Origin of the sequence: Vibrio sp. SALL6, from assembly GCF_002002385.1 — a bacterium.
Lineage (GTDB): Bacteria > Pseudomonadota > Gammaproteobacteria > Enterobacterales > Vibrionaceae > Vibrio > Vibrio parahaemolyticus.
Window position 1 is genome coordinate 115,344 of sequence record NZ_MQVK01000028.1, and the last position, 57,671, is coordinate 173,014.

Annotated in this window: 38 protein-coding genes (2 of these 38 cut by a window edge); 17 read left to right on the forward strand and 21 right to left on the reverse strand. The window is 45.9% G+C overall.

The genetic code is table 11. The features are described 5' to 3' along the window. The 5 genes from yqfB to BIW15_RS18875 form a co-directional block, all read left to right on the forward strand. Positions 1 to 133, forward strand: the 3' end of a protein-coding gene (gene yqfB / locus BIW15_RS18855; protein WP_005485079.1) for a N(4)-acetylcytidine aminohydrolase. The gene continues 191 nt to the left of window position 1, outside the view; the window shows 133 of its 324 coding nt (coding positions 192-324); its start codon lies beyond the left edge, outside the window; it ends in the stop codon at positions 131 to 133. A 48-nt stretch (positions 134 to 181) separates the two neighbouring features. Further along, positions 182 to 781 (forward strand): TetR/AcrR family transcriptional regulator, encoded by a 600-nt coding sequence (locus BIW15_RS18860; protein ID WP_024699646.1) that lies wholly within the window; start codon positions 182 to 184, stop codon positions 779 to 781. 147 nt (positions 782 to 928) lie between these two features. Beyond that, positions 929 to 1,963, forward strand: a complete 1,035-nt coding sequence (locus tag BIW15_RS18865; protein ID WP_015313528.1) for an NADP-dependent oxidoreductase — start codon at positions 929 to 931, stop codon at positions 1,961 to 1,963. Positions 1,964 to 1,990: 27 nt separating this feature from the next. Next, positions 1,991 to 2,608 carry a glutathione S-transferase family protein gene (locus BIW15_RS18870; protein ID WP_005485253.1) on the forward strand — a complete coding sequence of 206 codons (618 nt, stop codon included), beginning with the start codon at positions 1,991 to 1,993 and terminating at the stop codon, positions 2,606 to 2,608. A 333-nt stretch (positions 2,609 to 2,941) separates the two neighbouring features. After that, positions 2,942 to 4,381, forward strand: a complete 1,440-nt coding sequence (locus BIW15_RS18875; protein ID WP_015313530.1) for a catalase — start codon at positions 2,942 to 2,944, stop codon at positions 4,379 to 4,381. A gap of 125 nt (positions 4,382 to 4,506) precedes the next feature. Here BIW15_RS18875 and BIW15_RS18880 read toward each other — a convergent pair whose 3' ends face one another. After that, on the reverse strand, positions 4,507 to 5,385 hold the full coding sequence (locus BIW15_RS18880; RefSeq protein ID WP_005463052.1) for an NAD(P)-dependent oxidoreductase: 879 nt from the start codon (positions 5,383 to 5,385) through the stop codon (positions 4,507 to 4,509). 179 nt (positions 5,386 to 5,564) lie between these two features. Beyond that, on the reverse strand, positions 5,565 to 7,436 hold the full coding sequence (locus BIW15_RS18885) for a fructose-specific PTS transporter subunit EIIC (RefSeq protein ID WP_045603158.1): 1,872 nt from the start codon (positions 7,434 to 7,436) through the stop codon (positions 5,565 to 5,567). A gap of 267 nt (positions 7,437 to 7,703) precedes the next feature. On the opposite strand from BIW15_RS18885, the gene BIW15_RS18890 reads away from it, so the two are divergent. Then, a complete protein-coding gene (locus BIW15_RS18890; protein ID WP_005463048.1) occupies positions 7,704 to 8,006 on the forward strand; it encodes a PTS fructose transporter subunit IIB in 303 nt (100 codons plus the stop codon). Between the two features lie 8 nt (positions 8,007 to 8,014). Next, positions 8,015 to 8,791: a PTS sugar transporter subunit IIA gene (locus tag BIW15_RS18895; protein ID WP_021484097.1), complete on the forward strand. Its 777-nt coding sequence runs from the start codon at positions 8,015 to 8,017 to the stop codon at positions 8,789 to 8,791. A gap of 34 nt (positions 8,792 to 8,825) precedes the next feature. Here BIW15_RS18895 and BIW15_RS18900 read toward each other — a convergent pair whose 3' ends face one another. Beyond that, on the reverse strand, positions 8,826 to 9,668 hold the full coding sequence (locus BIW15_RS18900) for a helix-turn-helix transcriptional regulator (RefSeq protein ID WP_006742228.1): 843 nt from the start codon (positions 9,666 to 9,668) through the stop codon (positions 8,826 to 8,828). A 385-nt stretch (positions 9,669 to 10,053) separates the two neighbouring features. On the opposite strand from BIW15_RS18900, the gene BIW15_RS18905 reads away from it, so the two are divergent. Together BIW15_RS18905 and manA are read left to right on the forward strand one after the other, a co-directional pair. Continuing rightward, positions 10,054 to 11,961: a fructose-specific PTS transporter subunit EIIC gene (locus BIW15_RS18905; protein ID WP_077281445.1), complete on the forward strand. Its 1,908-nt coding sequence runs from the start codon at positions 10,054 to 10,056 to the stop codon at positions 11,959 to 11,961. 77 nt (positions 11,962 to 12,038) lie between these two features. Beyond that, the gene (manA, locus tag BIW15_RS18910) at positions 12,039 to 13,271 is read left to right on the forward strand and encodes a mannose-6-phosphate isomerase, class I (RefSeq protein ID WP_077281446.1); all 1,233 of its coding nucleotides are present in this window, start codon (positions 12,039 to 12,041) and stop codon (positions 13,269 to 13,271) included. 80 nt (positions 13,272 to 13,351) lie between these two features. On the opposite strand, the gene BIW15_RS18915 is transcribed toward manA, so the two are convergent. Next, the gene (locus tag BIW15_RS18915; RefSeq protein WP_031814762.1) at positions 13,352 to 14,047 is read right to left on the reverse strand and encodes a hypothetical protein; all 696 of its coding nucleotides are present in this window, start codon (positions 14,045 to 14,047) and stop codon (positions 13,352 to 13,354) included. Positions 14,048 to 14,523: 476 nt separating this feature from the next. Here BIW15_RS18915 and BIW15_RS18920 point away from each other — a divergent pair, with 476 nt between their 5' ends. Both BIW15_RS18920 and azu read left to right on the forward strand, forming a co-directional pair. Beyond that, entirely contained in the window at positions 14,524 to 15,174 is a 651-nt protein-coding gene (locus tag BIW15_RS18920) for an HAD family phosphatase (protein WP_025636414.1), read from the forward strand. Between the two features lie 312 nt (positions 15,175 to 15,486). Beyond that, positions 15,487 to 15,939, forward strand: a complete 453-nt coding sequence (gene azu, locus BIW15_RS18925) for an azurin (RefSeq protein ID WP_005463034.1) — start codon at positions 15,487 to 15,489, stop codon at positions 15,937 to 15,939. A gap of 67 nt (positions 15,940 to 16,006) precedes the next feature. On the opposite strand, the gene BIW15_RS18930 is transcribed toward azu, so the two are convergent. From BIW15_RS18930 to BIW15_RS18955, 6 genes are all read right to left on the reverse strand, one after another. Then, a complete protein-coding gene (locus BIW15_RS18930; RefSeq protein ID WP_077281448.1) occupies positions 16,007 to 18,052 on the reverse strand; it encodes an EAL domain-containing protein in 2,046 nt (681 codons plus the stop codon). 386 nt (positions 18,053 to 18,438) lie between these two features. Then, positions 18,439 to 19,803, reverse strand: a complete 1,365-nt coding sequence (locus BIW15_RS18935) for a TrkH family potassium uptake protein (protein ID WP_077281449.1) — start codon at positions 19,801 to 19,803, stop codon at positions 18,439 to 18,441. Position 19,804: 1 nt separating this feature from the next. Continuing rightward, entirely contained in the window at positions 19,805 to 20,458 is a 654-nt protein-coding gene (locus tag BIW15_RS18940; protein ID WP_077281450.1) for a TrkA family potassium uptake protein, read from the reverse strand. A 151-nt stretch (positions 20,459 to 20,609) separates the two neighbouring features. Further along, positions 20,610 to 21,308, reverse strand: a complete 699-nt coding sequence (locus BIW15_RS18945) for a response regulator transcription factor (protein WP_025589385.1) — start codon at positions 21,306 to 21,308, stop codon at positions 20,610 to 20,612. After that, positions 21,305 to 22,339, reverse strand: coding sequence for an ATP-binding protein (locus BIW15_RS18950; RefSeq protein WP_065767091.1), 1,035 nt, complete (start codon positions 22,337 to 22,339; stop codon positions 21,305 to 21,307). Before BIW15_RS18950 ends, BIW15_RS18945 begins: the two co-directional genes overlap by 4 nt. Positions 22,340 to 22,598: 259 nt before the next feature. After that, a complete protein-coding gene (locus BIW15_RS18955) occupies positions 22,599 to 24,425 on the reverse strand; it encodes an ABC transporter ATP-binding protein (protein WP_005499711.1) in 1,827 nt (608 codons plus the stop codon). 145 nt (positions 24,426 to 24,570) lie between these two features. On the opposite strand from BIW15_RS18955, the gene BIW15_RS18960 reads away from it, so the two are divergent. Genes BIW15_RS18960 through fhuB form a run of 4 tightly spaced genes read left to right on the forward strand, consistent with a single transcriptional unit; the run spans position 24,571 to position 30,383 of the window. Next, complete coding sequence (locus BIW15_RS18960) at positions 24,571 to 26,661, forward strand: TonB-dependent siderophore receptor (protein WP_077281452.1); 2,091 nt, start codon at positions 24,571 to 24,573, stop codon at positions 26,659 to 26,661. 52 nt (positions 26,662 to 26,713) lie between these two features. Continuing rightward, on the forward strand, positions 26,714 to 27,499 hold the full coding sequence (locus BIW15_RS18965) for an ABC transporter ATP-binding protein (protein WP_020841411.1): 786 nt from the start codon (positions 26,714 to 26,716) through the stop codon (positions 27,497 to 27,499). A 50-nt stretch (positions 27,500 to 27,549) separates the two neighbouring features. Then, complete coding sequence (locus BIW15_RS18970) at positions 27,550 to 28,419, forward strand: iron-siderophore ABC transporter substrate-binding protein (protein ID WP_051115056.1); 870 nt, start codon at positions 27,550 to 27,552, stop codon at positions 28,417 to 28,419. Next, positions 28,416 to 30,383 carry a Fe(3+)-hydroxamate ABC transporter permease FhuB gene (gene fhuB / locus BIW15_RS18975; RefSeq protein ID WP_077281453.1) on the forward strand — a complete coding sequence of 656 codons (1,968 nt, stop codon included), beginning with the start codon at positions 28,416 to 28,418 and terminating at the stop codon, positions 30,381 to 30,383. The genes BIW15_RS18970 and fhuB overlap by 4 nt, the downstream gene beginning before the upstream one ends. A gap of 80 nt (positions 30,384 to 30,463) precedes the next feature. Here the strand turns inward: fhuB and BIW15_RS18980 are convergent, their stop codons facing one another. From BIW15_RS18980 to BIW15_RS19030, 11 genes are all read right to left on the reverse strand, one after another. Beyond that, positions 30,464 to 31,333 carry a mechanosensitive ion channel family protein gene (locus BIW15_RS18980; protein ID WP_005463003.1) on the reverse strand — a complete coding sequence of 290 codons (870 nt, stop codon included), beginning with the start codon at positions 31,331 to 31,333 and terminating at the stop codon, positions 30,464 to 30,466. A gap of 61 nt (positions 31,334 to 31,394) precedes the next feature. Beyond that, complete coding sequence (locus BIW15_RS18985; RefSeq protein WP_077281454.1) at positions 31,395 to 32,300, reverse strand: OmpA family protein; 906 nt, start codon at positions 32,298 to 32,300, stop codon at positions 31,395 to 31,397. Between the two features lie 12 nt (positions 32,301 to 32,312). Further along, on the reverse strand, positions 32,313 to 35,828 hold the full coding sequence (locus BIW15_RS18990) for a hypothetical protein (protein WP_077281455.1): 3,516 nt from the start codon (positions 35,826 to 35,828) through the stop codon (positions 32,313 to 32,315). Positions 35,829 to 35,897: 69 nt separating this feature from the next. Then, on the reverse strand, positions 35,898 to 47,192 hold the full coding sequence (locus BIW15_RS18995) for a DUF11 domain-containing protein (protein WP_179115309.1): 11,295 nt from the start codon (positions 47,190 to 47,192) through the stop codon (positions 35,898 to 35,900). A gap of 900 nt (positions 47,193 to 48,092) precedes the next feature. Then, on the reverse strand, positions 48,093 to 49,433 hold the full coding sequence (locus tag BIW15_RS19000) for an HlyD family type I secretion periplasmic adaptor subunit (RefSeq protein ID WP_025535021.1): 1,341 nt from the start codon (positions 49,431 to 49,433) through the stop codon (positions 48,093 to 48,095). Next, positions 49,408 to 51,126 (reverse strand): type I secretion system permease/ATPase, encoded by a 1,719-nt coding sequence (locus tag BIW15_RS19005; RefSeq protein ID WP_179115308.1) that lies wholly within the window; start codon positions 51,124 to 51,126, stop codon positions 49,408 to 49,410. Before BIW15_RS19005 ends, BIW15_RS19000 begins: the two co-directional genes overlap by 26 nt. A gap of 61 nt (positions 51,127 to 51,187) precedes the next feature. Beyond that, the gene (locus BIW15_RS19010) at positions 51,188 to 51,778 is read right to left on the reverse strand and encodes a calcium-binding protein (RefSeq protein ID WP_021450607.1); all 591 of its coding nucleotides are present in this window, start codon (positions 51,776 to 51,778) and stop codon (positions 51,188 to 51,190) included. 207 nt (positions 51,779 to 51,985) lie between these two features. Then, positions 51,986 to 52,642, reverse strand: coding sequence for a cyclic-di-GMP-binding transcriptional regulator CpsQ (gene cpsQ, locus BIW15_RS19015; RefSeq protein WP_031792346.1), 657 nt, complete (start codon positions 52,640 to 52,642; stop codon positions 51,986 to 51,988). Positions 52,643 to 52,870: 228 nt separating this feature from the next. Next, positions 52,871 to 53,542 (reverse strand): LuxR C-terminal-related transcriptional regulator, encoded by a 672-nt coding sequence (locus BIW15_RS19020; RefSeq protein ID WP_077281458.1) that lies wholly within the window; start codon positions 53,540 to 53,542, stop codon positions 52,871 to 52,873. Between the two features lie 267 nt (positions 53,543 to 53,809). Next, positions 53,810 to 54,010, reverse strand: coding sequence for a chromosome segregation ATPase (locus tag BIW15_RS19025; protein ID WP_005462979.1), 201 nt, complete (start codon positions 54,008 to 54,010; stop codon positions 53,810 to 53,812). A gap of 56 nt (positions 54,011 to 54,066) precedes the next feature. Beyond that, on the reverse strand, positions 54,067 to 55,983 hold the full coding sequence (locus BIW15_RS19030) for a methyl-accepting chemotaxis protein (RefSeq protein WP_005478023.1): 1,917 nt from the start codon (positions 55,981 to 55,983) through the stop codon (positions 54,067 to 54,069). Between the two features lie 315 nt (positions 55,984 to 56,298). Between BIW15_RS19030 and BIW15_RS19035 the strand changes: the two genes are divergently transcribed. Both BIW15_RS19035 and BIW15_RS19040 read left to right on the forward strand, forming a co-directional pair. Next, entirely contained in the window at positions 56,299 to 57,255 is a 957-nt protein-coding gene (locus BIW15_RS19035; protein WP_025610832.1) for a MoxR family ATPase, read from the forward strand. Between the two features lie 14 nt (positions 57,256 to 57,269). Then, on the forward strand, positions 57,270 to 57,671 hold the 5' portion of the coding sequence (locus BIW15_RS19040; protein ID WP_005485246.1) for a DUF58 domain-containing protein. It continues 525 nt past the right edge of the window; only the first 402 of its 927 coding nucleotides appear in the window; its start codon is at positions 57,270 to 57,272; the stop codon falls past the right edge of the window.

Sequence of the window (57,671 nt, forward strand, 5' to 3'; positions counted from 1 at the left end):
CTTTGATGAAATCAACGAGTTTCACGCAGAACAAGAAGCCATCGAGTTGCCAAAACTCAAACAGTTGATTCGAGAAATCTATCCGGATATCGATAAGCTATTTGTTATCGAATACGAATTGATCAAAAAGTAGACCACAAAAAACTAGACGACTGGTCTAATTCATCTTATAGTACCGCCCATGAACGCAAAAACAAATGACACACGCCAACACATTCTCGACGTCGGATACGAATTGATTGTTACCCGAGGGTTTACGAGTGTTGGACTTTCAGAGCTACTAAAAACGGCCGAAGTGCCAAAAGGCTCGTTTTATCATTACTTCAAATCTAAAGAACAGTTTGGTGAGGCAATGATTCAAGATTACTTCAACAAGTACTTTGAACAATTGACTGCCCGCTTCACTAATACCGAGCTCAATGGCTACCAACGCTTAATGAGCTACTTTGAAGAAATGGTAAAAGTAGAAGATGATGTCTGTAATGCAAACAAATGTTTGTTAGTGAAGCTAAGCGCCGAAGTGTCAGATTTATCGGAGCCTATGCGTATCGCACTGCGTCGAGGCGCTGATAAGACCATTCAAGCTATGGCTGAGTGTATTGATGTCGGTATTAAAGATGGTTCTATCCCAAACGGTGATAGCGCATTGTTGGCCAGACAGATCTATTATCTTTGGAATGGCGCAAGCTTACTGAACAAACTGTATCAAGATCAGGAAGCGCTCACGCAAAGCCTGACCTATACTCAACATCTACTGCAAAACACGCGTACTTGCCCATAACAAGTAACGTTAAAGTAAGATGAATACCCTACACGTGTTTCATTTGGGCTATTAACCTTTTGGAACACACTAAATCTTCCCGCTCTAAGAGCGGGATATTTTGGAATGAACACTAGACGACCGGTCTAATCTATAAGTGAGATAAACATGACTAACGCAACCAATCGTAGAATCGTCCTAGCATCACGCCCACATGGTGCTCCTACAACTGAAAACTTTCGCCTAGAAGAAGTAGCAAAACCTGTTCCACAGGCAGGAGAAATGCTGCTGAGAACGGTTTACCTCTCGCTAGATCCATACATGCGCGGTCGCATGAGCGACGCAGAATCTTATGCAGAACCAGTAGCGCTAGACGATGTGATGATTGGCGGCACCGTTTGTCAGGTAGAAGCATCAAACCACCCGGACTATGAAGCGGGCGAATGGGTACTTGCGTACACCGTGGGTTGGCAAGACTACGCAATTTCTACCGGAGAGATGGTGATTAAATTGGGCAAAGAGCCACAAAACCCATCATACGCTCTGGGTGTTGCAGGCATGCCTGGCTTTACCGCATACATGGGTTTGTTGGATATTGGACAGCCAAAACCAGGTGAAACCATTGTAGTTGCTGCGGCAACGGGCCCTGTCGGCGCGACAGTTGGTCAAATCGGTAAAATCAAAGGCTGCCGCGTAGTTGGTATCGCCGGTGGTGAAGAAAAATGTCGCTACGCAAAAGAGGTTTTAGGCTTTGATGAGTGTATCGATCACAAAGCAGATGATTTCGAACAACAATTGAAAGATGCATGCTACAACGGCATCGATGTTTACTTTGAAAACGTGGGCGGCAAAGTATTCGAAGCTGTCATGCCACTTCTCAATACCAGTGCACGTATCCCTTTATGTGGATTGATTTCTCAATACAACGCAACAGAATTGCCTGAAGGCACAGATCATCTACCTCTGCTAATGGGTAAGCTACTGACGAAACGAATCAAGGTACAAGGCTTTATCATTTTTGATGACTACGGTCACCGTTACGGTGAGTTCGCTCAAGATATCAATCAGTGGTTGGCTGAAGGAAAGATCCAATACCGCGAACATCTAGTAGAAGGTCTAGACAATGCGCCAGAGGCATTTATCGGTCTGCTAGAAGGCAAAAACTTTGGCAAGCTTGTTGTAAAAATCAACGACCCACTATAACAACCCGCAATAAGGAAGGGATAACAAATGATAAAACTTCATCATCTGAATCAGTCACGCTCTAAGCGTATTATCTGGTTACTTGAAGAGCTCAACGTGGATTACGAAATCGTGCCTTACGTTCGTGACAAAGTGACTTTCATGGCACCGCCAGAACTAAAGAGCGTTCATCCACTTGGTAAGTCGCCACTCCTTGAAGATGATGGTGAGTTTATTATTGAATCAGGAGCCATGACTGAATACTTGATTGAAAAGTACAGCGATGGAGCGCTTGCCCCTAAACGTGGTACAAAAGCGCATACTGAATATTTACAATGGATGCACTTTGCAGAAAGCTCCGCTATTTTGCCGATGCTATTGAAAATATTCATCAGTAAAGAGCCGAACTCGATGCAGTTTTTGCCTGCATACGCCGACAAAGAAGCAATGAATGTATTGAGCTACTTCGAACAAGCGTTGGAAGGAAAAACCTACCTCGTAGAAGAGCGATTGACGGGTGCAGACATCATGATGTCTTTCATCGTTGAGTTAGTACAGATGTTTGGCCTAGCAGAACAATTCCCGAATATGGTTCGTTACGGTAAACAACTTGCGACACACCCTGCTTTCGAGAAAGCCGAACAAATTGAAGTGAACTACGCTTAATTTAATCGTCCCTTTGAGGCTTGGATTGAAGACAAATAACGTTGTCTCAATCGCATCAAAGGGACGTTTTTATCGAAATAGAGCGCAAGTATTCATTTATAAATTCAATCATTCATACCTCTTTTATCCCTACCAATTATTCTTGATTGTTGCTAATAAATCCTAAGATAAATCAACAACTAAAATGTAGTCCAATTCTGATTTCTGTGACTTTTCGGCCATAGTCACCACCTATTGAATTGATAAGCATTATCAGCTTTAACATCATGACTTTCCGTAATAATCTTCCTTTCAGATTCTAAGGTTTTGATGAATCCCTGGAGGGAAATAAGAATGACAAACAAAAAGCTAACTACTGCGGCAGGTTGCCCAGTTGCTCATAACCAAAACGTGATGACAGCAGGCCCACGTGGCCCTCAACTCCTACAAGATGTCTGGTTTCTAGAAAAGCTAGCGCACTTTGATCGTGAAGTGATCCCTGAGCGTCGTATGCACGCAAAAGGTTCTGGTGCGTACGGCACATTCACCGTGACTCACGACATTACAAAATACACGCGTGCAAAAATTTTCTCTGAGGTTGGTAAAAAGACCGAGCTATTTGCTCGCTTTACGACCGTTGCTGGTGAGCGCGGCGCAGCGGATGCAGAACGAGACATCCGTGGTTTTGCCCTAAAATTTTACACCGAAGAAGGCAACTGGGATTTAGTCGGCAACAACACGCCAGTCTTCTTCTTACGTGACCCGTTGAAGTTCCCTGACCTCAACCACGCGGTGAAACGCGATCCACGCACCAACATGCGCAGCTCGACAAACAACTGGGATTTTTGGACATCACTGCCAGAAGCGTTCCATCAAGTAACCATCGTCATGAGTGACCGCGGTATTCCTGCGTCTTACCGTCACATGCACGGCTTCGGTAGCCATACATTCAGCTTTATCAACGCTGAAAATGAACGCTACTGGGTGAAGTTCCACTTCAAAACTCAGCAAGGTATTAAGAACATCAGCGATGAGGAAGCACAACTGCTGGCGGGCAGAGATCGTGAAAGCCATCACCGCGATTTGTATGAGTCGATTGAGCGTCAGGATTTCCCGAAATGGAAAATGTACGTACAGATCATGCCAGAATTAGAAGCCGACGAAGTTAACTTCAACCCATTCGACCTAACAAGAGTATGGTCTCAAAAAGATTATCCACTTATCCCTGTAGGTGAGTTTGAGCTGAACCGTAACCCAGAAAACTTCTATGCAGAAGTTGAGCAATCCGCGTTTAACCCGGCAGCTATCGTTCCTGGAATTGGTTTCTCGCCAGACAAAATGCTGCAAGGCCGTTTGTTTGCATACGGAGATGCACAGCGTTACCGCCTAGGTGTAAACCATCACCAAATTCCAGTTAACGCCCCTCGTTGTCCGGTACACAGCTACCATCGTGACGGCGCAATGCGAGTTGACGGTAACTTCGGTTCAACACTGGGTTACGAGCCAAACTACAAACAAGAGTGGGCAGAGCAGCCTGATTATTCAGAGCCACCATTGCGAATTAGCGGCCATGCTGACCATTACGACCATCGTGTTGATGAGGATTACTTTAGCCAAGCAGGTGACCTGTTCAGACTAATGAACGAAGAGCAACGCCAAGCGCTGTTTGATAACACCGCACGAGCGATGGATGGTGTGCCAGACTTCATTAAAGAACGTCACGTAAACCACGCTTACCAAGCGGACGAAGCCTACGGCAAAGGCTTAGAACTGGCGTTAGGTTTAGCGAAATAACCCACAGTAAATATTCCACAGTAAATAAAAAGGGAGGCGCACGTTGCGCCTCCCAGTTAAGAGAAATTCGATATGATCAATTTAGACTTTTTCAAACTCTTCGATACCAAAGAGTTCTTCATCTACTACTGATTTTTGGCTACAGCCTTAATCAGTACTGACGTATCCATACGGCCAAGCCCTTCACGTTGAAGGCCTGCGTACTGCTCGTCGACCATCTTAGTCAATGGAAGCTCAAGCCCAACACGCTCAGCTTCTTCCAAACAAAAGCCAAGGTCTTTGCGCATCCAATCAATCGCGAAGCCAAAATCAAACTTGTCTTGCGCCATGGTCGTGGCACGGTTTTCCATTTGCCATGAACCAGCAGCGCCGTGTTTCAGCGTCTCGACAACCTGTTCAATGTCTAAGCCCGATTTTTGCGCAAGCAAAAGTGCTTCACTCAAGCCCTGCAAAATACCACCAATACAGATTTGGTTTACCATTTTACAACGCTGTCCCTGACCATTTTCGCCCAGCAGAGTGATTTGTTTCGCGTACACATCCATCACAGGCGCAACATGGTCAAATACACTTGGTTCACCACCGCACATGATGGTCAACACGCCATTTTCTGCGCCCGCTTGACCGCCCGAGACTGGCGCATCGATAAAGTGATTGCCCACTTTTTTACACGCATCCGCCAGTTCTACAGCAAGTTCTGCCGAGGTTGTTGTGTGATCAACCAAAACCGCGCCCGCTTTGAGACCAACTAACAAGCCTTCTTCACCATACACCACGCTGCGTACGTCGTTATCATTACCAACACAAGTAAATACGATATCGCAACCTTCTGCCGCTTCTCGCGGTGTCTCGCACGCAATGCCATTGTATTCTGCAGCCCATTTATCAGCTTTGGCTTTGGTGCGGTTGTATACTTTGGTTTCATACCCCGCTTTGCTCAAATAGCCCGCCATTGGGTAGCCCATGACACCCAAACCAATAAATGCTACTCGTTGTTTTTCCATTGCACGCTTCCCTTAGTTCACCTGACTGAAATGTTTTGTAACATGCTACTAAAGAATTGAAAACATTACTCGTAATTTATCCTTCACTCGCGGCACAAATAAAAGCGGAGCACGATGTTGGAGTAAAAACCGAAGCAGTCAGCAGGGTTATTAAGGACAAATTTCTCAGAAGTAAAATGCTAAGACACTCTACGTGCTTGCAACAAAGCCGTAGCGTTCAACATGGCATCCTTGGTCGTCACATCCAACACTTTTATTTTTCGAAAACGTTCCGGTTCTTTGATCGCGACATCATGAGCAAAGATCACAAACTTCGCTTTCTCAATGTCTTTCTCGGTAATTCGGTTGATGACTCCATTCGCCCCTTGGGTTTCGACTTTAATCTTAATGCCGAGTGCACAAGCCGCTTTTTCCAATGACTTCGCCGCTAAAAACGTATGTGCCACTCCTGATGGACAAGATGTGACCGCCAAAACATCCGCCTCACCTTCGCCTTGAACGGAGCCATATACTTGAGAATGACCTGTATAACTCTCATCTTCGGTGACGGTTTTCTTTAGTGCAATCACGATCAACGCGGTGGTAACAGAGCCAGCAATCGTACCGATGATATAACCAACTTTTCCATCCACAACAGGGAGAACAATCCAACCGCCCCACGGTGCATGGTTCATTACGTGGAACATAAAGCCAATCACGTTACCGACGATGCCACCCGCCACAATAGCGGGTAGCACTCGTGCAGGGTCGCCAGCGGCAAAAGGAATCGCACCTTCACTAATACCGATCATCCCCATAATACCTGCGGCTTTCCCTGCTTCGCGTTCATCTCGCTTGAATTTACTCGGCGCCAAAAACGTGGCTAGTGCCATACCCAATGGCGGCGTACAAATCGCAATACCGACCCCGCCCATCAACCATGGTTGCGTGTTCACTTGGGTTTGAGCAAACAACGTCGCCACTTTGTTAATTGGGCCGCCCATATCAAACGCGGTCATTGCCCCAAGCACGGTACCGAGCATCACCTTGCCTGAGCCCGCCATGCCCGTCAGCACTTCGTTCATGGTGGTCATTGCGCTGGCAATCGGAGCACCTATCACCCACATCACCGCGCCGCAAGTAACAAACGTCCCCACTAGCGGATAAATAAAAATCGAGCCAAGCGAACTCATGCTGTCTGGTAGCTGAATTTTCTTTAATAGCCAAACGACAAAGCCAGCAAAAAAGCCGACCACAATTGCACCTAAAAAACCCGTATTGTAATGACTGACCGCAATCCAAGACCCTATCATACCCGGCGCAAGGCCCGGCTTGTCGGCAATGGAATAAGCAATGTAACCACCAAGCACGGCAGTAAACAATGTCAGGCCAGCAATCCCCATTTGGGCAATATCGGCCAAAATGCCTTCTTGTGGTACACCACCGTGACCAGAGATCATCACCGACAACGACAACAACACACCGCCCGCAACGATAAACGGGATCATGTGGGATGTGCCAAACAGCAAGTGCTCTTTAATGCGGCCAAGTTTTTGCGCCCAAGGGCTCAGGGGTTCTGATGCAAATTCTAAAGAAGTTGGGAGAAATTCATTGGATTGGGTTTGAATATCAGTCAGCATCTCAAGCGCTTCTTCTCGCGATTGAGCCAACTTGAGCTTTTCAACAAAGCCGTCTTCGATAATTTTGGTGGAAATTTGTGCCAATACTTCAATGTGATGATGGTCATCACCATCTGGAGACGCCAGCATGAAAAACACATCGGACAGCTCGCCATCTTCGGCGCCATAATCAATCCCATTACGGCTGATCCCGACCGCGACAGCCGGTTTCGCTACAGCATCACTTTTGGCATGAGGGATCGCAATACCATCATCAAATCCTGTGTTACCGATCTCTTCTCGTTTCCAGATATCTGCCAAGAACTGGCTTTGACTATTGAGCTTGCCGGCGGCCTCTAGCATCTCGACCAGCTCTTTGAGCGCTTCATCTTTGGTTTGAGCTTTTAGATCTAAACATATCGTTTCCAGCTCAATTAGGTTTGTGATGTCCATTGTTTTACCTTCCAATATTCACGCTCGAATATATACCCAAGTGAGTTTGAGATACAGGATCCCCTGGCTCGTATGCGTTCCTACTCATTTTATTTGGGCATAGATTAACCAGTGCCTACCCTTTGATATATAGGACTAAAAGTGCATTAACTGGATTAATGTAACATGAGATTCAAACTGTGATAGAGCTCTTGCGTTAATCCAGCTCAAATCAATTCAATCTGCGGTGGCTGTGCTAATATCCACAAAAAATAAAATGGATAGAACATGAAAATCGTAGCGGTGACAGCATGCCCTACAGGCATCGCTCATACTTATATGGCGGCAGATGCACTAATGAAAGCTGCGCCAAAACATAACGTGCAAATTAAAGTAGAAACGCAAGGTGCGATGGGGATAGAAAATCAGCTCACTCCTCACGATATCGCTCAAGCGGATCGGGTTTTGATCGTGTCGGATATTGAGATAGAACAACCAGGCCGATTCGAAGGGACGCGCAAAATTCAAATCCCCATTGAAGAGGTTTTGCTGAACGTCGACAAAGTATTCCTCGTCCACTGCCGCGACTAAATTTGCAGATGAACGAATACCAAATCACCTTTTTCGTCGATAATGCAAATGCCAGTGCGCACCTTGCTCAGCCACTCAATCGAGTGGCAAAGAAGTTCAAAAGTACCTTACATATCATTAATGTAACGCAAAATCGTGTTGCGGAACTCACCAAGTCCGTGGCGATTTTGCAAGCAGGTCTACAACAAGGTGATTTGTGTCAAATCACAGCGATTGGCATTGACGCAGAGCTGGCCTGCTTCGTCATCAAAGACATGATTGCTGAACACTTTACTGTAGTGGGCTCCCACATCAATTACGAGTTCTCAAGCCAACTGGCCGAGCGTTTACCACAAATTTGTCCACCTTGTGAAATCAAATGGCACTACGCCAAAGCGCATACCGAGCTCACCAAGTTTGAATGCCTTAAAGGATTAGCTCAGCTGATCCACCCCATTCATCCCGACGAACTAATTCTTGCTTTTATTAAACGCGAAGAACGTTCATCAACTTGCGTGACTCCGGGGATCGCTCTACCGCATGTGATGTTTTCAGGTGTTGACCATATTTCCATTGCCGTTATTGCAAATGAAAAGTCGATGGATTGGGCTTCAAAGATGGGTGATGTTCATCTGGCTATAGCACTGGTGATGCCAGAAAGGCCGACCCGAGATCAGATCATTGCGGCTACTAACCTCACACGAAATCTGCTTACCGATCAAATGGCGGAACGCCTACTACTAACAAAAAGCAGCGTCGACTTACAAGCGCTGCTGATGTACGCCATGTCGAGGCTGCTCGCCTAAACTTCTCTAAAATTTACGCACTCTGACTGAAGGCTTAAATCGAACCACGATATTCCGTCGGCGTTCTGCCTGTACGGTTCTTAAATACCCGGCAGAAATAGTTCACGTCTTTAAATCCACAGCGCACTGACACGTCATTGAGTTTGAAGTTGTATTTCTTGAGCATAAACTTCGCACGATCCACTCGTACCCAAGTAATGTAGTCTGCCAAGGTCATGTGCCCCTGCTGACGGAACAAGCGCGACAAATGGTTCGAGGAAATACTGAATCTCGACGCAATGCTGTCACGCGTGATTGGGCGATGGAAGTTCTCTTGAATGTAGATACAAATCCCTTGATAGAGATCTTGCACACGGCTATGTGACTGCTGCTCGACTGGTGCATCCAACATCGTCTTCGCGTATTGCAGTAATGCTTGCAGTAAAAGCTCATCCATTGGTTTTTTAGTATTCTCACGAGCCAGTGAGCTCAACGCTTCTAAGATGTTATCTATCGCAAATCCTGAGCGTGTTTGGATGCTATGCTTTTGAATATCGTAAAAGTTTGCCTCACCTTTGCGTTTGCTCACCAAACTTAACCCAAGTTGTCGACGCCCAAACAAAATACTTAACACTGAGCAATCGGTATCCCAGTCTGGTTTATTCCAACAGTTAGGTGGAATAAATATCGCGTCGCCTTTTTTAGCAACGATGTGCGTTACTTTTCGATCATGACTTTCCATTTCATTAATATATTCCCCATCCAGAACTAACTCTAGGCGAGGGAAATTAACTTGATAGCTAAATTCAGGCGGCGTATGAAAATCTCCTGCAAACCAAATATTATGAAATGGCTCTCTTTCATTTAATACCGCTGAAATTAAATCATGAAAAATCATTGTTTCACACTCTATATATGCATCAATGATGCTATTTACTATAGATATACACCGGACTGGACTTTTGTGCTATTGAGCAAAATCACACTTCCATTTTAATGTTACAAAAATCTAGTTAACGCATCAATTTTCCAGTAACAAAAACTCTATCAAAAACACTCAATCCCTTTTTAAATGGGAGCAAAGCCACATTTCACTTATCGTTTAGCTTCTTATCCATCATGTCACAGATATGCAGCTAGATTTGTCCAGTGAACGATCTAAATCACACTATAGTTAGTCGGTTACAATCCTCCAGTAAATGCATTTTTTATTCACTACAGTCTTTTTCTCAGTAATTTAAAAATACCTCTGAAATAAAAATTATATTTATAGGGGTTCGACAATGATCACCAAACTAATAAATGAAGACTTAATTAAGCTTGATCTTAAAGCGTCTTCAAAAGAAGACGTATTTAAAGAACTGGTTGCCGTTCTTCATGCCCAAGGTCGTATTTCTGACCAAACACAATTTCTTGCAGATATAAAAGCACGTGAAGAATTAGGAAATACCGGATTTGAAGATGGCGTGGCAATTCCACACGCGAAAAGCGCCGCGGTGATTGAACCGGCGGTTGTGATCGGCGTAAGCAAATCAGGTATCGAGTACGGCGCGGAAGACGGTTTACCTTCAAAGCTGTTCTTCATGATCGCCTCTCCAGACGGTGGCGATAACCACCACATCGAAGTACTTGCAGAACTGTCTTCAAAACTGATTGAAGATGGTTTCATCGATGCGTTCTTAGGCGCAGCAAACAACCAAGACGCACTGGCACTCCTTCTTGCTAAAGAAGAACCGCAACCAGTGACAGATGCTCCAGCGAACCAAGGTTTCATCATTGGTGTTACCGGTTGTCCTGCGGGTGTTGCTCACACCTACCTAGCAGCAGAAGCGCTAGAGAAAGGTGCAGCGGCAATGGGTTACGAAATCAAGGTTGAAACGAACGGTTCAATCGGTGTGAAAAATAGCCCAACCGCAGAAGAAATCGAGCGTGCAGATGCCATCATCGTGGCGTGTGACAAGCAAGTTGACATGAACCGCTTCGCGGGCAAACGCGTGGTTAAAACCAACGTAAAAGCCCCAATCCGCGATGCTCAAGGACTGATTAATGAAGCGTTAAACGCACCGACGTACCAAGCTGATTCCAATGGCAATACGCAAGCATCGGTTGCCGACAAAGCTTCTCAAGCTCGTTCTGACTTATATCGCTACTTGATGAATGGCGTATCACACATGATCCCATTCGTCGTAACCGGTGGTCTGTTGATTGCCCTTGCTCTTGCTGTAGGCGGTCAGCCAAGTGAAGCGGGCATGGCGATTCCTGAAGGCAGCATGTGGAACCAAATCCTCAACGTCGGTGTGGTTGCCTTTACGCTGATGATCCCAATCCTTGCCGGTTACATTGCTTACGCGATTGCTGACCGCCCAGCTCTAGCTCCTGGCTTGATCGGTGGTTGGATTGCAAATAATGGTTCTTTCTACGGCGCAGACGCTGGTACAGGCTTTATCGGTGCCATCATCGCAGGTCTACTTGTGGGTTACTTCGTGAAGTGGATTACGTCGATTAACTACCACAAATTCATTCAACCTTTGGTGCCAATCATGATTGCGCCAATCACAGGTTCGCTATTCATCGCTGGTCTCTTCATCTTCGTTATCGGCGCGCCAATCGCAAGCCTAATGGACGGTCTGACTGCGCTACTAACAAGCATGAGTACAGGTAACGTCGTTCTACTAGGCATCGTACTTGGTGGTATGGCTGGCTTCGATATGGGTGGTCCATTCAACAAGGTCGCGTTCCTATTCTCTGTGGGCATGATTGCGAGTGGTCAAACTCAATTTATGGGTGCTATGGCGTGTGCAATCCCTGTTGCACCTCTAGGCATGGCACTAGCAACAGCACTTGGTCGTAAGTTCGACCTGTTCGAAGAATCAGAAACCGAAGCGGGTAAAGCAGCAGGCGCCATGGGTCTGGTTGGTATCTCTGAAGGTGCGATTCCGTTCGCAGCGCAAGATCCAATGTCAGTGATTCCAGCAAACGTACTTGGATCAATGGTAGCGGCAGTAATGGCATTCTCATTCGGCATTACCAACAGTGTTGCTCACGGCGGTCCAGTTGTCGCTCTACTTGGTGCGATGAACCACCCAGTACTTGCTCTGATTTGTATGGCAGCTGGCGCAGTAGTTACCGCAGTAACGTGTGTAACTCTGAAGAAAGTTCGCAAAGCGAAAATGATGCAAGCAGCCGCTTAATCACCCCTACCCCCAAATGGCTCCTATGGCTTGGGCAATGTCGCCCAAGCCATGATTTTCTCTCATGGTGACACTCTATGTCTGATTTAACGATGTCCGATACACAAACGATTCAAACTCAAGCTAAGCATCCGATGTTTTTCCTGATGAACAACGTGATTCAAAACTACGCTTGGGGCAGTACTACTTCTGTTAACCAACTGTTTGGCATTGAAAACCCAACGGGCGAACCACAAGCAGAAGTATGGATGGGCGCGCATCCAAACGGTTGCTCATTGGTGATGGTAAACGGTGAGGAGACCAAACTCTCTTCACTGATTGCTCAAGACATGAATGCCTTTCTGAGTGAAGAAGTCACAAACCGTTTTGGTGAACTTCCATACCTGTTTAAAGTGCTTGCTGCTGAGAAAGCACTGTCGATTCAGGTTCACCCAAACAAACAGCAAGCAGAATTAGGCTTTGCACTGGAAGAAAAACAAGGCATTCCCCTAACCGCTGCAAACCGTAACTACAAAGATCCAAACCACAAACCAGAATTGGTTTACGCGCTAACCGAATACCAAGCGATGAATGGCTTCCGCCCAACAAGTGAAATCATCAGCTTCTTCTCTGAACTGGCGATTCCTGAGCTACAAGGCTTGGTGGATGACCTTATCGCAAACCAAACTCCAACTGGCTTGGCGACCTTCTTCTCGGGTCTACTGTCACTAGAGGGCGAACAGAAAGAGATGGCGTTGACGGTGCTATTGGCTCAAGCTCGCATCACCGACTTACCTCTGTTCAACCTTATTCTTGAGCTAGAGAAGCAATACCCTGGCGATATTGGTTTATTTGCACCACTGATGCTCAATGTCATTACCCTACAACCGGGCGATGCCATGTTCTTAGATGCAGAAACGCCACACGCTTACTTAAAAGGTACAGGTCTTGAGATCATGGCGAACTCAGACAACGTACTGCGCGCGGGTCTGACACCAAAATACATGGACGTGAAAGAACTCGTTGCGTGTACACGCTTCAACGAGAAGCCATTCGACAGCTTATTGCTCGCACCAAACGAAATCGACGATATGTTGGAATACCCAATTCCCGTCGACGATTTCAAATTCGCGATTGTAAAACAAGCCAACCAACGAACGCTTGATGTAAGAACCGCAGAAATCCTGTTGCCGCTAGATTCCCCGCTCGTGATTACACACGCAAATGGTGAAACGTGTGTAGTAGATAAAGGCCAATCTGTTTTCATCCCAGCGTACGCCAAACAATACACCTTGAATTGCGAAGGTCGCGTTGCACGGGCTTACAGTTGATTCAAATTGAAACAAAAACGCCTCGCAATTTAAGCGAGGCGTATTCTTTTTCACTCGAGCGATTTTTGTGGCGGTGATAATTAATTAAATATTTGCGGCATCAAACAAGAATTAATCTCGCTGTTGTTGTAGTTCAAAGTGTTCAGTAATTCACCTTGCACAGTCAGGTTCTTAATTCCCATGTGCCGCATATCAGATTCAGTGTAATACCAACCATTCGCGAGCGTTGAACGTTGGCATGTATTCGTTCTCGTATGCCCATAAACGGTAATATTTGGATCCACTCCTACTTTGTTGTAGAACTCCGCTTCTTTAATTCGTAAGCGAGTAAGATAGCGATAAAACTGCTTTTCGTATTGCGAAGGAACCGATTGATCCCACATCTCGTCACTCTGATTCGCGCCACCATGCCACCCAATAAGCGCATCTTTTCCAATCACCACACTTTTCGCCGCAGGCAATATGTAATTCGCGCAAGCAGAAAAACACAATTGGCTGACGATCACATCCATATCGTTGTTTTTTATGAAGTGACCAAACTCGATCCCGACGCCAATATCACCACCACTACTGGTAATACGTAATGTTGTCACTTTCTGGTTACTATCATTCACCATTCTTATGGCTTCGAGCACGGCATCCCCGGTAATCATGCCGTCGTACACCAACGTATTGCCTGTAATGGTTAATTTGTTTTGTGTCGGGAAAGCCATTTTTTGAGTCGCGCACCCGGATAACAAAATAGCTGCGGATATTAAACCGATTTTAAACTTCATCCTTAAACTCCAATACAAACCACTCACTTCGGGCTTCATTAAAACGCTCTGTACTTTTTAAGCTTGAAGGAATAGTTATCGAGACATTCATATCTTAAACAACATCTATTGTAGTGATAAAAAAACCATTCAACTCAATAACCTAAAAACCAAGTAATGAATTACGACAAGTTTCACGCTTTAATTAGAGATAGTTTTTATAAAAACTCTACGGGAATAATCCAAAACATTTAAACAATCAATATTTATAATTGATAAACCACGAAAACATAAACAATACCAATAAGATAATATTGATTAATTAGAATGATTAACGCTGCGCTGTCACCATTTTTGTTTTAGAGCCATAAAGTCACCCTATCAAATAAGACCGCACCCGATTTATACAGCTGCGACAAACAGAAAAGTAAATTTCCGAGAAAATTACGTCGGCTTATGCCAGAATGTGTTCCCTCACTCAACAAGCCTGTAATGTAATGAAATACCAAGCTGCTATTTTTGATATGGATGGTTTACTTCTTGATACTGAACGTGTCTGTATGCGTATTTTCCAAGAAGCATGTGAAGTACAAAACCTTCCGTTTTATGAAGATGTTTACCTATCGATCATTGGCCGCAATGCGGCAGGAATTGAGACGATTTTCCGCAAAGCCTACGGCGAGAATTTAGACCGCCTACATCTTGAATGGCGCACTCGTTACAACGCAGTTGTCAAACACCAAGCCATCCCTGTAAAAGATGGCGTTGTTGAGTTGCTGGAATGGTTGAAAGCACAAGATTTACCTATCGCGGTCGCGACATCTACTGCGAAAGAGGTGGCAAAAATCAAACTGGAATTAGCAGGGTTGAGCAAATACTTCGATAACCTAACGACAGGCTGCGAAGTGAGCCACGGCAAACCCGATCCAGAAATCTATTTGCTGGCAGCGAACCGTCTGGATGTAGAGCCAAGCCAATGTTTGGCCTTTGAAGATTCCAATAATGGTGTTCGCGCCGCTGTAGCGGCAAACATGGTCACTTATCAAATTCCGGACTTGGTTGAACCTTGCGATGAGGTGAAACAATTTGGTCACTCTATCGTGCCTTCACTACACGAAGTATTAGCAGAGCTTAAACAGACTCGCTAACCCTCCGCTGAATTCGTTCCAAAGCTCAACGTCGACGTTGGGCTTTCTCTTAGTTTCTTACCCATCTCATATTCCCCCTCTTAATTGAATCGACTCCCTCAACCTACACGAATTGAGAATTGAGCCAGTTCACGCCACGAAAGAAAATCAGGTTGTTCAGTGATCAATCAGTGGAACGAACCAGTACAAGTTTGCAACAAATCGTCAATATACCGATTGAAGCACGTTTTTCGGGTCAAAACTGGCTGATAATGAGAACTATTGGACAAAAAAGTCCAAGTCAGCCCAAAACAACAAAATGGAGAGTGTTATATGTCTTTACGTATATTAGCAGCAACCTTGGCACTGGCAGGCTTGAGCTTCGGCGCACAAGCCAGTGCCGAGTGTGAAGTTTCTATTGATGCTAACGATATGATGCAGTTTTCGACCAAAACATTGAGTGTTCCAGCAACTTGTAAGGAAGTAACGCTAACGCTCAACCACACCGGTAAAATGCCAGCGCAATCTATGGGGCACAACGTTGTCATCGCAGATACAGCCAACATCCAAGCGGTAGGCACTGACGGCATGTCTGCTGGCGCAGATAACAGTTACGTGAAGCCAGACGACGAGCGCGTTTACGCTCACACGAAAGTCGTTGGTGGCGGTGAAAGCACCAGCATTACATTCAGCACGGAAAAAATGACGGCTGGCGGTGATTACTCATTCTTCTGCTCATTCCCTGGTCACTGGGCGATCATGCAGGGTAAATTTGAGTTCAAATAATCGTTGAATTCAATTTGAGTGTGACTAAAGGGAAGCGCGTGCTTCCCTTTTTACTAGGCGAATCCGGTCATGCTCTCTCATCCGATAAGTCTTGTATCGGCATCGGTTTGGCCAGATAAAAACCTTGTACTTTGTCGACGCCACATTGCGCGACGAACTCATATTCGGCTTGAGTTTCTACGCCCTCGGCTACGACTTCGCAGTTGGCAATGTGCCCGAGTTTAGCCACAATTCGGTATAACTCGCGCCCCTTTTCATCTGTGGCATCAAGTAGCAATGAACGGTCGAGTTTGATCTTATCAAACGGATATTTGAGCAAATGCGGAAACGAGGCATAACCCGTTCCGAAATCATCCATTGCGATGCGAATACCACACGCTTGCAGCGCGATCATCGTATTAGTCAACGACACTTTATCGTTTAACACCGCCTCTTCGGTTATCTCGATTTCTAACCAATCTGGGGACACGCCATAGTGCTCAAGTCGTCCTTGTAAGTGCTGAACAAAATCCGCTTGTTCGATCGTCGAAACCGAAATATTGATCGCAACTCGACGTGACGGCGATAACGACATTGTTTTCATGTCCGACAGCACTTTTTCGATGACCAACTTATCAAGTAGCGGCATGGCATCAAGCATTTGGAAGTCACTGATGAACGTTGGAGGGCACAGTTTTCCCTCTTTGTCGATGTAACGAATCAGCGCTTCATAGGAGAACACTTTCTCATCATGCGTCGATTGTAGCTTTTGATAAAACATCACCAGCTCCCCTTCTCGCAGAATTGAAGTCAAACGCTTCTGAGCTGATGATTTGTTGATACTGTATATGTTTGAATCTTTCACGCTATTAAGCAGAGACTTAAACAGCGATTGCTCAATACCATTCAAAGCATTATTCAGCCCGAATTGACTCGCGTGTTTGCCAGCATAAGCAAGATAAAAAGGTCGATAGATCAATACTCCTGCCGCGATCACTATCAGTTGAAGTATTGTGCCTTGAATATGGTTTCCCATTGCGACATATCCACTGATCAACGGCGGAGTCATCCAGTTCACGATCTTCTCGACAGGATCAATAATACCCGACGCAATGCTCGCATAAGTGATCACGAAACTCACCAAAGGCACCAGTACAAATGGGATGATGAGAATGGGGTTGAAAATGATCGGCAAACCAAACAGCAACACTTCATTAATGTTGAACATCACCAATGGCGCAGCCGCCAACGCCAACATGATGTGGTTGCGCTCTCTGGCAAAAATCAGGATACACAAAAGCAAACAGACACTGTTTCCTGAACCACCCATAGACAAAAAGGCGTCGTAAAAACCTTGGCTGATAACGTTAAGCGACGCTTCGCCAGCTTGCCAAGCAGCCATGTTGGCTTCGGTCGCAGCGTATATCTGCTGCTTGATGGCAAACAACATGTTGTGAGCATTGATGCCTGTCGCCCCTAGCAACCCCAAAACGGTTTGATAGATTAAACCGCCTTCAAGCGTTAAAGGATCGACGCCGATACTGCTCACTGCGCCACTAAACCACACCATGATCGCCGCAGTGACGTGAGACAGGCTTACCGCGACAAGAACAAATACGAAAAAGTGCAAAACGTCTTTAAACAGCCGAGAAGTAAAGTCCAGTGCTTGGGGTTCAAGCAATTGAATTCTCAAATGTTTGCAGTACAAATACGACATCATGGCGCTGATCAGCGCCAACAGAGAGTTATTGGGCAACGTATACGTCGCGGATAAGCTTTCATTTTCTATCGACACCAAATAGAACATGATCAGCGAATAAATAATAAGCACCACACTCGATACATTGGCTTTGTGCGACAAATAATATGCAGCAACCACGCAAAATGCCGTGGGATACAGGTTGATCAAAATGTCGGAAAGGTGGAAAAGCAGTAAAGAAACATCACCCAAGCCCGCTACTCGAAATGCGTGACCAAGTAGAATAGCCAGCGCGTTGGATAATGTCAGTGGGAGAAGAAGTAACGCGATTGAAGCTAAGTCTGTTAAGTAAGATTTAGACCCAGCTCGCCATTGCTCTGCGATTACAGCCAGACGCTGAAAAGGGGCAAAGAAGAGTTCGCGGCGAGTTTGCATGGAGAGTTCTTTTGTAAAGTAGTTATCTTCAACTGCAGAAAATGCAGCCGTTAATACAACAGCCGAAACTCAGGCAAACATTGTTGATGGGTAATGTCGTTTTTCGTATTAAGGTCAAACAATGGGTACTAAATGCCAATAACAGCACGGAAAAGTTGCCAACTTAATTTAGCGACTATACATCGCTCGATCCAATGAGATTATTGACCTTCACGACAAACAAAAAGCATATATAATTTGTGGTTATTCCAAAAATTACCACTTACTCATAAAGCTCATTTATTCCTCTTTTTATATAACTTTCGATGAACAACTTAGTAATAATGCTATGCACAAGCAAACAGCAAAGCATGCCATCCACATGCTTTGCCGCCGCATCGGTTTCATCATCCTATTGCCAGTTTAGTGCTCGCGTAACGCGCTTTTTTCTTTCTTGGACTGGCTAAGAAGTACGCTAAAGTAAGAGGCCCTAATCGTCCCATAAACATCATGAAGATGATCACTAACTCACCTGGTTCGGACAAACTGCCCGTTAAGCCTCGCGATAACCCAACCGTACCTAGCGCCGAGACCGCTTCGAACATAATGTCTAACATAGACGCTTTCTCTGTCAGTAACAGCGTGAAGATGGCAAACCAAGTCACACCCACCGAGATCAGAGTCAGCGCCAATGCCTTGCTGATGGTCTCTTTGGGAATCTCGCGTTGAAAGGCATAGGTTGCTCCATCACGACGCAAATAGCTGTAAGTTGCCAAGACTAACACCATAAATGTCACAACTTTAATACCACTTGCCGTGCTCAATGATCCACCGCCGATAAACATCAACACCAGAATGATCGCCGTTGTGGCATCTTCCAACTGATCGATAGCTAAAGTGTTGAACCCTGCCGTTCTTGGCGTCACCGCTTGAAACCACGATGCCCACCATTTCCCTGCCTCGCTCAACGGGGCAAGCGTGTTGGGGTTGTCATATTCAATCAGGTAAATCGCGATAAGTGCCACCACGTTAATGATCACCGTGCCTAAGATCATCATTCGACTGTAAACGGTGAGTCGGTGCCAACGGCGATTGCGTTTTAAGTCAATCCAAACCGAGAAGCCTAAACCACCAATAATGAACAAACTGGTAATGGTGAAGTTAACGACCGGGTCGTCCACGTAAGGCATTAAGCTATCGGCACTCAACGCAAAACCTGCATTGTTAAACGCACTGATGGTATAGAAGAAACCATGGAACAAACTGGTTTTCCAGCCCAACTCTTCACTCCAATAAACGCTCAAAATAGTGAAACCAATAAGTTCAACGAGCAGAGCGAACATCAATACAGATTTAGCGGTGGCAATGAGTGTCGATGAGTCAGTCTGGTTGAACGCCTCTCTCGCGACTGCTCGCTCCAAAAAGCCAATTTTTCCGCCCAGAGCCAGCAAGGTCACGATAGCAAACGTCATCAAACCTAGGCCACCACATTGAATCAGGAAGGCAATAACCACCTGCCCAAAAGGCGTAAACGCCGTGCCCGTGTCTACCACAACTAATCCCGTCACCGTAATGGCCGATGTCGCAGTAAACAGACTTTGAATCCAAGTGATGGGCTCTGTGGTGGCAATCGGCAGTTTGAGTAAAACTGTGCCGAGCATGATCAAGCACGCAAAGCTGAGGCTAAGTATCAATGGCGGTGCGCCCAACAGTTTTTTGCCCGCTTTGGGCTTTCGTTCTATTGGGATAATAGAGGGATGCCACAAAACCATGTTACACCAACCTTGGAGCGACGTTTTTCAGCTCAGCGCGACTACCGCAAAGCAACAGCGTGTCGAACTCATTAAGCACGAACTCATCATTGATATTGGTGTAGACGGCTTCTTCGCGCTTAACCAATATCGGCTGAATGTTGTAACTGCCTCGGCTGATCAACTTAGAAAGCGGCGTATCGTGCAGATTGGATTTAACGTGGATTTCCACCACATACAAACCATGCCCCATTTCCAAATAGTTGTTCACCATCGGATAGTTGAGTGCCTGCGCGACTCTTACGCCCATCTCCTCTTCCGGATGAATAATGCGTTGTACACCAAGCTTAGACACGATGGTGTGGTGCGCTTTGGTGCTCGCTTTGACCCAAATGGATTTCACGCCTAAATTTTTCAGCGCCAGCGTACACAACAAACTGGCTTGCATGTCTTCGCCAATCGCCACCAACACCACATCACTGTTCGCTAACGCTAACTCTCTGAGTGCGCCTTCGTCTGTTGCGTCACATATGACTGCTTGCGTTAACTCTTCGACGTATTTCTCGACGATTTTCGGGTCGCTATCCACACCCGTTACGGTGTGTCCAAGATGAATAAGTTCTAAGCTGGCGGCAACGCCAAATCGCCCTAAACCAATTACTGTAAAGTGAGCCATATCAATCCCTAACTGTGTTTTATGTATAGAAAATGCTAATGCGTTAAGGGTTAGACTGATTTTCCGTCACGAAAAATAGGCAACACGAATCCTGTTCGAGTGCCGATAACCAGCACTAAACCTTGGCATTAACGTTGATTAAATTTGGAATTTAGTGGTGCTTGGACGTCTCAAGCACTAAACGATAACCCAGCCCCGGCTCGGTTTTTAAAAGTCGCTGTTCGTCAGCACTATCGTTCAGTTTTTTGCGTAGTTGACTCACTAGTACGCGTAAGTAGTGAGTATCTTCGACATGACTTTTTCCCCAAATCACCGCTAGCAAATGAGTTTGCTCAATGAGTTTTCCCGGCTTGAGAATCAACTGTTCAATGAAAGAAAACTCTTTCTTGGTGAGTGGAATTTCCCTCTGATCCAACCAAAATTGGTGAGTACTTTTGATGATTTTGACTCGGCCAGCCACCAGCTCATCAGCGACGGTTTGCTCATCCACCAAATCTCGAACCAGCACTTTGATGCGCGCGATGAGCTCTTTTACGCCAAAAGGCTTGCTCAAGTAATCATTCGCGCCCGCTTCTAAAAGGCGGATTTTTTCCTCTTCTTGATCGCGAGCTGTCAGCACTAGCACTGGCGTTTTATATGTCTGACGAAGCGCAGTGAGAAACTCCGTCCCATCGCCGTCGGGCAAGCCTAAATCTAGCAGAATTACGTGCGGCGAATACGCTTCGAAACACGCTTTGGCTTCTGCAATGGTACTCGCGCCAATGTAATCAAACCCTTCAGCAGACAGCGAAATTCGAATAAAGGTATGAATGCGAGGCTCATCGTCCACGACTAAAACTTTGTAACTCACGCCTGCTCTGCTCCTTGATTGAGTGGAAGTCGAATGCGGATCAGCGTCCCTTCTGATACTGGCATAGATTGAATCTCTCCTTGGTGTGCGGTGATGATGCCTTTGGCAACCGCGAGTCCCATTCCGGTGCCTGAATCGGCCGATTTGTTGTTCGCGCCGGAATAGAAAAGGTTGAATATTTTTTCCGCATCTTCAGCTTTGATGCCAATCCCCATGTCCCGAACATCAATCACGCACGACGAACCCTGCTTAGAAAGTGAAACCTCAACAGATTCATTCTCTGGTGAAAATCGCATGGCATTATCCAACACATTAAAAATCGCTTGTTCGATAAGCGAACGACTTACTGACAAATGACCAACGGAATCATCCATATTCATGGATACTTTCTCGGTGTAATTCGGCAAACGAGAAACCGCATCCCGCACAATATTCGCAATAGGCTCATCTTTTTTGGTAATTTTTAATGTGCCGTGTTGGAGCTTAGTCGCCTGTAAGAGGTTCTCTATATATTGATGCAAGCGGTGGCTTTCTGAAGTCGCACTGTCGAGCAATTCTTTGCGCTCTAAGTCATTGAGCTTGGGCATGTACTCGTTGAGTGTGGTCAGTGTTCCAATAATGGTTGCCAGCGGCGTGCGTAGGTCGTGGGACACCGATAGCAGGATGCTATTTTGCAGCTTGGTTTGTTTTAACTCGCCCTGCTGGCGACGATAAAGATCCGCGAAGGTGCTGGTGATAAATGCCACCACCATAAACACGACTAGATTAAAAATGTCTTCCGGACGAAACATCTGCAAAGAGTAACGAGGCGTCGTGAAAAAGAAGTTGAAGCTCAGCGCTTCGATCACCGCCGCCGCATAAGCGAATCGCGAGTTGCATTGAAACGCCACCACCACGACTGCTAACTGCAAAATCAGCAGGACGGCAGCCGTAGAGCCAAACAGTTGGTCTAACAGCCATGAGGCCACAACCGCGCCAACAATCACGATGGCAGAAAAGAGAAATGTGTTATCTCGCCAATGAGCAAACATAAAGTACATCAACCAAAATTCGATGCAGAAACTTTAGCAAAAGCCCATTCGGAGTTCGCGTAAAAAAAGCGTAAAAAATTCAATAACGACAGACAGTTATAAACATAACCATCACTAAGTTGGTCTAACTCAATGAATAATCACAAGTTAACGTTACCCATTGACGCCACCCACTCGGTATAAACGACAGACACAAAAAAGAGGAGCGTTCGCTCCTCTTTCGTTTAGTCTCATTTAGATGCAGCTGTTTGGCAGCATCTTACTCAGACAAAAAACCGCCGGTTTGATGCTTCCACAACTGAGCGTAAACACCACCCAATTGCAGCAGTTCGTGATGCGAGCCTTGCTCAATGATTTTGCCGTCATCCATTACAATCAAACGATCCATCGCAGCAATCGTTGATAAACGGTGAGCAATCGCGATCACTGTTTTTCCTTCCATCAGAACTTCAAGGTTTTCTTGAATTGCCGACTCCACTTCCGAATCAAGTGCAGACGTAGCTTCGTCCATGATCAAAATTGGCGCGTTTTTCAACAGCACGCGAGCAATCGCCACTCGTTGACGCTGACCGCCAGACAACTTCACGCCGCGCTCACCCACTTCAACATCGTAGCCGGCATTGCCTTGTTCATCTTTTAACGTTTGGATGAAGTCATGCGCGTGTGCTTTTTCAGCGGCGTTAATCACAGCCTCCATTGAAGCGCTTGGATCACCGTAAAGAATGTTCTCTTTAATTGAGCGATGCAGCAAAGAAGTGTCCTGCGTGATCATACCGATATGTTGACGCAGCGACTCTTGTTCAACTTGCGAAATATCTTGCCCATCAATACAAATCTTACCGGTATTCACATCGTAAAAACGCAGCAACAGGTTAACCAACGTGGATTTACCTGCCCCTGAGCGACCGACAATACCGACTTTTTCGCCCGGTTTGATGGTCAGGTTCAAGTTTTCAAATACCGCCTTCTCGTCACTGTAGTTAAAACCTACGTTGTCGAAACAGATCTCACCTTGCGAGATTTGCAGAGGCTTGGCATTTGGCACGTCTTTCACTTCAACGTCGTTTGAAATCGTATTGATGCCGTCCACTACCGTACCAATGTTTTCAAACAGCGCGCTAACTTCCCACATGATCCACTTCGACATACCTTGCACACGCAACGCAATACTGATGGCAATCGCAATGGCACCAATCGTCACGGCTTCGTCTAACCAGAGGTAAACGGAGATAGCACTGATAGACAGAAGCAATAAATAGTTGATGGCATCGACACTGAACAGCAAACAAGTGACCATGCGCATTTGGCGGTAAACCGTCACCAAAAACTGCTTCATGCTGCTTTCTGCGTATTCCAACTCTCGTTGCGAGTGTGCGAACAATTTCACGGTAGAAATGTTGGTGTAAGAATCCACAATGCGTCCGGTCATAACCGAGCGAGCATCCGCTTGATCCGTCGCAACCTGCTTCATTCGTGGGATAAAGTAGAACTGGATCAGAACATAAATGCCTAACCAGACCACAATCGGCAGCATCAACAAGCCATCTGCCTCGCCCATCATCCAAATCATCGACAGAAAATAAACGCTGATGTAAACCAGTACATCCACCAGCTTCATCACTGTTTCTCGTACCGCCAACGCGCTTTGCATCACTTTGGTCGCGACTCGGCCTGCAAAGTCTCGTTGGAAAAAGCCAACCGCTTGTTTCAGCAAGTAACGATGTATCAACCAACGGATAGACATCGGGTAGTTACCCAATAACGTTTGGTGCATCACCATCGAGTGCACAAAGCCTAAACACGGCATCACAACGACAACAAGCAACACCATCATCATCATGCGATCGCCTTGATCCGCCCAGAATGTTGCACGGTCTTGGTTGGCAAGAATATCCACCAATTCGCCCATGTAACGTAAGAGCGTCACTTCCGTCACAGCAATCAATGCACTGAATATCGCCATGACAAGTAAAGGGGCTTCAAAGCCACGAGTGTAAAAGCGACAGAAGCCAAAAAGCGTCTTGGGTGGCTTTTCGGTTTCCATCTGGGGAAAGGGTTGGGTCAGTTTTTCAAACCAATTAAACATAACAACTACTTTGGTTACCGCGAATAAATTTGCGGACGTTTTACTATCTTTTGATACGAAAGTCAGTAAAATACCGAAACAAAAGTTCAAATGATAATAATTACAATTAAGCTTCTTGTTAAATATAATTGTCGGGAATGTATTTATGACGAAAAATAACTTACTGACCGTTGCGATCCGTAAAGCAATGGTTTGCGCGATTGCGCCTACAGTAGCAGTGGTTGCGCTTTCAGCGAACGCACAAGATGACGTTACCGCAATGGAAACCATCACCGTCACAGCACAAGCGTTAAAAGTAGAAACACCAGCGGCAGAAACACCACGCAGCGTTTCTATTATCTCTGAAGACGAACTTCGCGTTCGTGCACCGCAAAAATTGGACGAAGCATTACGCTACACATCTGGCGTAACCGCTCAGCCTTATGGCGCCGACAACGACACCGATTGGTTCAAAGTTCGCGGTTTTGATGCTGCGACTTACCTAAACGGCAACCGCCTATTCCGCGACGGTTACTACACATGGTTGGTCGAACCTTACGGCCTAGAAAGTGTGGAAGTGGTTAAAGGCCCATCAGCTATTCTGTTTGGTGAATCGGCACCAGGCGGTATCGTGAATGCAGTACAGAAAAAACCAACATTTACGCCTCAAGGCGAAGTAAAAGTCGAAGTGGGCAACAACCAACACCAGTCTGTGGGTTTTGACATTGCTGATGAAGCAAACGACGATGGCACAATCCGCTACCGTTTGGTTGGCCTGATGACAAGCCAAGATGGCGAACTGGACGGCACCAACAACGAGCGTTTTTATCTAGCGCCAAGCGTCGAGTTCGACATTTCTGACCGTACAATGCTGACCGTTTTGGCTACTTACCTTCGTGATAACGGTGTGCCAACCAACCCATTTTTCCCAGCGGCAGGCACTCTGATTGGTTCTAACTTTGGCAAAATCGATCCTTCGACTAACCTTGGTCAGCCAAACTACGATAAATACGAACGCACGCAGTTCTCTCTAGGTTACTTGCTAGAGCACGACATCAATGACACGTGGTCATTCTCGCAAAACCTCAACTACGGTTCGAATGAGTTGTACTTACGCAGCTCTTACGCGTTCTCAAACAACGATCCAGCGAAAGAAGAATTAACGCAAGGCATCGTATTCCGTGACGGCAAAAACCAGAGCATCACGTTCGATAACAATGCTGTCGGCAACTGGATGACAGATAACGCAGAACACACCGTGCTCGTCGGTATGGATCTGCAATTTCACAAAACCGATGGCGACGAACAGGACAACTACGCGTTTGGCACCATCAACCCGTGGAACCCAGTTTACGGCAACTTCAATCCACTTGATCCTTCAAAGAACGTGAAACGTGAGATTGAGAAATCTCAAGCAAGTGTCTACTCACAATACCAATTGAAACTGCATGAACAATGGATTGGTAACGTGGGGGCTCGTTACGACTGGGTGAAAACAGAAAACTCTGGCAAAGGCGCAGGCGTTGATCAAAACGAATCTCGTGATGATGGTCAGCTGTCTCTCAGCGCGGGTGTGATGTTCCTTGCAAACAATGGTTTGTCACCTTACGCAAACTACTCTCAATCGTTTGAAGTGATCAGCACCATTGATGCGGCAACCAATGAGCTTTACAAACCGCTAGAAGGCGAGCAAGTAGAAGTGGGTGTGAAGTATGAGCCAAGCTTTATGGATGGCTTTATCAACCTAGCATGGTTCGACATTACGCAAAAGAACGCGTTGGTGACCAACCCATCAACATGGATCGCGACACAAACGGGTGAAGTGACTTCTCAAGGTATTGAGCTTGAAAGCACGGCGCAGCTAACCGACGATCTAAAACTGATGGCAAGCTACACCTACACCAAAGCGAAAACAGACGAAAGCTTTGGCAAAGGCAAAAAACAAGCCGCGCTTATTCCTGAACACCAAGCTTCGGCATGGGTAGACTACAGCGCGTACAGCCTAATTCCAGGCCTAAACATCGGTACTGGTGTTCGTTATGTGGGCGAATCTAAAGATAACCCTAAGAGCTCGAACCTAAACGTTCCTTCAGTGACTCTTTGGGATGCGTCGGTCACTTACGACATCACTTCACAGTGGCAAGCACAGCTAAACGTGAACAACATTCTGGATAAAGAATTTGTATCAGGTTGCGATTACTGGTGTTACTACGGCCAGTCTCGCTCTGTCATGCTAAACGCAAACTACCGCTGGTAATTGAACTTTCGACTCCCCTCTCTTGAGGGGAGTTTTCTCCTGAGAGCCATCCATGTTTCAACTGTCTAATATTGAGATCGTTCGAGGTGGACGTCAGATCCTCGGCATCGACCAACTTAACATCCCAACGAATGAACTGACTGTCGTTTTGGGCCATAACGGTTCAGGCAAATCGACACTGGTGAACCTGCTTTCTGGTCAAATGTCACCAGATAAAGGCACGGTAGCATTAAACGACACTTCCCTTTCATCACTCAAAACCAAAGAGCTGGCAAAGCAGATAGCCTATTTGCCACAAAAGCTGCCCTCCTCGGCTGGTTTAACGGTAGAAGAGCTAGTGCGCTTAGGCCGCTTTCCGTGGCGTGGCGCACTTGGTCGTTGGAAACCTGAAGACAAACAGATTATCGCTGAAGCCATGGCTCGCACTGGCGTTGCTCCGTTTGCTCAAGCATTAGCGGACGATTTATCGGGCGGCGAGCGCCAACGCGCTTGGGTGTCGATGCTGTTGGCTCAACAATCACCGATTTTGATCCTAGATGAACCGACCTCCGCGCTCGATGTTCACCATCAATTTCAACTGATGGCGCTACTGGCAGAGCTGAATCGAACCGAGAACGTAGGCATTATCGTGATCCTGCATGATTTGAACTTAGCATTGCGCTACGCAACCCACATAGTTGCGCTCAAAAAAGGTCAAATTGCCTTTGAAGGCAACGCCGAAATGCTGCTTGATGAAGCGCGTTTGTCTGCACTTTACGAATCACCAATTAAGCTCATTGACCATCCAACGCCCGCGGAAACACTTGCTAGCCAGAAGGTGGCGGTGGTATGTGCATGATGGTTCGATTTCTCAAACAACTAAGCTGCACGACTCTACTTTTCACAGTGATGATTACACGAGCGAACGCAGACATTACCGTTCATGATGCGTACGGCGCGGTGACTTTTGAGCAAGTGCCGCAACGCGTCGTGGTTCTCAACTGGGACATTTTGGAACAAGTGCTCGCGTTAGACATCGAGCCCATTGCTGCGCCTAACTTGCCAGGTTACCGCCAGTGGGTGGTGAATCCTTACGCACCAGAATCCATTGAGGATATCGGCACTCGCGCCGAACCTAATTTGGAAAAGATCGCGAGTTTGAAACCCGATGTGATCCTAGCGGCTTCTCCCCAGCAAGATTTGATTCCCCTGCTCAGACAAATCGCACCGGTGGTGTATTTGCCGAATTTTTCGCAAAACGAAGCCGCGGCTCAAACCGCAATCAAGCATTTTCGTACGCTAGGTGCGCTGTTTGATAAACAAGAGTTAGCGGAACAAAAACTGGCAAAACTCAATGACTCATTCAAACAACTGCGTGACAAAATTCGTCAGCATTATTCTGCCCCATTAGACGTGTTGGTGATGCGCTTCTCGACGCCCAATTCTGTTCTGCTATCGACGGAAAATTCGACCACTGACTATGTGGTTGAGCAGCTTGGGTTAACCAACCCTATCCAAGTCTCTGCGCGCGCTTGGGGCATCAAACAAGATCGCATCAACCGCTTACAAAACCTTGAACAAAGCTACGTACTTTACGTGCAGCCTTTCCCGCAAGAGAGCAAGTTGAACAGCTCACCACTTTGGCAAGCGATGCCATTCGTGAAAAAACAGCGCGTAAATTCGGTAAGAGCGGTGTGGGCCTACGGCGGCGCGATGTCTTTGCAATACATGGCAGAAGCCATTACCGACAGCTTAATTGAACTGGCACCAAAACAATGAGAACGAAACCGTACATTGGCTATGTCGCGCTGATTGCGTTGCTTAGCCTATTGAGCTTACAAATTGATACGAGCTTGTCGTTGAGTGAACAATGGCAGTTGTTCACTCAACCAGAAAGCGCCAGCGAATTTCGTGATGTTTTCTTTATGCAGTCTCAGTTACCTCGATTGAGCATCACATTATTGGTTGGTGCAATGCTCGGGCTGACTGGCAGTTTGATGCAGCAGTTAACGCAAAACAACCTCACCTCACCGCTGACCTTGGGCACCTCTTCCGGTGCTTGGCTTGCGCTGGTCATCGTTAACATTTGGTTTGTTGACTGGGTGGCCGACTATTCCGCTTTCGCTGCAATGGCAGGTGCTTTGGTCGCGTTTGGTTTGATCATTTCGATCGCTGGTGTGCGCAATATGACGGGGTTACCCTTAGTGGTCTCCGGTATGGTCATCAACATTTTGCTTGGCTCCATCGCGACAGCTCTAATTATTCTCAATGCACAGTTTGCTCAAAACATCTTTATGTGGGGAGCGGGCGACCTTTCACAATACAGTTGGGATTGGTTTGAATGGTTGCTGCCACGTTCTACTATCGCAATCGTCATTTTGATTGTCGCACCACGCATTCTGACCTTAATGAAACTGGGACAAGAAGGCGCAGCAGCCCGAGGCTTAGCGGTATTACCCGCGTTTGGGGCGTTAATGGTGATGGGTATTTGGCTGGTATCAGCCTCAATCACTGCGGTTGGTATCATCAGTTTTATCGGTTTGTTAACACCAAACATCGCCCGTGCAATGGGAGCGAGAACGCCACGCGATGAACTCATCAGCAGCATGTTGCTTGGCGCTGCGTTGCTGCTTATCACCGATTCTGCGGCGATTTATCTCAGTTTGTTGTTAGAAGAAACCATCCCAAGCGGTGTGGCGGCGGCGGCCATTGGTGCACCTGCGTTGATCTGGTTTACTCGCAAGAAACTGACAGCTACGGATCAGCTGAACTTGTCGATGAGCCAAGGAAAAACGGCTCTATCGAACGCAGCAGTTTGGGGCATTGCAGTAATGGGAATCATCGGCATTCTGGCGTACTCATTTGTTACGCACGGTATCAGTGGTATTGAGTTTGCGATTCCTGGCGAGTTCCAATGGCAACTGCGGTGGCCACGCATGATCAGTGCGATTTCAGTAGGCGTTGCCCTTTCCATTGCAGGGATCATTTTGCAGCGCATCGTTTACAACCCACTTGCGAGCCCAGACATTCTCGGTGTGTCATCCGGCGCAACCTTTGCCATTATCATCACTGGTGTGATGGTTGGCTCTGTACTCGCCGCATTTAACTGGGGCGTCGCTTTTCTGGGCAGTCTGACCGTATTGATTCTGCTGCTCATTATCGGGAAACGCAGCCACTTTAACCCTTCTAATTTTGTACTCTCAGGTATTGCCCTTAGCGCCCTATTACAAGCTCTCGTGCAGTTTGCGTTGGCGCAAGGCTCTGGGGAAAGTTACAAAATTTTGCTCTGGCTCACGGGCTCAACGTATCGCGTCACCAGCACAAGTGCATTGGTGTTACTTATCTCCGTGTTGGTGCTTTTAGCGATTGTATTAGCGTTGTCACGTTGGCTAACACTGATTTCTATTGGTCGAGCGTTTTCTAACGCGCGCGGGCTGAATCCATCATCTGCGAACACGATTTTGCTTGTTATCGTTGCTCTGCTGTGTGCCTTTTCAACGGCGACGGTCGGCCCTGTTTCCTTTGTTGGTTTGGTCGCACCACACATGGCGATGATGCTAGGAGCAAGAAAGGTCAAAGAACAATTATTCGTTGGCAGTTTAATTGGTGCAACGCTTATGGTTTGGGCGGATTGGTTAGGGCAAATCGCCATTTACCCGAGCCAAATTGCAGCAGGTACGTTAGTCGCGATTATCGGTAGTACCTACTTCTTGTTTCTGATGCTCAAAAGCAAGTTCCGATAGCTTGGCGTAAAGATAAGCGAAAAAAGAAACCCGCTCTTTGGGAGTTTACTCCGAAGCAGCGGGTTTCTTTTTAATGCGAGTTAGTTGAAGGCAGCGTCGTTCGATTCATCATTCGAAGCAGGAAAACGCTGCTCGTAAAGCTCCATAAAGTCCTGACGAATCAAATGTTCTAAATGGTTCGCCTTATCTGTCGGGCAGAAGATCATCACATGCACAATCTGCTCACCATTAATATGACTTGAAATGTGGATGTGCGGCTCTGCACCCGGCAGATCGACACCGGCATGCTTCTCGATCATGGCATTGTAACGATGAGCCACATCACTAAAGTAACTGCAATGCTCATCAATTTTGTCCGTTAACGGTGTCAGTAGCGGATACAGGTTGACGAAGTCTTTCACCACAATCGTGAAATTATGGTACACATAACGCTTCATAAAGTTGAGGTTTTTAACCGGATAGGTGAAAAACATACTATTCGGCAACGTCGCGGTTTTACCCGTGTAATGGTATTGCCCGTGATGCAAATCGATCTCTTGAATCACTGTCGCCATCATGTTGTGTTCGATCACCTCGCCACACAACTTCCCCACTTCAATCCAATCACCCACTCGAAACGAGCGCGAACTTGCACGTTGAATCGAGCCTGTAAAACACAAAATGATCTCTTTCGATGCCACCACAATAGCAACCGCAATCGCTGTAACACTGAGCGCAAACTCACTGATTTCTGATTGCCAGAGGATAAACAGGATCAGCAATGTGAACGCAAACGTACCGTTTTTGGTTCTCGACATCCAACTGCGTTGATCTTCGGTTAAAAAGGCATGATCACCGCGAATCATCGACAAAATTGAACGACGTACCAACCACATAAAAAACAAAATTAATGTGGTAAACAGCATTTTGTGCGTGAGAAGAAAATCGACGACCAACTGCACTTTCTCCATTACCCAGCTCCCTTGTTACAGACTTATTATCTTTCGAATAGTATTGGGTAACCATAACAAATTATTCTGTCAGTTGTCCGTGTTCACTCTCTTTAAATACGATAAAGGCACGTCGATTCAGTGCGTTTGCTTCCGAAGTCGTTTGATTTATGACCGGTTGCAGTTCACCAAACGCTTTGACCTCCCAAACAAGCCGCGACGCATCAAGTTTGGTCTTGAGATATTCGACCACAGTTTGAGCTCGTCGCTCTGCCAATTGTTCATTGTAAGAAAACGAGCCGACTTGATCAGTGTGCCCTGCAACCAAAATGCTGCCTTCTAACCCTTGTAACTGTTCAATGAAATCGTCGAGCTGAGTGAGATCTTCAGCTTTCAACTCTGACTGATCAAAGTCGAAGTGTGGCGTCATGGTCATATAAACCTTGCGCTCTGGCTTTGGAGGTTCACAGAATGGCATCTCATCATATTTTTGCGCCTCCTCAAAAGTGACGTACGCTCGGCGGTTTTCGGCTCGCGCTTGATCTGAAGTATCGAGCGTAAGCGGTTGAGTCTCGCCAAAGTGCTTGATCTCCCAATCATAAAAAGTGGGATCAAGCTGCTGCTTGAGGTACGCCGCAACGGATTGTGCTCGGCGTAGAGAAAGCGCGTCGTTGTACTCGTTTGAACCTTTGTAATCAGTGTGACCGACAATGGTAATGCGTCCGCTTAAACCTTGAATATCGCGAATAAACACATCCAGACTTGTCGCATCTGCTTCACGGATCTTGAATTTGTCGAAATCAAAGTGCTCTGCAACGGCAATATGAATTTCTCGCTGCGGCGCTAAACACTCACTAATAAGAAATTTAGAGACATTCACATCGGCGAATTTCTCTCGGTTTTCTTGGCTCACGTAAGTCTCGGTAGCACAACCTGCTAACAATGCACCAATTATAATGCCGCTCAACAAGCGAATCGTCGTTTTCATGTGACCCTCTTCTTATAACTTGCCAACTAGGTTAATGAACACGCCTGATGCGTCGTAGTCATCATCATTCGCAAGGTTGCTGTCAAAGCCTGAGAAGTTATAGCCGACGCCGACTTTGAAGTTGTCGCCAAGATGTTTGTTCACTGAAATCAGCGCACCTTGCTCTAACTCATCGTAGGTCGAATCGGTCTTCCAATGGTACTCGCCTGTCACGTCCCACTCTTTCATCACTCGGTAAGAAGCACTTAAGCCGTACAATGAGATTTTGCTGTCAACCGGAATGTCTTCACCCGATTGACGAGTGAAGAGTTCATGCTTGTTTTTGAATGCGTATTTCGCGCCTAAATCCCAGTTGGCATCAAGTGAATAGATGCCTTCCACTTCAATGATATGGCTTTCTTCATCTTTGTAATCCACATCGCGATTGAGTTGGTCGAAGTCCACCAAGTAAGTGTAGCGCGACAACAAATTCAAACGATCGTTGTAAATTGGGCGATACGCCAATCCAGCGGTCGATTCAATAAAACGAGCCAACATTTTGTCGCTCGATTTGCTTTCTGAGCGTGAGTAATTGAACTTACCGAATAAGGTGTACTCTTCCGTCAGGTGATGGGTGTAACGGTTGGTCGTCACCCATTGGTCGATGCGTTTTTTGTCTGGGTCAGCAGAGTCATCTGTCTTATCAACACGATATTCCACTTTGTTCTTGAACAACACATCATCGACATCAATCGAGGTACTTACACTCACCGCTTGGCGCTCGGTGGTGATGTTTTGATCATCCTCGATTTCGCCTTTCTGATAGCCGATACCCATGTCGATGTCGTCGTTCATGTCGTAGCCAAAGCCGAATGAATCGATGCGACCTTTACCGTTGTCTTCATCCACAAATTGGTTTTCTTGGTAGAAATCGACCGTTGAAGTCAGATCTGCACGTTGACCGACAATCACGTTGTTTTTGCCTTCGTAGCTGTCATCGACATAGGTTAAGTAAGTGCTGTAGTCTTCCGTCACATCATAAGTCACGCTGGCTTCAGCCGCATCGCCACGATCGCCCGTGGTGTATTCTGCGCCAACGACGAAGTCTTCTAAAATACGCGTTTCACCACCAATAGTGACGCTGTCGTTCTCATCGTACTCATCTGTTTTTCCAACGGTTTTTTGCCCTTTGATGTAAACATTGTTGTCGCTATCCCAAATGTAATCGGCACGCAGGCCCGCTAAGGTGCCTTTGCCTTTTTCGTCTTCGTTGTTTAACTCTTCGACTTGTTTACCTGCTGCGGAAATCTTGATGTGTTTGGTCACTTTGACCTGAGTTTCCAGTTCTGCCTGTTGAGAATCCGTTCTTAGTGTGCCGTCGGACTCACGCTCTTCCATCGAGGTAAATCGAGTTTTCACCGCAACACGATCCGTTGCTTGAAGACGGATTTCCGTACCATAAGATTCTTGTTCTAAATCGTCATCTTGGCTTGCGTAGCTGTAACCTGCATCTTTAGATTTGTACCAAGCTTTTACATCGTTACCCACAGCAGAAAACACGCTCGGGGCGATATCGTAAAGGTTCATCACCCCTTTCACTTGATAAGAGTCACCTTCACGATCATCCGCACTGCCGCCAATAGGCGTAAAGGTTAAACCGCCATCGAAAGAGACATAGTTAGAATCGGTTTGACGACCTTTACTGTGGCCGAACTCGGCTTTCAAATAGGTGCCTTCTGATGCTCGTAGCGTTAAGTCTGTGCCGTACGCTTCGTAGTCTTGGTTATCTTTTTCTTCGGTTTGATAGTTTGCACCTACACCGATGTAGTCGTTTACCCAACCTTTGACGCGTCCACCAGCGGTCATTGCACCAAGCGCTTCACTGCCTTGAGGCACGTATTCATAATCAACAGCAAGATAGTTGTCATAACCGTCAGCTGGGGAGTCGTTAATGACCGAACCAAAGTTGTCAGAAATGATGTTGTTTAGTGGTTTGGTTAGAATAATTCGGCCTTGGTATGGGTCGACTTCATAGTCACGTCCCGACTGCAACGGCAGTTCTTGCAAGGTGATGCCGCTGTTAGGGTCGACCACCTTAACCATCACTTTGTCGCTGCCCGGTACAACTTCTCCATGGCGTAAGAAGTACAGCGAACCGCCAGTACCTAAAAATTCATCGTGCGCAAACAGCGAATCCGATTCGGCGGCAAAGCCAACGATGTTAAGACGATCTTCACCGAACTTGGTGGTAGAACGTGTGCGATAGTCACCTTTGAAACCATATAGGCTGCGGTTGTAATCGTTGTTGTCAGTACCAGTTATACCTGTGTTGTAGTTCCCCCACAAAACGTTGGATTTGTCGTATTCAACGTTGAGATACACTTTGCCTTTGGTGTTGACCACTTTGTAGATGTTCGAGCTGTCACCGTAGTTGCCGTAATACATTTCATCGTCGTCTTCGAGAATGTCGAATACGCTGGATGAATCAGAGGCAAACGGGTGCTTAAACATGTCTCGCACGTCACTCTCTTTGGTATCAAAGTGGGTGGTGATTCGGAGTTTGTCACCAAACTTACCTTGGCCAAAATACGCTAAGCGACCTTGGTTATAGATATCATCTTGATATTGGTCATCAACTGCCAATGCTGCCGAATTACCTGTGACTTTGTTTTTACCAATGTAGAAATCCGCCAAACCCGCTTGTACCCAATATTCATCCGGAATACGCACGTACAGTTGGTAACGTCGATCTTCACCGCTATCAAATACCACACGAGTTGGGAATAGATAGGCGTCGGCTGGCAAGTATTGTTCGGCGTAAAGCTCGCCCTCTTCTACGTCAAATTCATCTTCACCAATCACCACTTTGTCGACACCTTTTAGTCCCGTACCCATAAACCTTGCCAGACCAGCCGAGGTAGGAATGTTGTGGCGCATCAACTGAGCTTTGCCAAGCTTACGGCTTTGATCTTCTTCACCATCATGCTTGTCGATGTCGACTTCAGAATCGGGTTCAACAAGATCGATCACACCGACACTTGTCACGTCCATGTTGCCGTCTTTATCAAACGCTTTTAAGCGAAACAGAAGCTGCGTGTTGGATTCAAATTGGTAGTCTTGATCGGTCTTGCCATCCCAAACGATGTTGAAATCGTTGGCAAATTGCTGACCTTCCACCACCGCCAGCGGAGACACCAAACCACGATCGCCACCGCGATACACTTCTAATTGGTAATGATCCACGTAGTAGCTGAAGTTGGTGGTGATAGCAAAACTCATCTCTTGCAGAGGTTTGCCGTTTCTGACTTCCACATTGCTGCTGATGCTCAGATCCAACACTGGGTCAAAGTGCATGATGTCACGGCTAACCCAAATCGCACCTTGTTCCAGATAAATACGAGAATTGTCGGTTTGTTCATGCGTGTTAACTTCAATACCCAGTGAGTCACTGCCCAGCTTTTCTAACTGGCTGGTGTCTTTTGCGTACGATAGGATCGGCAACGCCGCCGCGATACATATCGTCAGTTTTGATTGTCTAAATCTAATCATAATTTTCTTGCTTAACCGTTGCAGTCAATGGCTGAGTACAAGCCCAGCCAACGTGTAAGTTACGAACGGTTAATCATCCCCACTGCTTTGAATACTGAAGTTAAATTTCGTCAGTTTGTTTGGTGTGATTCTTTGTACTTTCGGGTTTTCACTGAGCACTTTCATACCCGTTGGTAGCGAGTCTGTGTCGACTTTGACCAAGAACTGCTTCCCTTTCTTATTCAACACCCACTGATCTGGAACATGGTATCGACCATATTGGTCGGTCTCGATAATGATGCCCTCGACGGTAAGCAGTCGAACGCCCGGAATACCGTCTTCATAAAGCCCTTTGTTCTCAACGATGATCTCCCACAGGTACTCATCCCCGTCGCGATAAAGGTTTCTCACCACATCGATGTTCTCTGCCGACAGGCCTTTTTGCTTATCACCTTTATGCTTGGTAATCGCATTGCCTTGTTGGTCGAACTCGATGTGCGTGCCGTTATCGGTGGTCACCTTGAATGAGAAGCCTTGGCGAGTGCGTGTTTTGAATTGGAACGCCACTTGGTTGCTCTGCTTAAGCGTTCGGTTACGAGACAAGCCATATAGCTCATCCACTTCGTAGCCTTTATCCATTCTCGACATCACTACAGGTTGACCTTGCAGTTTGCCCGTCACATCTTTGAGCTGAGTTTCTACGCCATCTTGGATAATGAAGGTCGAGTTCGGAACGTAATCACCTAGCGCAAGGTCAATGTCGATGAGAACATCGTCCGCGGTTGCATCTGCTTGGAAACCATCACCATTGTGGTCTTCGAACACCTTTCCGATGATAGAAGCGGTATCGAATACTTTGTCTGGCATCACTTCGACGGTTGCGCTCGCTAGGTTCGATTTCACCACGTAGTTAGTGCTGGTGTTCTGTGCCGAGAAGCTTTCTGCTGGTGGCGCTTCTGCCCATGCAGTGTTGGTGTAGACGCCAAAAGTAGCACCGACACTGACGCGCATTAGGTAACGAATGCGCACAGCATCCGCAGTTTGAGAATCGCCTTTACCATAGATATTCATGTCACCAACATCGAAGAACAGCTGGTTTGTCTTGGTCGGCTCGACCGTGATTTGAATATCGTCGGAGGTATCAAATACGCCATCAGGGCCGCTATTTACCATCTCGGTAGAATCAGGAATGTAAGCAAAGCCACCAGGATAACGGTCGACCAGACGCACACCTGAGAATGGGTTGTCGTTTTCGTTGGTGATCACCACTTCATATTCAACGACTTCACCGACACTGGCTTCCGATTTGCTTGCCACTTTAGTGACTTTCAGCATGCCTTCGTTGTAAGCCTGCTTTTTCACTTTGATCGTGACATTCGCAGATGCCGTTTCGCCCGTCGATGCCGCCGCCGTGAAAACGTTGGTAAAGTTGTCATCAATGCCTTGATTGATCTCACCTGTCACGACGATTTCAAACTCATTGCCTTGGTACGCTTTCAAGGTATGGTTGGAATTGACGTTGTTATCCGAATCCACAGAGACCACAACGCCAGATTTCAGCTCTGTAATAGTCGCTTTCCATGTCGTGAACAACGCATTACCGTTGCTACCAATCAATTTGTCGATTTCATCCAACAAGTTCACGCTCTCTGCATCACCAGAACCACGGTTGGTCGCCGTCATCGTGAAGGTGATTTCTTCGTCATCATTGGTGTATTCGGCTTTATCGGCCACTTTCGTCACCGATAAGATGATCGGTTGCGGTTTGATAATGGCGACATCTTCTGCCAAAACATCGCTTTCCGATTTGTCGTATGCGTAAGCGTGGTTGGTGATTTCACCCATCGCGTCTGCATTGACCACACCGGTAATCTCAATGTCTAACGTGTCATTTGGCGCAAGAATCACGCGACTGTTTACATCCAGATTGTCGCCCTGAATTTGGGGCAGAACGATGGTTCGTTCATCGTTGTATGAACTGGTCATACGCCAACTGGTAAATGCTTCAGCTTGAGTGTCGTTGATGGTGTTGACCTTCAGTTCTGAGATCAGATCTTTCAGTATCATCTCTTCAGTAAATGAACCCGATTCATTCGTTAACACCACGTGGTAAGTAACACTCTCTCCCGGACGGTAGAACTCATCGTCAACGGTTTTTTCAAGTTTGACCGACTCCGGCATCGCCAGCAGTGTCGCTGTTGAATCTTGCGTTTCACCAAGAAATGTGGCGCTGGCGGTATTCTCAATTTCGCCAGTAGCGTATTGGTTCACAAGGCCTGTAATCACAAACTCCACTTCATCATTCGCAGCAATCGTTAGCGTTGAATCAATGTCGGAATTCACGCCCGGCATGTTGGTGATCTCTGTTTCCGCATTCGCTTTATTCACCTCAATGCGCCAAGAGTCGAATGCTTTTACCGATGTACCATCAAGACGCACGACTTCAAGATTACTAATGGCGTCTTTTACAGCCACATCTGTCGCTGGGACTGTGCCTTCATTCTTCACTTTGACGCGGAACGTCGCTTCTGCACCCGGAACGTAATATTGGGTGTCTGCGGTTTTCTCAATCAAGATCCCCTGAGATTGAGGCTGAACAGTGGCACTTGAATGCTGCTGCGTACCGTTGAGATCCGCCGTTGCCGTGTTGGTGATATCACTCGCGGCTAACGGGTTAGTCTTCGCGGTGATCGTGAACTCCACAATGTCATGCGGTGCTATATCGATCATCGAACGGATATCCTGATTATCGATGGGCATCGGGGTAATGGTGGTGCGGCTGTCGCTGCTCGTCGTTTCAATCGTCCAACTCTCGAAAGCACGCTCACTCACGCCATAGATGTTGGTGGTTTTAATGCCCGACAAAATATCTTCTAACGCGATGTCGTTATCGAAACCATCAGTGCCGTTGTAAACGCGAACGTGGAATACCGCATCTTCTCCCGGAATATACATTGGAGATTCGGCTGTTTTCTCAATCCACACTTCTTCAGGCAGCGTTTCTAAGGTTGCGGTTGCTTCTGTCGTTGCACCTGCAAACTCAGCCGTTGCTGTGTTAATAATGTTGGCAACCGCTCGGCTGTTCACCGTGCCTGTAATGGCAAATTCAACCGTATCTCCTGGAGCAATATCGAGATTAGTCTCGATGTCCGAATTTGGTCCCGGTAAGGTCTCGATATTGGTGCGAGGGTCACCTTTGCTGGTCACGATCGTCCAATCGTTGAATGCCGCTTCCATTGCGCCACCAGACGTTTCAACCTCTAATGCAGAAATCAAATCCTCCACTTTGACATCCGCAGCAAAACCAGAACCATTGTTCGTGACCTTGACTCGGAATGTCGAGAACTCTCCCGGCTGGTAATATCGTTCGTCAGCGGATTTTTCGATAACGACATCGCCCGGATAAGGTTTTAGCGTTGCAGTTGCGAGAATATCTTTGCCGTTGTAGCTGAGTGTGGCTTGGTTAACGATGTCACCAGTTGCTTGTGCATTCACTAAACCAATCACGTACAACGTAATGCTGTCATTTGGTGCTAGGTCGATGTTGTAGTCAATATCTTTATCCACCACCAGAGAGTTCGCATCGACCGTAGTTAATGCACTGCCCGCCACATATTGAACGGCCCATTGCAACAATGCTTGGTTGGTTGAACCATCAATCGTATCGACAGCTAACGCGCCAATGGCATCTTTCAAATTGATATCGTTCGCGTAGTTGTTGCCTTCATTGACAATTTTGAGAATGTAACCCGACGCTTTGTTTGGGCTGTAATGCTCCACCATCGGCGTTTTCGTAAACGTTAGATCGGGGATCTTGGCCGTGCTGGTCGCGTCTGCCGTTTTTGTGGTGCCGTTGTAGGTAACATCAACGGTATTGGTCACCTCACCAACGACTTGCGAGTTAAGCTCACCTTCTACGGTGATGGTCACCACATCATTAGGCGCAATATCAATACTGCCATCAATGAACTCGTCATTGGCTGCGGGGAACTTAGTGGCTCCGCTCAAAGACTCGGCATTCATGTAAATAGTCCCAGACTCAAACGCAATCACGTTTGCACCAGTCACACTGGCCGCCGTAATTTTGTTTACGAAGTCTTTAACTTGGACATCGTTCGCCCAGTTTGCCGTGGTGTTTTCAATTTGAATCGTATACGTCAGCGTATCGCCAGACTCATACTGAGTTTTATCGACGATTTTTGTCACATTCAAATCGGCGGCAGCTGCAACATACGTCGCTTGCGCGGCTAGTTTACTCGTCGCGTCACTGACTTCGACCACGTTTGTGATATCACCAACCAGATCGGCTTTGACCACGCCTTCTACATGCAGCTTGACGCTATGCGCAGGGTGAATGTTGTAACGAACTTGATAACCGTTATCGCCCGTTACTTCTGAGCCCGACACAGCTTGAGTTAAGCTCGGATCCGTTCCATCTACGCTAACGCTGACATCCGACCACCCCTCAAAGGCACGAACAGGCAAGGCAGAACCCGCTTTTTCAGTACGAATGGTTTTCCACAAATCCGCAATCAATACGTCAGTTGCATAGCCGCTGCCAGTGTTTTTCACCTCGATGTCGTAACCAATAGTGTCTCCCGGATGGTAGATAGCCGCTGGATCGGTAGTGATTTTCGTGACGGCCAAATTGCCCGGTTCAGGAACGATCACTTTTTCGCGTAAGTTATACGTTACATAGCGCGAGCCACTGCTTAACTTCCCTTGCAACTGGTTGGTAAACTCGCCAACCGCGTCGTCACGCACGTGCCCTACCACCTCAATGAGAACCTCGGTGTAGGTGTCATCTGGCGCTTTGCCACCCATCTGAATGGTGGTGTCGATGTCGGTATTATCCGCAATGAGATTTAAGTTGTTGATGTCGGTGTACGCCGGGTTACCGTCAGAGATAACGCTCGCGCTTACACTCCAATCTTTCAGTGCTACTTTTTCAGTGCCGTCCGCGGTCTCAACCAAATAGCTACTAATGGTATCGCGCACATCCACCAGCTCATTATTGGTGGTTACGTTGCGAATTCGCATCTGATAGCGCACTTCCGAGCCCGGCGTGTACGTCGGAGTGTCCGTTGACTTTTGCGCCAGCAGATTCGAAGTTCCCGGATCAAGCACGACAGCATTACTGTCCACGCCTGCAACTTTTGCTACGTTAGTTATTGCGCCCGTTGCATCCGCCGCAACCGTGCCATCAATTTCAAAGACAACGGTATCGCCTGGCATCAGATCGAATGCTGCGTTTAAAGGTACATTGCCTTGATACTGACCATTGATGGAGAAGCGGTCTGACGTTGGTGCACTAACAATCGCCACGCTGTAATCCGTAAAAGCTGGTTTGCCATCAGACGTGTTAATCTTGTCCAGTTCATCCACAATGGTGGCACCATTAGTGGTACTTTCACCTACGTTGGTGACTGAGACTTGATACTGGATCTGGCCATTCGGATTGTAGTGACAATCAGTGCCCGTCGAAGATGGAAACGTACACGTACTGCTGTCGGCGGTCGTGTTCAGCACCAGTTTTTGGAAATCTAAAACAGGTGTGATAGGAGGAATGGTTTCCGTTGTGTCACTCTGTTTGCCGGCTTTTGCGGTGTTTCCATCGATATCACCAACAGCATCAGCGCGAACTTTCCCCTTTACGGTAAATTCGATCACTTCTTCAGGCGCAATATCAACCACCAAATCCAGATCATCGGTGGCATCGTATGGTTCGATGTAGGTGTCTTGCGTGCCACTGGTACCAACAGAGGTAAAGACGTGGCTGATTTCAGATTCTGAAAATGCCGATTTCGTTGTGTCACCAATAACTTCAACACGAACATTAGAGATGATGTCTTGAATCACGGCCTCATCACGCCATACAGGTTCGGTGTTGATCACCGTAAACTTATACACCACCTCATCTTCTGGTTTATAAGTGTCTCCCGCTGCGTAAGGTTTACCAGCAATCGAAACGATCTCTTTGTTAACGGCTAGGTTGCTGCCTTCCGGTGTCACACGAGCTGTCGCGAAGTTCGTGCCGTTGTATTTCGGCGTCGAAGCAATTTGATCCAAAGCGTCTGGACGAATACGTGACTTCATCACAAACTCAATCCAACCGCCCGGCGCAATGGATAGAACTGGAATATCGATATCCGCATTTGCACCACCAACAAAGCCGCCGATATCCGTCGTTGCTTCACCAGAAGTTTTCACGCTCACATCCCATCCGTGCGCAGCAAAGGCAGGTAAACTCTGCGCGTCTGATTCTCCAGCCGCATTTTGTGCCACTCGGACTTTGATGCTAGAGAATAACTCTTGCAGTGATTTGTTGTACTCCAGTCCTTTACCATTGTTTTGGAGGCGCAGACGGTACACGATATTTTCACCACTAGACGTGTGATTGTACGTCAGCTTTTCGCTCGATAAAGACGAATCCGTGTACGCTTTATGGGATTTGCTTACCTCAGAAGGCAGCATGTTGGCTGGCTCAGCGACTAGGTTATGACTGCTATCAATAACCGCCACGTTTAAGATTTGGCCAACCGCTTTCTCGCTGATCTTTGCTTTCACCGTATATTTGATGAAAGTGCCGCCAACAGCGAAACTATTTGCTGCAAGGTTAAACTGGGTGTCAATATCGCGGTTATCCGTGACCGACCCCGGCTCACTGATACCACTGGTATCGGTTTGAGTCGTGATGGTCCAAGAGTCAAACGCTGCACCCATCGAACCATCTAAGTATTGGGTTTTGATTGCGCTAAGTTCATCCTTAATCGGCATGTTTTGCATGTGCACGTTGTTAAGGTTAACGAGCGATATTTCATACTCAATGTAGCCGCCCGGCGTGTAACCGCCGCTCAATGAAGTAACACCGTCTTGATCTAAGAAGCGGGTAATGTGTTTTTCGAAGTCGTATTTCTCTGCCGATGCTTTCGTCTTCGCACTGACGGTGTCGCCGTCAACGGTCAACAAGTTGAGGATTTCACCGACTGCATTGTTGTTTACCGTCGCCGTCACTTTGTACTCAATTGTAGTGCCCGCGGGGATGGAGGCATGCGTGTCGATATCTCGATTATTTTCAACTGAACCATCAAGATCGAGAATGGCTTTATCGCTACCACTGACGATGTTCTGCTCGATAGTCCAGCCCGAATCAAACGCCTTTTCATTTGTTCCATCAACAAGTTCCACCGTGATGTTGGATAAGCGATCCACCACAGGAATATTGTACGCGTTCCCCTTACCATCGTTTTCAATCGTTAGGCGATAGACCAATGGCTGACCCGGCTCATAGCTTGCTTCATCCACGGTTTTGCTGAATGAAAGATGGTAGCTGTTTGGAATAACGGTGATACCGCCGATGGTAATGTTACCTACCGACTCTTCACGAACGACGCCTTCGACTTGGTATGTGACTGAGTCCCCACCCGCCACATCAATAACGGTTGAGATGTTTTGATTGTTTGCTACCGTGCCATCGAGCGTACCATCGGTTGTGCCATCACCGCCGTGGGCATCGCTTTTCGATACATCAACGGAAAAACCAGACGCGAAGGGCGTTGCAGTTGACCCATCGAGCAATTGTGTCGTCACGTCAGTGATGTTTTCACTCACAGTATGGTCGTTCACGTAACCTGTTTGAGACGATACCGTCACTAAATAGGTCAACGTATCACCTGGTGAGTAAAAACGAGATTCGACTCCATTCACCAATAGCTTGCGCGTGACATTCCCACCGTTGTATGCCTTTTTCATTTCATGGTGTGAAATGTGAGAAGTTTCCGTTACTTCACCAAGATCGCGATAGATGTATGCATCATTGGCAATTTTATCGTTGAGATTCCCCCCTTCATCTAGCGAACCAACGACGTTATCTTTTACACGCGCTTTAATTTTAAACGTACGCACTTCGTCCGGTTCCAAACTCATTGTTTTGGAAGCGTCCCCTTCGGGATACACAAAGTTCTCCGTCGTTACAGAATGAAAACCGGCACCGTCGTCATAGTCAAATTGCCAATATTCGAACGGGCTTTGGTCCAGATAATCTTGATACTGATTGTCTTTGTCGTTCGCTAATACAGACAAAATATCTTGCAACTTATCAACGACTTTTAACCCAGTTTCAGTGTGCGAGCCATTGTTGAGAACACGGATTTCGTAGGTCACATCTTCGCCCGGAACAAAGCGGACTTTATCGGCAGTTTTTAAGATCGATACATTAAGCTTGTCGCTCGAACCATCACCAATTTGTGCAGAAGACGACTGGTTCAAATTAGTCAAAGGGTCATAAGCTTGCGCCGTATTGGAGATCTCTTGCTTGGCATAATCGCTTTTCACTCGACCATGAATAACGTAAACCACCGAGCCTTTCTCACTACCCACTTTAGGGTCGATATCAATACGCGAGTCAATATTTCCATTGTTTGGGTAACCCGATTTAGGCCCTGCGTAACTGCCTGTTTTGTATGGTGAGTTGTTTGAATCAATCGTCGCGTCTATCGTCCATTCAGAAAACGCATCCAGACCCACAATATCGTCCGTTACATGAACTTCGTTCGCATAACCTTCACCAAAGTTGAAAATGGATACCGTAAATGTGACCCAATCACCGGGGATAAACTCGTCATCCGGTGTGGTTTTAGTCACGATGATCTTAGGTTCTTTTGGATACACCGTAACGCTGTCTGATGCTGATGACTGGACAGTAGAATCTGGCGTTTTAACCGTCGCGGTATTACTGAATTGAGAGTACAGAATTTGATCCGGATTTGAACGGTCAATCTGAGCAACAATTGTGTACACCACTTCCACATTCGGCGGAATTTGAGCGTTAGTATCTAAATCAAGGTTGTCTGAGAAGCTGCCGACATCGGTGTAAGCAGGATTGCCGTTCAGCAAAGGATCGTCAGACTTGATTTCAGCACGAATAGTCCAAGCATTGAAAACTGGCTTAGTGACGCCATCTGGCTCCAAAATTTCAGCCGTGATGGTTGATATCGCATCTTTGACTTGCACATTGGTTGCATAGCCGTTTTCCTTCGCATTTTTCACACTGATTTCAAACGTCACTTCGTTGTCCAGCTTGGAATACGAGGTTTGCTTGGTATCAAAACTGGTATCGGTGTTCGTTTTAACACGCTTGTTAACCTCGATAGCGAAATCACGCGGATCAGAACCTCGGTCGGCGTACACAGTGCCGTCGACCGTCACTTGGTTTTGAATGTGCCCATTAGCTAGAGGATGGGTGTCTGCCACGATGGTGTATTCAATGTAGGAATGTGGCTCAAGCGTCGCAATCACATTCAGGTTGTCGGGATACTTTACTGCCCCAACAATACCAGTGTTGGAAGCCGTCGCGGCTGTACCGTCTGCTTTATATGCGTTTGCAGTAATGGTCCAATCCGAATAGGCGTTGATCGTATTGCCATTAATGTCTTGAGTAGTGATCGCCGAGAGTTCATCCAAGACCTGAACTTGGTTTGCAAAGCCATCACCATCGTTAGTCACTACGATGGTGTAAGTGAGTGTTTGACCCGATGAATAGTAACGACTGTCGACATCTTTACTAACACGCAAGTTGTCGTCAGGAGTTTGAACCCCTGAACCACTTTCGGTCACGTTGTCGTTGGCACAGCTCGTCGAGTCATCCAAAATAACGCCCATGCTAGCGTCATTGGTTTTTGCGGTAAGTTTGTATTTAACGGTTTTTCCTGGAGCAAGATCGGGCGTCAAAGCAATTGGATTTGAGCTCCATGAGCCATAGCTATACGAACCCGGATCCGAGCCAAGCGAGTCCTCACCCGAAATGACGTCAACTTTCCATTCTTTAAATGCTTGCGCATCGCCAGCGCCGCCAGCTTGCTCCGTCATGACACAAGTTAAGTTGTCTTGAATCAATAAGTTATTGGCAAAGTACTTAGACGAATCGTTGGTTACCGTAATTTCATATTCGATGTTTCCACCGGGCACATATTCTGATGCGGTGGTTGTTTTAGAAATGGCAATATCGGAGTCAGAAACGTTCAGCACTTTTTCTGCATTGACTGTATCTGTGACGTTTGCACTCTGAACTAATGAACCTGATTCATCTTTGACGGCAGCAGAAAAGCCTTGAAGCGTACCAATGGTGATTGGCGTCAGTGTAGCTTCAACTAGGTAAGTGATTGACTCACCGGGGTAGATCGACACCGTATCGTCAAAATCGACATCAGTTTGAACTCCACTTGCTTGATAGGCAGATAAGGAGTTAGAGCCAATGTTGTTGACCGTTACAGTCCACGTTGAGAATGGATTTCCGGTCACATCGGTGTTGTTAAAAGCAGACGAGAGATCGTTCGCCAAGCCATTGTTGGTAAGTAACGTGTTGATGTTCTGGGTAACGTGGTAACCATGTGCAATCGCACCACCGTTGTTACTGACTTTGATTTCGAAATTGAGCTTACCGTTGATTAAATAAGGTGTCGAAGACAAAAGTGTATGGGTAAGCGTAACGTTCGGCGTTGCTGGAGGCGTGACAAGAACATTGCTTTCTACAGGGCCATCGCGCGTTAACGCCGACGCCTTAGTTGTAATGTCAGAAACCAGATCATTCGCAACGGTCGCTTTGATGGTGTAAGTGATGTAACCACCCACGGATAGCTCCGCATTCTCTACCGACAAATCATCTGCTTTCGAAAATGTTCCCGCATTACTCCCAGAAGAAGCGACAGCACTGATCTCGACATGACTAAAAACTGGAGCGTTGGCACCGCTTAGAACCTCACCAGTAAGAGACAGAAAAGGTTGGGTTATGTCTAAGCCTTTTACTGCAAACAAGCCAGTATTTTTTGCGGTGAGCGTGTACGTCAAAACGTTAGCGACTTGATATTCAGCTGGCGTTACCGCTGCATCTAGCGTGTATTTGTATTCGGCAGGTTCAAACGTGACGCTGGTTGTATCAACGAATGTATTCTCTGCCCCAGCAATCATCGCTTTTACTTGTGCGCCACCTAATACGATGTTTTCAGCACTCTCATGAGACACTGTCGCGCTAACATGATAAGTAACTCGACCAAATGGCAGCAATGTCGCGCCAGTCACTTCTAAGTTCGCATTGCTAGATGCGTAACTACCAGCGATTGAACCTAGACTGTGAGTGTCTGATATCGATACGCTCTGAAAGGCTTTTTGGTCGCCCGACATGACATCCCAAACCGCGTTTATCACTGAGACATCTGCAATTGTGTCCGCCGTTGTATTTTTTACCTCAATCGAATACGAAATTTCTTCACCATTTTCATAATGACTCCCAGAAGCAGGACTAAATGAAATTTCCACCTCTCCTGCAGCTAAAGCATTTGCAGAGGTAAATAAGGCAACTAAGAGTAAGGTAAAACAACGCTGAACCATCGACACAGTACTTTCCAATTTATATAAAATTCTTATGAATTACCGAGAGTAAAATGAACACAAAATCGTCAAAATTTTGAGGCGACGAATTTTTGACGACAATTAATCAATAAATGTCACGATATGGTCAATTTTTTATTTAATAACCATAAATAGGTAGATATATAATCTTATGATTGCACATCCAATAATTTATAACGTTCGAAAACCATAGGATTTGGCAATATCTTTAGATTTAAAACATGAATTAGTAGATAGGTGAAAGGTAACTGATTATGATATTTAAATTTATATGAAACGACGGTTATCAGAATTATCTGACAACAACTTCAAACTAGTAACACAGCGTTGTAGATGAAAACAATGATGACTACTAGATAAGTCATCATTTTATCAAACTAAGCCTCAATATAAATTATTTATTAAAAATCAACAAGATAAAACAAAAAAATAAGAAGCAAGAAGCAAACCGTAATCCACTCCATTTAATAGACATTATTTTCAAAAAACATTAGGAATGATTCGACGCATTATGATTTATAGCGAAACTTAACCATTCTCGATCGCAAAAATTGATATATAGGAAAGAAAATTACCGATCTTAAGTAATACAAAACCTACAAAGCAGGATAATTCCTACAAATAACCAAGAAAATATCATTCGTTTTCGATTTGGATTGTTAATCCCCTAAAAAATACCGATAAAAACAAACTGACAAATCAAAACATCAGAGTGTTGATAATTAAAACTGTCACTCGAAAACCATCGGTAGATTGGTTCAATCTTAGCAACATATATCCGATTCAAGTACGCTATTTGAAAAAGAAAAATGCCCCGCTAGATCTATATCCAGCGAGGCATGTAATTGGCGAGAATACGCTTCTTCGAAGACAGAATACCTATTCTTCTCGAAATGCTCGGTTCATGCTTTCTGTCAGTGGCTTAATCAAATAACTCAGCGGTGTTCGAGGCTCAGACAAAATGAGTACTTCGGCGTTCATTCCGGATGTCAAACGGTACTTGGCAACATCATCTTGAGAAATTGAGATTCGCGCTAGGTAATAGTCATCTTGGTTTTCTTGTGACAATTTATCCGCAGAAACAGTCAGCACCGTGCCATCGAGAGGAGCCAATGTTCGTGCATTCAGAGCGGTTAATCGCACATGCGCTTGTTGTCCTGGATTGATCAAGTCAATGTCTTGCGGATTGACTCTTGCTTCAACAAGCAACTTATCATCTTGAGGCACTAACTCTAACAACGTTTGTCCTGAACCAATAACCCCCTTTTCAGTGAACACTTGCATGTTCACTACGCGGCCTGAGATTGGCGCATTGATTGAAGTTCTAGCCACCACATCTTGAGCAGATCGATACTCTTCACGAATGGCAACGACTTCTTTTTTGGTATTCCGCAACTCTTCGACGATTTCATTCAATCTTTCGAGCTTTAACTCTTCTATCTTGGCTTGGTTCTCGTCTAACCTTTTCCCAACGGTTAAAGATTGCCGATCAAGCTGACTTAGAGTACTGCGAACCTCTGCGGCAAGCCGTTTGAGTTGCAACAAAGTGGATTTGCCAGAAAACCCTTTCTGGACCAAAGCTTGGTTGCTTGCAATTTCTTCTTCAATAAAGTTGAGGCGCTCTCTTTCGATGACTTTGGTTTGCTTAAGATTTTCGAGCTCTAAGCTCGCACCAGAAATACTTTGTTCAATAATACTAAGCTTGCTCTCAAAAAAACGCTTTCTGGCAGTAAAGATCTTGTTTTGCACTAACTGGGCTTCTTTAACGATGTTTACACGAGGAATCACTTCTAGATCACCAGACCACGAGATATCCGCTAATTCATCCAATTCGGCACTCAGCCGGTTTTCCTTCGCTAGCGTGTGAATGTACTGACCACTAACTGCATCTAACTTGGCCATTGGCTGACGTTGCGATAATTGAACAAGCGGCTGGCCTTTCTTTACCAAATCACCCTCTTGAACATACAGTTTTTCAATGATACCGCCTTCTAAATGCTGTATCTCTTGCCGCTTGGTTAGAACAGACAAATCTCCATAAGCGATAGCAGCACTCTCTAACTTTGCGGTAGCCGCCCAATATCCTAAACCGCCGAGGAAAAAGCTTAACGTTGCAACTCCGAGCAAAATTGGCTTTTTGAAACTCAAGTTAGCATCTGAACTGAAACGGTACACTTTCTCCGCAGGAAGTTCGTTAACGACTGGCTGCTGATTGCTCATTTTTCACCCTTGGAATATCCGTTCTGTCCTCACCCATTAAACGCTTCAACACTTCATCTCGAGCACCATAAAGTTTGGCGCGGCCATCAGCTAAATACAGCAATCGATCCATTTGCCTCAATGTGCTTGGATTATGGGCGATAACCACAATGGTTGAGCCCTGAGATTTTAGATAAGCGATAAGACGCTGATACGCAGCCTCACCTTCTCCGTCTAGATTGGCGTTTGCTTCATCAAAGACGACGATAGAAGGATCACCATAGACAGCTCGTGCTAGCGCAATCCTTTGTCGTTCACCACCCGACAGTCCACGACCATTTTCGCCAGTAACGAAGTCATAACCTTTGTTCTTTTTGAGGATTAATTCGTGACAACCCGCTAATTGTGCAGCTTTGATCACCTTCGCTGGATCTTCTTGTTTAAAACGCGCGATGTTCTCACGAATGGTTCCTGGAAATAGCTCCACCTCTTGGGCCAAATAGCCAACGTGAACACCTCGATCTTCAGATGCCCAAGTCGACACTTCCATGCCATCTAAAGTCACCTTTCCAGCTAAAGGCCGAATGTTACCAAGCAATAAGCGAGCAAATGTCGATTTGCCAGTGCCAGAAGGGCCAATTACTCCGACGGACACGCCCGGCGGGATTGATAATGTGATAGAAGACAGCACTGGCTCAGTCGCACCCGGGTGACGGTAAGTGAGCCCGGTTAACTCATAATGGCCTTTCGGTTTAGGTAACGGCATCTCAGATTCGTCTTGACGAACAATCGCATCAATCTCCTTTAACCGTTTATAAGCCGTTCGCGCAGACATCGCGCTGCGCCATGTTCCTATCGCTTGCTCCATCGGCGATAATGCCCTGCTCATCAGAATAGAGCTCGCGATCATCGCACCCGCCGTGATTTCATGCTGAATAACCAACCATGCGCCACCGCCGAGTAAAAATATTTGCAAAGAGCCACGAACAAATTTAGAAAAGTTAGCCATATAAATCGATTTTCCGGCAACTCGCTCTTCAAGCACACTGACACTCTGTACTCGCGATTGCCACTGTTCCAAAAATGCGTTCATCATCCCCATGGCTAAAATAGAGTTGGCGTTTTGTGTCGCTAACTCTGCACTACTAATATGAGAAATGGCCCTAACTTCACTTTCTTGCATCGTCTTTCTCGTCATCAACTCGTTGATCAAACCTAAGCTAAACAGAACGACAGAACCAAGCAACGCAATGTGCCCAAGCAAAGGATGGAGTAGATAGACGAACAAAATAAACAGCGGTGTCCAGGGAGCGTCTAACAAAGGATAAGGGGCTTGGCTGCTCAAAAAGCTTTTTATGGTTTGAATATCTCGAAGAACCTGAGAGGTGTAACTCTTTCCAGTATGCGATTGATACTGAATGCTTCGTTTAAGCATGAACACTGAAAGTTTCGCGTCCATCCAAAATCCGAACGATTTACTCATTTGTGCACGAGCAATATCGATAATAGACATAGTAAACAAAGCCGCCAACACGATGAAGGTAAGAAGCAACAAGGTGTCAGTCGAATAAGATGAGATGACTCGGTTGTACACTTGCAACATATAAAGTGGGATAGCAAGTACGAGTAAATTAATGAAGAGACTAAAACCGATCAGCAAACCTGCAAGCGTGCATAGTTTTTGTCTGACTTCTTTGAAAACTGTTTTCTGCACGATTACTTCCACTTTAATCGAATGATGTAGGCGCTAGATGACTAGCGCCTTAAACTAGATTTTAAATAACAAATAAATCGGCACCGTAGGTGTTAATATCTGTTTCAGTAACACCAATCAGCTTAACGGTTAAATCTGCGCCGTCAGTAAATACTGCATTGCCAGCCGCATCGTAGCTGAAAGTTAAATCGCCGAACTCTGTCACAGTGTCACTAATGATGTGAAGCGAGTCTTCACCGATAGTGAAATCCACTACCTTCGCTTCACCATGACCACCAAACTTGTCAGTGAACACAAACTTGTCGCTGTCACTGCCACCAACTAAAACGTTATCACCTGAACCTGCGACAAGGATATCTTCCCCGACGCCGCCGTTCAGTTTATTGTCGCCGAGAAGACCTAGTAGCAAGTCATTTCCCGTACCTCCGCCAAGATAATCATTTCCCGTACCAGCTCTCAGGACGTCGTCACCAGCACCACCGGTTAGACGATCATTGCCCGCGCCGCCAATGATGTAGTCATCACCGCCGCCACCAACAAACGAATCATTACCGCCATAACCGATAAACAGATCATCACCGCCATCGAAATCAGCGATATCGTTGTTTGCGCCTGCATCGCCTAAATACGTGTCATTGTCACTTGTGCTCATTTTTATTCCCTCTTGGCTTATTTATTGAATAGACCTTTTATTCCACGTCTGATGAGATTCGTTCCAGACATGAGAAGTCTAATAGCCAATCCGATAGGAATAAGTTTGAATATGGGATGATATTTTTGACTGACCTTATTATTATAAAAATAAAACTTAGTACTTTATCTATTATTTTCTTTTTATTACATGTAGTTATTCCTAGTACTAGAGGTTTCTTTTCGCCCAACTTGTGGCTTGCGTCCTATTTTTTACTTCTAACTTTCTAAAAATATTGTATAGATGCGATTTAATCGTATGTTCGCTGATAAATAGTGAATCAGCTATTTCCATATTTGAACCGCCTTCTTTCAACATTTTCAGAACTTGTATTTCACGCCGTGTCAGTTCTACTTCAATCGCAGGCTCTACAACGTTATTCGATTCTTTTCCTTTGTAATAATTTACCAATTGATCCAGCAATTTTCTTGATAGCCAATTATCTCCTTTAATAATGGCACTTAACCCTTGGCACACTTTCTCCATTGAATCCCCTGGGCCAAATATACCTTTTACATGAGGCCAAGATGCAAGTTCTTCAGTATCTAAGTCGTAACCCAGATTAAGCATGATTGTACCTAGCACTTTGCGGCTATCCTTCAAGTAAACTAAAGTGTCAGATGGCGTATCAACTGAGAAATCAACCAATAAAAAATAACGTTCAGGGATGAGTTCATGGTAGCTAGGGTTTTTAGCATCGATGATCGTTATCTTTGTTCCTGTATTTCTAGAAAGCATTTCCTTAAAGTTTTCACTCTGTAAACTTTGTTGAGTGAGCATTAGGATTTCAGGCTTTTCCGTGTACTGTTCCATAATGTTTCTCATACTTTCATTAACTTAACATTATTAAATTCGTAGTTAATCGTCAGCACTCAAGTTCATATCTAAGTGCTAGACAACAGAGTAAAGTTATTTGCTACTTTTTTGAATTATTAATTTATTAAAAATAGAAACAAAAAAAGTGTTTCTCATAAAAGAAACACTTTTAACATGATCTATTTTTGACTAAATATGAGTATGCACTAAATTAGTCAGACATCGATTTTTATAAAATCAAACAACTGCTATAGATTGTTCTGATATATTTTCTTTCGCCCAAATCAGCGCTTGCACTCTGTTTTTTACATCAATCTTTTTAAAAATATTGTGAAGATGCGTTTTAACCGTATTTTCGCTTACAAATAACTGCTCAGCTATTTGTTGATTAGAGGCCCCCATAGATAAAAACGTAATGATCTGTTGTTCCCGTTTGGTCAATATTGCCGGAACGTTCTTATTAATTGGCCTGCTATGACGACGCAGGTGAGTAATGTACTGCTGTGCGAATTTACGACTGAACCACATATCGCCTTGGAGCACCTTGTCAATGCCCGTTTGTAAGGTTTGTATATCGTCTGAGGTATAGAAAATGCCGGCAAGTGAACGCCAGACAAAGAGCTCATCCGTTGAGATAGATTTGTCGCAGTTGATGAGGATTTCAAGCGTTCCAGTTAAATTGGGGGTTTTAAATTCCATATAACGAGCAAACACTTCATCTGTGATAACGCTGTAATCTAGGACAATCGCTGATATAGGTCGATTTCTAACAAATGGGCTAGCAAGATTTTCGGGAGTGATCAGTAGAACGTTAATACCGAGCTTCGTTTCCAAAACATCCTTTAAGAGAGATGACTGTAGGCTGCCCTCCGTAATTAAGATGACATTCCTTGTAGTTTGATGCTCCATCCTGCTCGCATTCCTTTAGTAGTTTAGATTGAAATATGCAATAGAGTAGATAGAGCGGGAGCATTGTCAAGTATGAAAATCCCTAGTACTAATTAGTAAACTATTGAAGTGTCAATAATTTTTAAGTCACAACATGATGTAGGGAGAAATGGTAGAGAAAAGCTATCCGATTAGAAAATGATGAGTAGAAGTCGTGCTTGTGACTTAGTAAATTGAAGGAATGATGAATTTTACAAATGAAAAAAGGGAGTAAACACTCCCTTTTTATTAATGAACCGGAACAGAATTTTTCTGATTAAACTTGCCGAAGTATTGCTCCAAAATTTCTGGCGTTAACTTACCTTCTGCTTCTAGCTTTTTAAGCTCAGCCGCAATGGCTTTTTGCTCTTCTAGCGAAGGCAGCTTTACTTCTGGCTCCTCTGCAGCTTCTTGAGAAATCTGCGCTAGTTCTTTTTCGAAGTCGTTCATAGTACTTACCTAAATATAGTCATTAAACTGTTCAACTTCGTCTATTCTATCCAACTCTAGAGTTTGAAGCTACCAACCATCTTATCTAGGCGAGATGAAAGCTCTTGAAGATCGCGGCTTGCGCCAGCCAACTCTTCCGCCGTTGCAGTTGTCATCTCGTTGATTGCGTTGATTTCTTCAATATTCTGATTGATCGTATGAACCACGGTAGATTGCTCTTCCGTTGCCGTCGCAACTTGCGTGTTTCGATCGGAGATATCCGTAATGCGCTCAGAGATATTCACCAGCACTTCTACTGCTTCATCCGTCGAAGCCACACCCTCAAATGTGACCGCTTTGCCAGCTTCCATCGCGCTTACTGCATCCTGAGCATCACTTTGAAGCTGGTTGATCATACGTTGAATCTCTTCCGTTGAATCGGCAGTGCGCGACGCTAGGTTACGAACTTCATCTGCAACTACCGCAAAGCCTCGACCTTGCTCACCTGCGCGTGCCGCTTCAATCGCTGCGTTCAATGCCAACAAGTTTGTTTGCTCAGAGATATCGCGGATTACACCTAGGATAGAGCCGATGTCTTTCGTTGTAGAAGCAAGCTGTGTCACAACAATGTTCGTCGTTTCCACATCGTCAGCAAGACGGCTGATCACTTCTTTCGCTTTCATCACAACTTCACGACCCGTCTGAGTATTATCAGACGCTTGGTTTGCAGTATCGGCTGCCGTCGCTGCGTTAGACGCAATTTCACTGATCGTCGCACCCATTTGGTTGATCGCTGCAACCACTTGAATCGTCTGGTCACGTTGCTCTTGGCTATTATCGTACGTTGACGTTGCTTTGCTCGACACGCTGTCTGCCGCTTGACTCAGTGCACCGCTCGTCAAAGATACCTCTTTCATAGTTGCGTGGATTTTCTCAATAAATCCGTTGAAACCTTTAGAAAGTTGCGCGATTTCATCATTGCCACGAATTTCAATACGCTGTGATAAATCACCTTCGCCTTGGCCAAGATCGGTAAAGCGATCTGCAATCAAACGAATTGGCTTAGTGATACTGTTTGCAAGCAATACGCCCATCAAAATGAACACCAACGCCACTACAATGGTTGTGATCATCATTTTTTGGCCAGTTGCATTGAGGTCAGCAAACACTTCGTCAACAGGCACGACGCCAATAACAAACCAGTTCATTGATGGCACATACAAACTCGCGATGAAATTGTCCTTACCTTCAAACTCGACATTAATTAGGTTGAAGCTGTTTTTGTTCAGCAGTTGATTCGCGTTGCTGCCAAAAAGCTGCGCAATCGACGTTTTGTTTTTGCCTTGTTGACGATGAATTTGAATGTCACCTTTTTCATTCGTTAAGAACACGTAACCTGTGTCCTCAATTTGGAAGCTGTTTAGAAGTGACACCATGTCATCCATCGACTTAGATAGACCCGACATCGAGATACCGTTTAAGTCTTGGTAGTTAGTGAACATTTTCACTTCACCATTAGCTTCTTGGAAAACACTCACTGATGTTTCGCGACCCGAAGAGGTGAAACCAAAGAACCACGCGTCTTGCGAATGGTTTAGCTGACGCAAGAAACCATTTTGGTTCCAGTAGTACGCCGTTTTACGGTTTGCGACCGATGCGTCATTCAATCCATACTGAGATTTGATGTTGTTTAGCTGCTGAACAAGCTGCGTTTCAGAAAACTGTGGGTGATCAGTATTTTTTAGCGCTTCGACAACAAATTCGTTTGTTGCTAGTTGCTTCGCCGCTTGCTGCATTTGCACAACTTCGCGGTCAATTTCAGTATTAATTTGTTGCAGCATGGCTGGCAACTCAATATCAATCAGGCGGTGACTTAACACGTCTCTCGCATGGCGTTGAGCCATCACACCAACGATAATGGTTGATGCAAGAACAGCAAAAGTAATACCAAGTACAACCTTTTGTTTGATACTCAGAGAATGAAGTTTCAACATATTCGGACCTTTTAAAAGAATCACTTGTTATTGGCATCCTAGATAGTGGCTATCAGGTGCATATCTCTGTGACATACACAGCATGGAACCTATATCGACCTGAGCGAACAAAACTAGAGGTATTTCTCACTATCTTATGCAAAATAAATGTAACACCCTGTCATTCAAGCACTTTCAGCGTTTTTCTTCGCTTGCAATCCTTTTCTTTGCCCCAATATTGAAAAGATAAATTTCGAGAGCGAACAGGAACTTTTTCCTGATTGGCAATGACCAATACTCAAAACGAAAATCAAATGGATATCGAGAGTCCAAAGCATGCATAAATCAAACTTCGAAACTCTTCAGCACTATTTAGAGTCTCAGATCATTGGCCAGCATGATCTGGTTAAACAACTGTTGATCGCCCTTCTTGCTGACGGGCATATTTTGGTTGAGGGTCCTCCGGGACTTGCTAAAACTCGCGCCGTAAAATCACTGTCTGATTGCGTAGAAGGCGACTTCCATCGCATTCAGTTCACCCCAGATTTGCTGCCTGCCGATTTAACCGGTACGGATATTTTCCGCCCAGAAACTGGCGAGTTCACATTCCAATCTGGGCCGATTTTCAATTCACTCATTCTTGCTGATGAAATCAACCGTGCGCCAGCCAAAGTGCAAGCCGCAATGCTTGAAGCGATGGCAGAAAAGCAAGTGACCGCAGGTCGCCACACCTACGCGCTGCCTGAGCTATTCTTGGTCATGGCGACGCAAAACCCGATAGAACAGGAAGGTACTTACCCTCTTCCAGAAGCTCAGCTCGATCGCTTTTTGCTTCACTTAGAAGTGGATTACCCAGATGCAGAACATGAATTAGCGATCTTGCGGATCAATCGTGGTGAAGCGAAAGGTGAATGCTCTATTGAACGCCCGAGCTTGAGTCAGCAAGACATCTTCACCGCGCGCCAAGAAGTACTCGACATCCACATGGCAGAAACCATTGAGCAATACATTGTGCGTTTGGTGATGGCAACACGCCAAGCAAGCGAATACGACAGTGAGTTGGATAAATGGCTAGCAATGGGTGTCAGTCCGCGTGCAACCATCGCCCTTGACCGATGCGCTCGTGCTCATGCTTGGTTAGCAGGTCGTGATTTTGTCTCTCCTGAAGATGTCCAAGCAATGGCGTACCCAGTGTTACGTCACCGATTATTGCTCAGCTACCACGCTCAAGCAGAAGGCGTAACGGCAAATCAAGTCATCGATAAGTTGCTAAGCTTGGTTGGCAGCGCATAAAGCGGGTGAGTGACATGTCTGCAAACCATCCATTACCGCCTCATGCGAATGGGGTGACATTAACACTGGAAGAACTGCTTCAATATCGCACGCAGTCGGTACGTTGGTTGCCACCGGCACAAAGCATTTGGTCGCAGATGAGCGGCAACCATACGAGCCGACAAAAAGGTCGTGGTATGGACTTTATGGAAGTGCGCCAGTATCAAGCCGGAGATGACATTCGCAGCATCGACTGGCGAGTCACAGCGCGCACCGGAAAAGCGCACACTAAATTGTTTGCGGAAGACAAAGAACAAGCGGTGATTTTGTATCTCGACCTCAGCTCAAGCCTTCACTTTGGCTCAAAGTACGTATTGAAGTCCGTACAACTCGCTCATTTCGCCAGTGTTCTTATTTGGCTCACATTAGCCAAAAAG

Excerpts from the sequence above, each read along its gene's own strand:
- BIW15_RS18860 (WP_024699646.1), top strand. The coding sequence starts at position 182 with ATGAACGCAAAAACAAATGACACACGCCAACACATTCTCGACGTCGGA.
- BIW15_RS18865 (WP_015313528.1), top strand. The coding sequence starts at position 929 with ATGACTAACGCAACCAATCGTAGAATCGTCCTAGCATCACGCCCACAT.
- BIW15_RS18870 (WP_005485253.1), top strand. The coding sequence starts at position 1,991 with ATGATAAAACTTCATCATCTGAATCAGTCACGCTCTAAGCGTATTATC.
- BIW15_RS18875 (WP_015313530.1), top strand. The coding sequence starts at position 2,942 with ATGACAAACAAAAAGCTAACTACTGCGGCAGGTTGCCCAGTTGCTCAT.
- BIW15_RS18880 (WP_005463052.1), bottom strand. The coding sequence starts at position 5,385 with ATGGAAAAACAACGAGTAGCATTTATTGGTTTGGGTGTCATGGGCTAC.
- BIW15_RS18885 (WP_045603158.1), bottom strand. The coding sequence starts at position 7,436 with ATGGACATCACAAACCTAATTGAGCTGGAAACGATATGTTTAGATCTA.
- BIW15_RS18890 (WP_005463048.1), top strand. The coding sequence starts at position 7,704 with ATGAAAATCGTAGCGGTGACAGCATGCCCTACAGGCATCGCTCATACT.
- BIW15_RS18895 (WP_021484097.1), top strand. The coding sequence starts at position 8,015 with ATGAACGAATACCAAATCACCTTTTTCGTCGATAATGCAAATGCCAGT.
- BIW15_RS18900 (WP_006742228.1), bottom strand. The coding sequence starts at position 9,668 with ATGATTTTTCATGATTTAATTTCAGCGGTATTAAATGAAAGAGAGCCA.
- BIW15_RS18905 (WP_077281445.1), top strand. The coding sequence starts at position 10,054 with ATGATCACCAAACTAATAAATGAAGACTTAATTAAGCTTGATCTTAAA.
- manA (WP_077281446.1), top strand. The coding sequence starts at position 12,039 with ATGTCTGATTTAACGATGTCCGATACACAAACGATTCAAACTCAAGCT.
- BIW15_RS18915 (WP_031814762.1), bottom strand. The coding sequence starts at position 14,047 with ATGAAGTTTAAAATCGGTTTAATATCCGCAGCTATTTTGTTATCCGGG.
- BIW15_RS18920 (WP_025636414.1), top strand. The coding sequence starts at position 14,524 with ATGAAATACCAAGCTGCTATTTTTGATATGGATGGTTTACTTCTTGAT.
- azu (WP_005463034.1), top strand. The coding sequence starts at position 15,487 with ATGTCTTTACGTATATTAGCAGCAACCTTGGCACTGGCAGGCTTGAGC.
- BIW15_RS18930 (WP_077281448.1), bottom strand. The coding sequence starts at position 18,052 with ATGCAAACTCGCCGCGAACTCTTCTTTGCCCCTTTTCAGCGTCTGGCT.
- BIW15_RS18935 (WP_077281449.1), bottom strand. The coding sequence starts at position 19,803 with ATGGTTTTGTGGCATCCCTCTATTATCCCAATAGAACGAAAGCCCAAA.
- BIW15_RS18940 (WP_077281450.1), bottom strand. The coding sequence starts at position 20,458 with ATGGCTCACTTTACAGTAATTGGTTTAGGGCGATTTGGCGTTGCCGCC.
- BIW15_RS18950 (WP_065767091.1), bottom strand. The coding sequence starts at position 22,339 with ATGTTTGCTCATTGGCGAGATAACACATTTCTCTTTTCTGCCATCGTG.
- BIW15_RS18955 (WP_005499711.1), bottom strand. The coding sequence starts at position 24,425 with ATGTTTAATTGGTTTGAAAAACTGACCCAACCCTTTCCCCAGATGGAA.
- BIW15_RS18960 (WP_077281452.1), top strand. The coding sequence starts at position 24,571 with ATGACGAAAAATAACTTACTGACCGTTGCGATCCGTAAAGCAATGGTT.
- BIW15_RS18965 (WP_020841411.1), top strand. The coding sequence starts at position 26,714 with ATGTTTCAACTGTCTAATATTGAGATCGTTCGAGGTGGACGTCAGATC.
- BIW15_RS18970 (WP_051115056.1), top strand. The coding sequence starts at position 27,550 with ATGATTACACGAGCGAACGCAGACATTACCGTTCATGATGCGTACGGC.
- fhuB (WP_077281453.1), top strand. The coding sequence starts at position 28,416 with ATGAGAACGAAACCGTACATTGGCTATGTCGCGCTGATTGCGTTGCTT.
- BIW15_RS18980 (WP_005463003.1), bottom strand. The coding sequence starts at position 31,333 with ATGGAGAAAGTGCAGTTGGTCGTCGATTTTCTTCTCACGCACAAAATG.
- BIW15_RS18985 (WP_077281454.1), bottom strand. The coding sequence starts at position 32,300 with ATGAAAACGACGATTCGCTTGTTGAGCGGCATTATAATTGGTGCATTG.
- BIW15_RS18990 (WP_077281455.1), bottom strand. The coding sequence starts at position 35,828 with ATGATTAGATTTAGACAATCAAAACTGACGATATGTATCGCGGCGGCG.
- BIW15_RS18995 (WP_179115309.1), bottom strand. The coding sequence starts at position 47,192 with ATGGTTCAGCGTTGTTTTACCTTACTCTTAGTTGCCTTATTTACCTCT.
- BIW15_RS19000 (WP_025535021.1), bottom strand. The coding sequence starts at position 49,433 with ATGAGCAATCAGCAGCCAGTCGTTAACGAACTTCCTGCGGAGAAAGTG.
- BIW15_RS19010 (WP_021450607.1), bottom strand. The coding sequence starts at position 51,778 with ATGAGCACAAGTGACAATGACACGTATTTAGGCGATGCAGGCGCAAAC.
- cpsQ (WP_031792346.1), bottom strand. The coding sequence starts at position 52,642 with ATGAGAAACATTATGGAACAGTACACGGAAAAGCCTGAAATCCTAATG.
- BIW15_RS19020 (WP_077281458.1), bottom strand. The coding sequence starts at position 53,542 with ATGGAGCATCAAACTACAAGGAATGTCATCTTAATTACGGAGGGCAGC.
- BIW15_RS19025 (WP_005462979.1), bottom strand. The coding sequence starts at position 54,010 with ATGAACGACTTCGAAAAAGAACTAGCGCAGATTTCTCAAGAAGCTGCA.
- BIW15_RS19030 (WP_005478023.1), bottom strand. The coding sequence starts at position 55,983 with ATGTTGAAACTTCATTCTCTGAGTATCAAACAAAAGGTTGTACTTGGT.
- BIW15_RS19035 (WP_025610832.1), top strand. The coding sequence starts at position 56,299 with ATGCATAAATCAAACTTCGAAACTCTTCAGCACTATTTAGAGTCTCAG.